50 protein-coding genes and 1 pseudogene (2 of these 51 running past the window's edge) are annotated in these 56,872 nt (G+C 72.9%); 27 read left to right on the forward strand and 24 right to left on the reverse strand.

Annotated elements, in window-relative coordinates; all coding sequences use genetic code 11:
• A protein-coding gene (locus tag AB0I79_RS35765; protein ID WP_357882968.1) for an ABC transporter substrate-binding protein crosses the window boundary here: on the reverse strand, positions 1–852 show its 5' portion. The gene continues 645 nt to the left of window position 1, outside the view; 852 of the gene's 1,497 nt are visible here — the first part of the coding sequence; its start codon is at positions 850–852; its stop codon lies off the left edge, out of view.
• Positions 853–940: 88 nt separating this feature from the next.
• Here AB0I79_RS35765 and AB0I79_RS35770 point away from each other — a divergent pair, with 88 nt between their 5' ends.
• The 8 genes from AB0I79_RS35770 (at position 941) to AB0I79_RS35805 (ending at position 8,354) form a co-directional block, all read left to right on the forward strand.
• Positions 941–1,693 carry a FadR/GntR family transcriptional regulator gene (locus AB0I79_RS35770; RefSeq protein ID WP_357882972.1) on the forward strand — a complete coding sequence of 251 codons (753 nt, stop codon included), beginning with the start codon at positions 941–943 and terminating at the stop codon, positions 1,691–1,693.
• A 29-nt stretch (positions 1,694–1,722) separates the two neighbouring features.
• Entirely contained in the window at positions 1,723–2,688 is a 966-nt protein-coding gene (locus AB0I79_RS35775; protein ID WP_357882975.1) for an adenylate/guanylate cyclase domain-containing protein, read from the forward strand.
• Between the two features lie 104 nt (positions 2,689–2,792).
• Positions 2,793–3,272: a SigE family RNA polymerase sigma factor gene (locus tag AB0I79_RS35780; RefSeq protein WP_357882978.1), complete on the forward strand. Its 480-nt coding sequence runs from the start codon at positions 2,793–2,795 to the stop codon at positions 3,270–3,272.
• Positions 3,272–4,258 (forward strand): hypothetical protein, encoded by a 987-nt coding sequence (locus tag AB0I79_RS35785; RefSeq protein ID WP_357882981.1) that lies wholly within the window; start codon positions 3,272–3,274, stop codon positions 4,256–4,258. The genes AB0I79_RS35780 and AB0I79_RS35785 overlap by 1 nt, the downstream gene beginning before the upstream one ends.
• 6 nt (positions 4,259–4,264) lie before the next feature.
• The gene (locus AB0I79_RS35790; protein WP_357882984.1) at positions 4,265–5,023 is read left to right on the forward strand and encodes an aminotransferase class IV; all 759 of its coding nucleotides are present in this window, start codon (positions 4,265–4,267) and stop codon (positions 5,021–5,023) included.
• A gap of 29 nt (positions 5,024–5,052) precedes the next feature.
• Positions 5,053–6,030, forward strand: a complete 978-nt coding sequence (locus AB0I79_RS35795; RefSeq protein ID WP_357882987.1) for an MsnO8 family LLM class oxidoreductase — start codon at positions 5,053–5,055, stop codon at positions 6,028–6,030.
• A 33-nt stretch (positions 6,031–6,063) separates the two neighbouring features.
• Entirely contained in the window at positions 6,064–7,584 is a 1,521-nt protein-coding gene (locus AB0I79_RS35800; RefSeq protein ID WP_357882990.1) for an acyl-CoA synthetase, read from the forward strand.
• Between the two features lie 125 nt (positions 7,585–7,709).
• Entirely contained in the window at positions 7,710–8,354 is a 645-nt protein-coding gene (locus tag AB0I79_RS35805; protein ID WP_357882993.1) for a class I SAM-dependent methyltransferase, read from the forward strand.
• Positions 8,355–8,456: 102 nt separating this feature from the next.
• Here the strand turns inward: AB0I79_RS35805 and AB0I79_RS35810 are convergent, their stop codons facing one another.
• Positions 8,457–9,461 (reverse strand): LysR family transcriptional regulator, encoded by a 1,005-nt coding sequence (locus AB0I79_RS35810; protein WP_357882996.1) that lies wholly within the window; start codon positions 9,459–9,461, stop codon positions 8,457–8,459.
• Between the two features lie 66 nt (positions 9,462–9,527).
• On the opposite strand from AB0I79_RS35810, the gene AB0I79_RS35815 reads away from it, so the two are divergent.
• On the forward strand, positions 9,528–10,757 hold the full coding sequence (locus AB0I79_RS35815; protein ID WP_357882999.1) for an MFS transporter: 1,230 nt from the start codon (positions 9,528–9,530) through the stop codon (positions 10,755–10,757).
• Positions 10,758–10,778: 21 nt separating this feature from the next.
• A pseudogene (locus tag AB0I79_RS35820) lies at positions 10,779–10,883 on the forward strand (hypothetical protein); the annotation flags it as partial.
• Between the two features lie 161 nt (positions 10,884–11,044).
• Here the strand turns inward: AB0I79_RS35820 and AB0I79_RS35825 are convergent.
• Positions 11,045–12,169 carry an acyl-CoA dehydrogenase family protein gene (locus AB0I79_RS35825; protein WP_357883002.1) on the reverse strand — a complete coding sequence of 375 codons (1,125 nt, stop codon included), beginning with the start codon at positions 12,167–12,169 and terminating at the stop codon, positions 11,045–11,047.
• A gap of 84 nt (positions 12,170–12,253) precedes the next feature.
• The gene (locus tag AB0I79_RS35830) at positions 12,254–13,075 is read right to left on the reverse strand and encodes an aldo/keto reductase (protein ID WP_357883006.1); all 822 of its coding nucleotides are present in this window, start codon (positions 13,073–13,075) and stop codon (positions 12,254–12,256) included.
• A 137-nt stretch (positions 13,076–13,212) separates the two neighbouring features.
• On the opposite strand from AB0I79_RS35830, the gene AB0I79_RS35835 reads away from it, so the two are divergent.
• Entirely contained in the window at positions 13,213–13,920 is a 708-nt protein-coding gene (locus AB0I79_RS35835; RefSeq protein ID WP_357883349.1) for a sulfotransferase family protein, read from the forward strand.
• Positions 13,921–13,927: 7 nt separating this feature from the next.
• Here the strand turns inward: AB0I79_RS35835 and AB0I79_RS35840 are convergent, their stop codons facing one another.
• The 8 genes from AB0I79_RS35840 to AB0I79_RS35875 all read right to left on the reverse strand — a co-directional run bounded on the left by AB0I79_RS35840 (position 13,928) and on the right by AB0I79_RS35875 (position 22,269).
• Complete coding sequence (locus AB0I79_RS35840) at positions 13,928–14,572, reverse strand: response regulator transcription factor (RefSeq protein WP_357883009.1); 645 nt, start codon at positions 14,570–14,572, stop codon at positions 13,928–13,930.
• Entirely contained in the window at positions 14,563–15,765 is a 1,203-nt protein-coding gene (locus AB0I79_RS35845; RefSeq protein WP_357883011.1) for a sensor histidine kinase, read from the reverse strand. The genes AB0I79_RS35840 and AB0I79_RS35845 overlap by 10 nt, the downstream gene beginning before the upstream one ends.
• 77 nt (positions 15,766–15,842) lie before the next feature.
• Positions 15,843–16,634 carry an ABC transporter permease gene (locus tag AB0I79_RS35850; protein ID WP_357883014.1) on the reverse strand — a complete coding sequence of 264 codons (792 nt, stop codon included), beginning with the start codon at positions 16,632–16,634 and terminating at the stop codon, positions 15,843–15,845.
• 29 nt (positions 16,635–16,663) lie between these two features.
• Positions 16,664–17,569 carry an ATP-binding cassette domain-containing protein gene (locus AB0I79_RS35855; RefSeq protein WP_357883017.1) on the reverse strand — a complete coding sequence of 302 codons (906 nt, stop codon included), beginning with the start codon at positions 17,567–17,569 and terminating at the stop codon, positions 16,664–16,666.
• Between the two features lie 148 nt (positions 17,570–17,717).
• Complete coding sequence (locus AB0I79_RS35860) at positions 17,718–18,029, reverse strand: YbaB/EbfC family nucleoid-associated protein (RefSeq protein WP_357883020.1); 312 nt, start codon at positions 18,027–18,029, stop codon at positions 17,718–17,720.
• A 30-nt stretch (positions 18,030–18,059) separates the two neighbouring features.
• Positions 18,060–18,938 carry a hypothetical protein gene (locus AB0I79_RS35865; protein ID WP_357883023.1) on the reverse strand — a complete coding sequence of 293 codons (879 nt, stop codon included), beginning with the start codon at positions 18,936–18,938 and terminating at the stop codon, positions 18,060–18,062.
• On the reverse strand, positions 18,938–19,333 hold the full coding sequence (locus AB0I79_RS35870; RefSeq protein WP_357883026.1) for a hypothetical protein: 396 nt from the start codon (positions 19,331–19,333) through the stop codon (positions 18,938–18,940). The genes AB0I79_RS35865 and AB0I79_RS35870 overlap by 1 nt, the downstream gene beginning before the upstream one ends.
• An 80-nt stretch (positions 19,334–19,413) precedes the next feature.
• Positions 19,414–22,269, reverse strand: a complete 2,856-nt coding sequence (locus tag AB0I79_RS35875) for a response regulator (protein WP_357883029.1) — start codon at positions 22,267–22,269, stop codon at positions 19,414–19,416.
• Positions 22,270–22,424: 155 nt separating this feature from the next.
• Here AB0I79_RS35875 and AB0I79_RS35880 point away from each other — a divergent pair, with 155 nt between their 5' ends.
• The 7 genes from AB0I79_RS35880 to AB0I79_RS35910 all read left to right on the forward strand — a co-directional run bounded on the left by AB0I79_RS35880 (position 22,425) and on the right by AB0I79_RS35910 (position 28,495).
• Positions 22,425–23,108, forward strand: a complete 684-nt coding sequence (locus tag AB0I79_RS35880) for a response regulator (RefSeq protein WP_357883032.1) — start codon at positions 22,425–22,427, stop codon at positions 23,106–23,108.
• A gap of 2 nt (positions 23,109–23,110) precedes the next feature.
• Entirely contained in the window at positions 23,111–23,947 is an 837-nt protein-coding gene (locus AB0I79_RS35885; protein WP_357883035.1) for a glutamate ABC transporter substrate-binding protein, read from the forward strand.
• 81 nt (positions 23,948–24,028) lie between these two features.
• Positions 24,029–24,772 (forward strand): amino acid ABC transporter ATP-binding protein, encoded by a 744-nt coding sequence (locus AB0I79_RS35890; RefSeq protein ID WP_357883038.1) that lies wholly within the window; start codon positions 24,029–24,031, stop codon positions 24,770–24,772.
• Positions 24,773–24,781: 9 nt separating this feature from the next.
• A complete protein-coding gene (locus AB0I79_RS35895) occupies positions 24,782–25,609 on the forward strand; it encodes a glutamate ABC transporter substrate-binding protein (RefSeq protein ID WP_357883041.1) in 828 nt (275 codons plus the stop codon).
• Positions 25,609–26,277: an amino acid ABC transporter permease gene (locus AB0I79_RS35900; protein WP_357883044.1), complete on the forward strand. Its 669-nt coding sequence runs from the start codon at positions 25,609–25,611 to the stop codon at positions 26,275–26,277. Before AB0I79_RS35895 ends, AB0I79_RS35900 begins: the two co-directional genes overlap by 1 nt.
• A complete protein-coding gene (locus AB0I79_RS35905; protein WP_357883047.1) occupies positions 26,274–27,101 on the forward strand; it encodes an amino acid ABC transporter permease in 828 nt (275 codons plus the stop codon). Before AB0I79_RS35900 ends, AB0I79_RS35905 begins: the two co-directional genes overlap by 4 nt.
• Before the next feature lie 35 nt (positions 27,102–27,136).
• Positions 27,137–28,495, forward strand: a complete 1,359-nt coding sequence (locus AB0I79_RS35910; protein WP_357883050.1) for an amidase — start codon at positions 27,137–27,139, stop codon at positions 28,493–28,495.
• Positions 28,496–28,499: 4 nt separating this feature from the next.
• On the opposite strand, the gene AB0I79_RS35915 is transcribed toward AB0I79_RS35910, so the two are convergent.
• Positions 28,500–30,608, reverse strand: a complete 2,109-nt coding sequence (locus tag AB0I79_RS35915; RefSeq protein WP_357883053.1) for an ATPase — start codon at positions 30,606–30,608, stop codon at positions 28,500–28,502.
• Between the two features lie 239 nt (positions 30,609–30,847).
• On the opposite strand from AB0I79_RS35915, the gene AB0I79_RS35920 reads away from it, so the two are divergent.
• The 4 genes from AB0I79_RS35920 (at position 30,848) to AB0I79_RS35935 (ending at position 35,329) form a co-directional block, all read left to right on the forward strand.
• The gene (locus AB0I79_RS35920) at positions 30,848–31,927 is read left to right on the forward strand and encodes a dihydrodipicolinate reductase (RefSeq protein WP_357883056.1); all 1,080 of its coding nucleotides are present in this window, start codon (positions 30,848–30,850) and stop codon (positions 31,925–31,927) included.
• Positions 31,924–32,430: a carboxymuconolactone decarboxylase family protein gene (locus AB0I79_RS35925; RefSeq protein WP_357883059.1), complete on the forward strand. Its 507-nt coding sequence runs from the start codon at positions 31,924–31,926 to the stop codon at positions 32,428–32,430. The genes AB0I79_RS35920 and AB0I79_RS35925 overlap by 4 nt, the downstream gene beginning before the upstream one ends.
• Positions 32,427–34,034, forward strand: a complete 1,608-nt coding sequence (locus AB0I79_RS35930; RefSeq protein WP_357883061.1) for a GMC oxidoreductase — start codon at positions 32,427–32,429, stop codon at positions 34,032–34,034. Before AB0I79_RS35925 ends, AB0I79_RS35930 begins: the two co-directional genes overlap by 4 nt.
• 200 nt (positions 34,035–34,234) lie before the next feature.
• On the forward strand, positions 34,235–35,329 hold the full coding sequence (locus AB0I79_RS35935; protein WP_357883064.1) for a glycerophosphodiester phosphodiesterase: 1,095 nt from the start codon (positions 34,235–34,237) through the stop codon (positions 35,327–35,329).
• A 4-nt stretch (positions 35,330–35,333) separates the two neighbouring features.
• Here the strand turns inward: AB0I79_RS35935 and AB0I79_RS35940 are convergent, their stop codons facing one another.
• Positions 35,334–36,155: a DUF1206 domain-containing protein gene (locus AB0I79_RS35940; protein WP_357883067.1), complete on the reverse strand. Its 822-nt coding sequence runs from the start codon at positions 36,153–36,155 to the stop codon at positions 35,334–35,336.
• Between the two features lie 108 nt (positions 36,156–36,263).
• On the opposite strand from AB0I79_RS35940, the gene AB0I79_RS35945 reads away from it, so the two are divergent.
• The 3 genes from AB0I79_RS35945 (at position 36,264) to AB0I79_RS35955 (ending at position 40,387) form a co-directional block, all read left to right on the forward strand.
• Entirely contained in the window at positions 36,264–37,694 is a 1,431-nt protein-coding gene (locus AB0I79_RS35945) for a tetratricopeptide repeat protein (RefSeq protein ID WP_357883070.1), read from the forward strand.
• 11 nt (positions 37,695–37,705) lie between these two features.
• Positions 37,706–38,533: a PIG-L family deacetylase gene (locus AB0I79_RS35950; protein ID WP_357883073.1), complete on the forward strand. Its 828-nt coding sequence runs from the start codon at positions 37,706–37,708 to the stop codon at positions 38,531–38,533.
• 162 nt (positions 38,534–38,695) lie between these two features.
• Positions 38,696–40,387, forward strand: coding sequence for a PQQ-dependent sugar dehydrogenase (locus tag AB0I79_RS35955; protein ID WP_357883076.1), 1,692 nt, complete (start codon positions 38,696–38,698; stop codon positions 40,385–40,387).
• A 33-nt stretch (positions 40,388–40,420) separates the two neighbouring features.
• On the opposite strand, the gene AB0I79_RS35960 is transcribed toward AB0I79_RS35955, so the two are convergent.
• Positions 40,421–41,419: a helix-turn-helix domain-containing protein gene (locus tag AB0I79_RS35960; RefSeq protein WP_357883079.1), complete on the reverse strand. Its 999-nt coding sequence runs from the start codon at positions 41,417–41,419 to the stop codon at positions 40,421–40,423.
• A 109-nt stretch (positions 41,420–41,528) separates the two neighbouring features.
• Here AB0I79_RS35960 and AB0I79_RS35965 point away from each other — a divergent pair, with 109 nt between their 5' ends.
• Complete coding sequence (locus AB0I79_RS35965; protein ID WP_357883082.1) at positions 41,529–44,936, forward strand: S8 family serine peptidase; 3,408 nt, start codon at positions 41,529–41,531, stop codon at positions 44,934–44,936.
• A gap of 137 nt (positions 44,937–45,073) precedes the next feature.
• Here AB0I79_RS35965 and AB0I79_RS35970 read toward each other — a convergent pair whose 3' ends face one another.
• Genes AB0I79_RS35970 through AB0I79_RS35985 form a run of 4 tightly spaced genes read right to left on the reverse strand, consistent with a single transcriptional unit; the run spans position 45,074 to position 48,878 of the window.
• Positions 45,074–46,072 (reverse strand): LacI family DNA-binding transcriptional regulator, encoded by a 999-nt coding sequence (locus tag AB0I79_RS35970; RefSeq protein WP_357883085.1) that lies wholly within the window; start codon positions 46,070–46,072, stop codon positions 45,074–45,076.
• A 45-nt stretch (positions 46,073–46,117) separates the two neighbouring features.
• The gene (locus tag AB0I79_RS35975; RefSeq protein ID WP_357883089.1) at positions 46,118–46,924 is read right to left on the reverse strand and encodes an ATP-binding cassette domain-containing protein; all 807 of its coding nucleotides are present in this window, start codon (positions 46,922–46,924) and stop codon (positions 46,118–46,120) included.
• Positions 46,921–47,883, reverse strand: a complete 963-nt coding sequence (locus tag AB0I79_RS35980; protein WP_357883092.1) for an ABC transporter permease — start codon at positions 47,881–47,883, stop codon at positions 46,921–46,923. Before AB0I79_RS35980 ends, AB0I79_RS35975 begins: the two co-directional genes overlap by 4 nt.
• An 11-nt stretch (positions 47,884–47,894) precedes the next feature.
• Positions 47,895–48,878, reverse strand: coding sequence for a sugar ABC transporter substrate-binding protein (locus AB0I79_RS35985; RefSeq protein WP_357883095.1), 984 nt, complete (start codon positions 48,876–48,878; stop codon positions 47,895–47,897).
• Between the two features lie 123 nt (positions 48,879–49,001).
• Here AB0I79_RS35985 and AB0I79_RS35990 point away from each other — a divergent pair, with 123 nt between their 5' ends.
• Positions 49,002–49,922 carry a carbohydrate kinase gene (locus AB0I79_RS35990; protein WP_357883098.1) on the forward strand — a complete coding sequence of 307 codons (921 nt, stop codon included), beginning with the start codon at positions 49,002–49,004 and terminating at the stop codon, positions 49,920–49,922.
• A 23-nt stretch (positions 49,923–49,945) separates the two neighbouring features.
• Here AB0I79_RS35990 and rhaS read toward each other — a convergent pair whose 3' ends face one another.
• From rhaS to AB0I79_RS36015, 5 genes are all read right to left on the reverse strand, one after another.
• On the reverse strand, positions 49,946–51,010 hold the full coding sequence (gene rhaS / locus AB0I79_RS35995) for a rhamnose ABC transporter substrate-binding protein (protein ID WP_357883101.1): 1,065 nt from the start codon (positions 51,008–51,010) through the stop codon (positions 49,946–49,948).
• A 9-nt stretch (positions 51,011–51,019) separates the two neighbouring features.
• A complete protein-coding gene (locus tag AB0I79_RS36000; protein WP_357883104.1) occupies positions 51,020–52,051 on the reverse strand; it encodes an ABC transporter permease in 1,032 nt (343 codons plus the stop codon).
• Positions 52,044–53,003: an ABC transporter permease gene (locus tag AB0I79_RS36005; RefSeq protein WP_357883352.1), complete on the reverse strand. Its 960-nt coding sequence runs from the start codon at positions 53,001–53,003 to the stop codon at positions 52,044–52,046. Before AB0I79_RS36005 ends, AB0I79_RS36000 begins: the two co-directional genes overlap by 8 nt.
• A gap of 62 nt (positions 53,004–53,065) precedes the next feature.
• On the reverse strand, positions 53,066–54,574 hold the full coding sequence (locus AB0I79_RS36010; RefSeq protein ID WP_357883107.1) for a sugar ABC transporter ATP-binding protein: 1,509 nt from the start codon (positions 54,572–54,574) through the stop codon (positions 53,066–53,068).
• A gap of 157 nt (positions 54,575–54,731) precedes the next feature.
• Positions 54,732–56,872 carry the 3' portion of a TIGR02680 family protein gene (locus AB0I79_RS36015; protein WP_357883110.1) on the reverse strand. The gene runs 2,083 nt beyond the window's last position, so only the last 2,141 of its 4,224 coding nucleotides appear in the window; its start codon lies beyond the right edge, outside the window; the stop codon is at positions 54,732–54,734.

Here is a 56,872-nt window from a genome sequence, read left to right on the forward strand (position 1 = left end):
CGGCGGGCGCCCGTTGTTCATCGACAGCACGACCTCGCCGTTGGTGGTGCCCTCGATGGTCTCGAACCGGTTGGGGTCGGCGAACTGCTGCAGCGACTCGGGCGCCTGCACGCTGGAGATGACGTCGATGCCGCCGGTCAGCAGCGCGTTGTTCATCGCCGTGGCGTCCTTGAAGTACTTCAGCGTGACCGACGACAGCGCCGGCTTGGCGCCCCAGTAGGAGGGGTTGGCGTCCAGGCGGAGGGAGTCGCCGCGCCGCCAGGAGCCCAGCACGTACGGGCCGGTGCCGACGGGCTTGTTGGCCAGGTCGGCCACGCCGGTGCGGCTGAACATGGCGCCGAGCCTGCTGGTCATCGCGTACAGGAAGCCGTTGCTGGGCCGCTTGAGCGTGACGACGGCGGTGGAGTCGTCCTTCTTCTCGACCTTGTCGACGACGTCGAGCTGCGCCTTGATCTTGAGCTTCCAGTCGGTCCGCACCCGGTCGAGGGAGAAGACCACGTCGTCGGCCGTGAACGGCGCGCCGCTGCTGAACTTCACGTTCCGGCGCAGCGTGAAGGTGTAGGTCTTCCGGTCGCCGGAGACATCCCACTTCTCGGCGAGCAGCGGCACGATCTCGCCGTTCTGGTCGAGCTTGACCAGGCCCTCGTAGACGTTGACGAGCAGGGCCTGCGGGATGGCGGCGCCCTCGGTGGAGGTGAAGTCGAGGTTGGCGGGCTCGGCCACCGCGCCGACCGACAGCGTCCGGGTCTTCGCCGGGCCTGCGGCCCCGCCGTTGCCGTCGCCACCGCCTCCGCAGGCTGCCGTGGCCAGCAGGAGACCGCCGGCGGCGATCCAGATCCCGATTCGCCTCATGTCCTACAGCCTCCTGGCTAGTGTACTGGTCGGACCAGTAGGCTACGCACATTGCCAGCCGGTGACGGCTCGGGTCAAGGGGGCTTGCATGGGTGGTCCGCGCTTCGAGCCGGTGCGTACCGTGCGCGCTTACGAGCGGGTCGTGGAGCAGATCGAGGAGGCCGTCGAGAGCGGCGCGCTGTCTCCTGGCGCGCGGCTGCCGAGCGAGCGCGAGCTGATGGTGCAGTTCTCCGTCAGCCGGTCCACCGTACGCGAGGCGCTGCGGGTGCTGCAGGCGCGCGGCCTGGTGCGCTCACGGCCGGGGGATCCGCACGGGGCGGAGGTGCTGCCGTTCTCGCCCGCCGCCTTACACAAGTCCATGACCACCCTGGCCAGGGTGGCGGAGCTGTCGCTCGGCGAGCTGGTGCAGTTCAGGATGGTGCTGGACGGGTCGGCGGTGCTGCTGGCCGCGCGCCTGCGCACCGAGGAGCAGCTCGCCGAGATGTGCGAGGCGGTGGCCACCATGCGGGCCGCCGTGGGCCGGGACGCGCAGGCGTTCGGGGCCGCGGACGTGGCCTTCCACGACGCGGTGGCGCGGGCCGGCGGCAACAAGCTGATCCAGGTCTGCACGGACGTGGTGCGCTCGATCGTGCTGAAGCTGATCGCGGAACGGATCGCCGCGGCGCCGGACCGGGAGGAGCTGATGCGGCGGAGCATCCGCCACCACGAGGAGGTCATCGCCGCCATCCGGGCCGGAGACGGCCCACTGGCCGCCCAATTGTCCAGAAAAGCGATGTATGACTATTACGCCGGGTATGTAGATGAAGGTGAGCGGAGTGCCCTGAGGGCACTCTTGGAGTGATCTGGCCCACAGGGTGTTATGTTGCCGAGGTGGCGCGGGTGGACGGGGACGGGCTGGCGGAAGCCTTTCTGCGCGAGCCGCGCCGATACACCAGTCACCAGGTCGCCGAGATGGCGGGGGTGCCGGTCTATCGTGCGCGGCGCTTCTGGCGTGCCCTGGGGTTCGCCAACGTGCCCGACGACGCCGTCGAGTTCACCGACTCCGACGTCGAGGCGCTCAAGACGCTGCTCGGCATGGTGACCTCGGGCGTCTACGACGAGGAGCACGTGCTGCTCATCGCCCGCTCGCTGGGCCGGGCCACGACCAGGCTGGCCGAGTCGCAGGCGGAGCTGGGCGCCGAGGCGCTGGACAACGCGGGCGTGCCGCTGGCCGAGCGGCCGCGGGCCTGGCGCAGGCGGGCCGAGCGGGTCGTGCCCGACCTGGCGCGGCTGCTGGTCTACGCCTGGCAGCGCCAGCTCGCCGCCGCGGCCGGGCGCCTCGCCGAGCAGGACATGAGCGCCGTACGGCTGGCCGTCGGCTTCGCCGACCTGGTCGCCTTCACCCGGCTCAGCAGGCAGATCACCGGCGGCGAGCTGGCCAGGCTGATCGACAGGTTCGAGGGGCGCTCGGCCGACATCGTGACGTCCTCGGGCGGCCGGGTGGTCAAGACGCTGGGCGACTCGGTGCTGTTCGTGAGCGACAAGGCGCACGTGGCGGCGGAGATCGCGCTGCGGCTGGTGGAGACGCACGCGCGCGGCAAGGACATGCCGGAGCTGCGGGTGGGGCTGGCCTCCGGGCCGGTGATCTGGCGCATGGGCGACGTGTTCGGCACCACGGTGAACCTGGCCAGCAGGCTGACCGCGTTGTCCCTGCCGGGAACGATCCTGGCCGATCCGCAGCTGGCCGAGGAGCTCGAGGGCGATCGGGCCTTCCGGCTGCGTGAGGTCAACCGGCTGTCGGTGCGAGGGCTGGGCGAGCTGGCGCCGTACACGGTCATGCGGGCCGGGAGCGCCTGAGCCGTCCGGGCCGGCGCGCGCGAGTTCTCACCCCCGGGCAACCTGACCGGGACGACGACGCGTCACTAGCGTCAGCTAGCCGCTCGCACAGAAGGAGCGCCGAGTTGGCAGATAGGGCGATTTTTCAGGACTTCGTGGTGGCGAGGTCGGACCGGCTGTTACGCACGGCGTACCTGCTGGCCCGCGACTGGGGCCTCGCGGAGGACCTGCTGCAGGAGTCGCTGGCCAAGGCGTGGTTCGCCTGGCCGGGCATCGACGAGCCCGAGGCGTACGTGCGCAAGGTGCTGGTCACCACGTACATCTCCTGGTGGCGGCGGCGCTGGCGCGGGGAGGTGCCCAGCGGCGACGCCCTGCCCGAGAGGGCCGCCCACGACGCGGCCGGCGACGACGAGGAGCTGTGGCGGGCGGTGGGGCGGCTGCCGGCCAGGCAGCGCGCGGTGATCGTGCTGCGCTTCTACGAGGACCTGCCGGTCGGCGAGGTGGCCAGGCTGCTGGGCTGCCAGGAGGGCACGGTCAAGAGCCAGACCGCCAAGGCGCTGGCCAAGCTGCGAGTGGACGAGTCGATCGTGAAGGAGAGGCGCTGATGAGCGTGCGGGAGTTGCGTGACGTCCTGCGGGAGCGGGCCGAGGGCCCGTCGCCCGCCAACCCGCACCGCCACGACCAGGTACGCGCCCGCATCCGCCGGACCCGCCTGCGCAGGAGGGCGTCCGCGGGTGCGGTGACGCTGGCGGTCGTGGCGGTGGCGGCCTACCTGGTCCCCGGCCAGGCCGGGCTGGTCGTCCCCGGGGAGACGCCGCCCGCCGCGGCGCGACAGGAGCTGCCCGAGCGGTTCACCTCCCCCGACGGCACCGAGTACCGCCGGGTGGGCCTGGTCACCCTCACGGGGACCGAGGCGTCGATCGACGTCCCGGTCTCGGGGAAGCCGCTGGAGGTGGCCACGCCGTGCGACGGGGACCGCAACCGCATGCCGGTGGTCCACGTCAACTCCCGCCGCGTCCACGTCCCCAGGTACGGCTGCGGCGACGGCCTGCCGTACCTGCTGCCGGTGGACGTGCCGCAGGGGTCCACCCGGGCCACGCTGACCTTCGACAGGAGCGAGGAGGGCTGCGTCATCCCGGTCGAGGACGGGCCGTGCGTGCCGGAGCAGCCCGACACCGCGGTCCGCGACATCGGCGTCTACGAGTGGACGCCACCGGCCATGACCATCGAGCCCGCGCGGATCGGGGCCCTGCCCGGGCAGCTCGACGGCCGGCGGCTGGCCGACAGCGCGTCGGGAAGGTGGCCGGGGGTCTCCTCCGTCACGCTGACGGGCAGCGGCGCGGGCCCGGTCAGCGTCAGCCTCCTCTGCTCGGGCGACCTGGCCCAGCGGATGTGGTTCAAATTCTGGATCAACGGCAAGGAGGGCCGCACGACGGTGGGGTGCCCCTGGGCGGAGGGCTCCTCCCCGAGCGCGGGCCTGGAGCTCGAGGCGCCGGAGGGCGAGCGGGTGACGGTGACCGTTCAGACGGGCATGTGGGGCGAGTACACCAACCGCCCGGTTCGCTGGTCGGCCGGCCTGTACGTAAGGTAGATCGTCGTGACGGGACGCACCGCCGTGGACGGCGAGCTGGTCGGCGCCGAGGCGCGCCTCATGCTGGACGCCCGCTATGGGCACTTCACCGCCATGCAGGTCAGGGACCGGCGCGTGCGCGGGCTCGACCGGCACTTCGAGCGGCTCGAAGGGGCCAGCAGGGAGCTGTTCGGGGCGGAGCTCGACCGGGCGGCGGTGCTGGCCTCGATCAGGGCCGTGCTGGGCGGCGGCGTGCGCGACGCCGGGGTGCGGGTGAACGTCGTGGAGCACGGCGGCCGGCCGCGCGTCGTGGCCGCCGCGTACCCGCCGCATCCGCCGCTGAGCGGCCCGCTGCACGTCAAACCGGTCGTCTACCAGCGGTACCTGCCGCACATCAAGCAGGCCTTCGGCTTCCAGCAGGCCCACATCGTGCGGCTGGCCGCCCGCGAGGGCTTCGACGAGGCGCTGCTCACCACCGAGGACGGCCTGATCAGCGAGGGCGCGATCACGAACCTGGGCGGCTTCGCGGACGGCCGGCTGGTGTGGCCGGACGCGCCGATGCTGCGCGGGATCACGATGAGCCTGCTGCAGGACCTGGACGTGCCGCAGGAGCGGCGGCCGGTCAAGGTGGCCGACCTGACAGGCTTCGACCAGGTGTTCCTCTGCAACTCCTGGGGGGTGATGCCGGTCGGCAGGGTCGGCGGCGTGCCGCTGCGCCAGGACGCCGGGCTGCTGGCGCGGCTGGTCGAGCACTACGAGAGCGTGCCGGCCGATCCGGTGGATTGATCCGGCGGGCGGGCGTGTTGCACCCGTACATGACCGCCTACTCGATTCTCGACCGCTCACTCGTCCGCCGCGGCTCGACCCCGGCCGCCGCGCTGCGCGAGACCGTGGAGTTCGCGCGGCAGGCCGAGGAGCTCGGCTACCACCGGTTCTGGGTGTCGGAGCACCACAGCGTGCCCGGGGTGGCGGGGTCGGCACCGACCGTGCTGGCGGCGGCCGTGGCCGCGGCCACCTCGCGGATCCGGGTGGGCACCGGCGGCGTGATGCTGCCCAACCATCGGCCGCTGGTCGTGGCCGAGCAGTTCGGCGTGCTGGAGTCGCTGCATCCCGGCCGCGTGGACATGGGTCTGGGGCGTTCCGTGGGTTTCACCGGGGGCATCCGCCGGGCGCTCGGGCACGGCAAGGACGACGCGGACCGGTTCGGCGACCAGCTCGCCGAACTGCTCGGTTACTTCACCGGCGAGCAGAGCGCGCATCCGGGGGTGCACGCGCTGCCCGCGGAGGGGCTGCGGCCGCAGGTGTTCGTGCTGGCCATGGGGGCGGGGGCGGACATCGCGGCCGAGCACGGGCTGCCGATGGTGATCGGCGGCGGGGCGCGGATGCATGACGCCGTGGCGCGGTACCGGGCCGCGTTCCGGCCGTCGGCGTGGGCGGCGCGGCCGTACGTGATCGTCGCGGCGGACGTCGCGGTCGCCGCGAGCGCGCAGGAGGCGGCGCTGCTGCAGCTCCCGGAGGCGTGGGCCACCGTGCGCTCGCGCACCGGCGGCTCCTTCCCGCCGCTCGTGCCCGCCGGGGAGATCGCGGGGATGGAGCTGGCCGGGCGGGAGCGGGCGTACCTGGACGAGGCGCTCAAGGGCAAGATCCACGGCACGGAGCGCGAGGTCGCGGTGGCGCTCGGCTCGCTGGTCGGGACGAGCGGGGCCGACGAGGTGCTGATCACGATGAACACCTACGACCTGGACCGGCGGCTGGACTCCTACCGGCGGCTCGCGACCGTCTTCACGGGTTAGGATCGCCCGAACATCGTTCTGAAGGGTGTTCGCATGATCCGTCAGCACGCCATCGGTGACCTCCTGCGGCGCACGGCCGCCCGGCATCCCTCCAAGACCGCCGTCGTCTACGGCGACCTCCGGCAGAGCTACGCCGACCTCGACCGGACGGTGAACAGGACCGCCAACGCCCTGGCCGCGCGGGGCGTGGGCAAGGGCGACCGGTTCGCCGTCTTCAGCCACAACAACCACGCGTTCGTGGTGGCGTACTTCGCGCTGGCGCGGCTGGGGGCGATCTCCGTGCCGGTGAACTTCATGCTGGGGGCCGAGGAGGTGGCGTACATCCTCCGGCATTCCGGCGCCACCGGGATGCTCGCCGAGGAGGCGCTGCTGCCGGTGGCCGAGGCGGCGCTCACGCCCGGCGTCACGGTGCGCGGCGTGATCGGCGCCGGCCGGGACGGGTGGGAGCCGTTCACCGCGTGGTCGGCCTTCGAGGACGACTCCGAGCCCCAGGTGGAGATCGCCGACGACGACCCGATCCAGCTCATGTACACCAGCGGCACCGAGTCCCGCCCCAAGGGCGCCACGCTGTCGAGCAGGAGCCTGATCGCGCAGTACGTGACGTGCGTGGTGGACGGCGAGATGAGCGCCGACGACGTCGAGGTGCACGCCCTGCCCCTCTACCACTGCGCGCAGCTCCACTGCTTCCTGACGCCGGGCGTCTACCTGGGCGCCACCAACATCATCCTGCCCGGCCCCAGCGCGGCGGCGATCCTGGCCACGATCGAGGGCGAGCGGGCCACCAAGCTGTTCTGCCCGCCCACGGTGTGGATCTCGCTGCTGCGCCACCCGGACTTCGACCGCCGCGACCTGTCGTCGCTGCGCAAGGGGTACTACGGCGCCTCCATCATGCCGGTGGAGGTGCTGAAGGAGATCGCCGCGCGGCTGCCGGACGTGCGCCTGTTCAACTTCTACGGCCAGACCGAGATGGCGCCCGTCGCCACCATCCTCGGCCCCGAGGAGCAGCTCACCCGGCTGGGCTCGGCCGGGCGGCCCGCGCTCAACGTCGAGACCAGGATCGTGGACGACGCCGGGGAGCCGGTGCCGCCCGGTGTGGTCGGCGAGATCGTGCACCGCAGCCCGCACGCCATGCTCGGCTACTGGAACGACCCGGACAAGACCGCCGAGGCGTTCCGCGGCGGCTGGTTCCACAGCGGCGACCTGGGCGTGCTGGACGAGGACGGTTACCTGGCGGTGGTCGACAGGAAGAAGGACATGATCAAGACGGGTGGCGAGAACGTCGCCAGCCGCGAGGTCGAGGAGGCCCTCTACCAGCATCCGGCGGTCGCGGAGGCGGCGGTGTTCGGGGTGCCGGACGCGAAGTGGATCGAGGCGGTGACGGCCGCGGTCGTGCTGCGCGAGGGGGCCGGGGTGACGGAGCAGGAGCTGATCGTGTTCCTGCGGGAGCGGCTGGCGCCGTTCAAGACGCCCAAACGAGTTGTCTTTCTGGAATCGCTTCCTAAAAACGCCTCGGGAAAAGTGCTCAAGCGCGAGTTGAGAAGCAACATTTCCTAATTTCATTCATGGTTACGGGCACGATTGGGCATTGCCCGCTCGTTTAGCGGGCATTCCCTTTCGACGACGACCGCACCTCAAGTCCCGGACGACCCCCCCTTGTCCCCGACCGAGAGAGTCCGCACGTGCCCAACCTGCCCGAGCTCGCGCATCGTACGTTCTTCCGGACGCTTTCCCTGCTGTCCCCCAAGGGTCAGGGCGTGATCCTGCGCCGCTACTTCGACTGGTGGCATCGCACCCCCGATCCCTGGAAGCTGGCGACCGACGGCTACGAGCAGCACAAGTACCGGTCCACGCTCGACCACGTGCCGGCCCGGCCGTACCGGCGCATCGTGGAGGTCGGCTGCGCGGAAGGCGTGTTCACCCACGCGCTCGCCGCGACCTACCCGGAGGCCGAGATCACCGGGATGGACGTGTCGGGGCGGGCGCTGGCGCGGGCCCGGGAGCGCGTGCCGGAGGAGCGCGGGCGGGTGCGGTTCGTCCAGGCCGACCTGCTCACGCATCCGGCGGAGCGGCGCTTCGACCTGGCGTTCTGCTCCGAGACGCTCTACTACCTGGGGCGGCACGAGCGGCTGCAGCGGGCTGCTGAGCAGCTCAGCGGGCTGCTGGTGACCGACGGGATACTGGTGGCCGTCCATCCGTGGCCCGAGGCCAACCGGTTGCACGGATACCTGGACGCGCACGAGTCGCTGAAGCGGCTCGGCGAGGAGATCTACACGGCCTCGGCCCGGCCCTTCGCGGTCACCGTCTACGGCGCGAAACCCTCCTGAGACCAGCCTTGTCCAGGCGGCCGGCGGCCAGGCGGCGCACCACCACGCGCCGGATCTCGCCGGTCGCCGTCACGTGTCGCGGGGACTCGCTCTCGCGCAACGTCACGCCTGCCCGGACGGCATCGCGCGGGGCGGGCGGAAGGCGGGGCCCAGGCCGGCGGGACGGGAGCAGACGTGGTCGCGGAAGGCGCGGACCGCCGGCGTCAGACGCTCCCCAGCGGGCCAGCTCACCCCGACCGTCCTGAACACGGGCGGCGACAGCGGGATCTCCACCACCATCGGCAACGCCGAGCCGGCGCCGCCGTCGTGCCCGCCGGCCGGCCTGCCTCCCGCGGGCGGCTGATCCGACCGCGGCAGGACGGCCACCCCCAGCCCCGCCGCCACCAGCCCGCGCACGGTCTCCGACTCCTGCCCCTCGAACGCGATCCGCGGCACGAACCCCGCCGCCGCGCACAGGTCGTCGGTGATCTGCCGCAGCCCGTACCCGTGCTCCAGCGTCACCAGCTCCTCCCCCTCCAGATCCGCCGGCCGCACCCGCGTCCTGGCGGCGAGGCGGTGCGACGGCGGCGCGCACAGCACGAGCTCCTGGTCGGCGAGCGGGCGGCTGACGAGGCCGGGGTCGTCGAGCGGCATGGGCGCGACGAACACCAGGTCGATCTCGCCCTCGTGCAGGGCGTCGAGCATGTCCTGCCGCGACCCCTGCGCCAGGCTGAAGCGGATGCCCGGGTTGCGCTCCCGGAACCCGCCGATGAGCGACGGCACCAGCGTGCGGCCGAGCAGGTGCAGGAAGCCGAGGACGATGCGCCCGCTGCCCGGGTCGATCTCCTCGCGCACCTCCCGGGCGGCTGCGGTCATGGTGGCCAGCGCGCGGGTGGAGGCGGCGGCCAGCGTGCGGCCCGCCCTGGTCAGGCGGATGCCACGGCCGGACGGGAGGACGAGCGGGGCGCCCACGAGCTCGGCCAAGGCGGCGAGGCGGCGGCTGGCGGTGGGCTGGGGGACGCCGAGCAGCTCGGCCGCGCGCGTCACGTGCCCCGTCTCGCCCACCGCGGCCAGCAGCGCGAGGGCCGGGGCCAGGCGGGCGGCCAGGCGATCGTCGGAATCATCCATCACAGTATGAATTATCCCCTATATGCGTATTAGACGTATTTATTAGCTTTGCTTAGCGTTTGGGGGGTGGTGGTTCTCCAGACTTCCGAGCCGGTCGTCGACACGCGGCGGGTGAGCGCCGCCGTGGCCGCGGCGGGGCTGTCGTCCTTCGCCCTGCTGTACGCGCCCCAGCCGGTGCTGCCCCAGCTCGCGGCCGCGTACCGGCTGGATCCAGGCAGCGCCTCCCTGGCGATCGGGGTGGCGACCGCCTGCCTGGCCGTCGCGGTGCTGCCACTGGCCTGGCTGGCCGGGGTGGCCGGGCGGCGGCGGGTGATCCTCTGGTCCGTGGTGGTGTCGGCGGTGATCGGCCTGCTGCTGCCGCTGGCGCCCTCCTTCCCGGCGTTCCTCGTGATGCGCGGGGTGCAGGGGGTCGCGATCGCCGGCTTCGCCGGGGTGGCGGCGGCGTACCTGGCCGACCAGGTCGGCACGGCGCGGCTGGCCGGGGCCGTGGGGGCGATGATCGCGGGCAACTCGGTCGGGGGGATGCTGGGGCGGCTCGGGGCCGGGTTCGCCGCCGGACCGCTGGGGTGGCACGGCGCGATGGTCGCGGTGGCGGGGGTGGCGCTGCTGTGCGCGCTGTTCACCGTCGCGACGCTGCCCGCAGGGGCGGCTGACGGTCACCGGGCGCCCTCCCGCAAGGCGGGCGCGCAGGCCGGAGCCGGAACGGGGGCCGGAGCCGGAACACAGGAGGGCAGGGCGCGGCTCGGGGCGGGGCTGGTGGCGCCGTTCGCCGTGGGGGCGCTGGCCATGGGGGCGTTCGTGGCGCTGTACAACGCGGCCGGGTTCCGGCTGGCCGCGCCGCCGCTCTCGCTGAGCCCGGCCGCCGCCTCCCTGGTGTTCCTGTCGTACGCCATGGGCACCGCGTCCTCGGCCGCCGCAGGACGGTTGGCGGGTCGCATGGGACGGACGGGCGCGCTCGTGACGGCGCTGGCCGTGACGGTGGCCGGGGCCGCGCTGACCGCGCACCCGTCGCTGCCCGTCATCGCGATCGGCTTCGCCGTCCTGACCGCCGGGTTCTTCGCGGCGCACGCCATCGCCAACGCCTGGGTGACCGCCGACGCGCCCCCGCCCGCCCGGGGCAGGGCCGCCGGCATCTACACGCTCTGCTACTACCTCGGCAGCGGCGCCGGCGGCACGGCGGGCGCCGTCGTGTACGGCCACGCGGGCTGGGCGTGGCTGATCGTCATGACGTCGGCCTGGCTGCTGCTCGCCGCCCTCGCCGTCCTCCTGACGCACCGCCGGCGCACGGCTTCCTGACCGGAGCGCGAAGCTCACGCCGCCGCGGCCCGCACACCGCCCCGCCACGCGGTGTGGTCGTTCGCGGGCGTGGTGCCCGCCTCGTTCTGGCTGCGCAGGATGTGCTGCGAGGCCGCGATCCACCACTACGACGCGGCGGTGACGACCGGGGCCGCGTACGAGATCGCCGGCGAGCTGGCGGCGGAGGTCATCACCGAGGGCATGGAGCTGATGTCGCATCCGCGGGCAGAGACGTTCAAGCCGGAGCTGGCGCTGCGGAGCACTGGCTCGCGCACAGCGCCTACTGATCAGCGGAAGGCCGGGACCGTGGGCGGCAGGCCCATGAGGACCGCGCCCGCGGCGTCGTACATCGCCGGGCTGAGGAAGGCGTGCTCCTGCGGCACCAGCGCGTCGCCGAGCAGCGCCTGCAGGGGGTGGTCGCGGTAGATCGCGGCGGTGCCCGACAGCGAGACGATCTTGGCCACCACCTCCGCCGCGGTCCTGGCCAGGTGGGCGGCGGACAGGCGCAGGTGCGCGTTCTGCTCGTCGCCGACCTGGCCGCCGGCGGCGAGCGCCTGCCACGCCTCCTCCGCGGCCTCGTAGAAGTAGGCGCGGGCGGAGCGGAGCGTGGCCTCGGCCTCGGCGATGCCTGCGCGGTAGTAGGGCCGGTCGGCCGGCCGCGGCGCGCCGGTGATGCTGCCCCGGCCGCTCCCCTCCCCCTCGGCGAGGTCGAGGGCGGCGCGGGCGACGCCGGCGGAGACGACCGACAGCGACTGGGCGGCGTAGGTGATGGCGGGATAGCGGTAGAGCGGCTCGTCGATCACCGGGGGGCCGCCGCGGATGAACGTCCACTCCCTGCCGATCTCGACGTCGTGGGCGACCAGGTCGAAGGAGCCGGTGCCCTGCATGCCGACGACGTCCCACTCGCGTACGATCTCCAGGCGCTCGGGCCGCACCAGCGCCCCGCGCGGCTTGCCGGAGGTGGAGTCGTCGCCGGGGATGCCGACGACGAGCACGTCGGCGGCCATGCAGCCGCTGGCGAACTTCCACCGGCCGTTGAGCAGGAAGCCCCGCTCGGTGGGGGTGGCCTCCTGGACCGGGAACAGGCCGCCGGCCAGGACGACGTCGGGGCCGTCGGCGTACAGGGCGGCCTGGGTCTCCAGCGGCAGCGAGCCCAGGTAGACGAGCTGGGAGCCGAAGCCGGCGACCCAGCCGGTGGAGCCGTCTACGGCGGAGATGCGCTCGATCTTCCGCAGGAACTCCGCGGGCGGCATCGGCTCGCCGCCGAACCGTATCGGCGTGGAGACCCGGTAGAGGCCGAGCCGTTTGAGCCGGCCGATGAAGTCCTTGGGGACGTAGCGCAGCTCGCGGAACTCCTCGCGGCGGCGGGCCAGCTCCGTGAGCATCTCCTCGAACGAGTCCTCGTCGCGCATCTGCGCCGCTCCTCGCAGCTCCGTCCGGCAGGAAGGGCGTTCCCGTTGTGGCGAGCGCTCCCCCCAGGCTAAGCGCGCACCGGCTCAGAGCTCGACATGGGTGTCGGGATCACCGCCGAGGCGGTCGCCGGTGTCGAGGGTGCCGAGGCGGGCCAGGTCCTCCGGCGACAGGCTGAAGTCGAACACCTCGAAGTTCTGCCGCATGCGCTCGGGATCGGCCGACTTGGGGATGGGCACGGCGCCGAGCTGCACGTGCCAGCGCAGCACCACCTGGGCCGGCGTACGGCCGTACGCGGCGGCCAGGTCGGTGACCACGGGCTCGTCGAGCAGCTTGGAGCCGCGGCCGAGCGGGCTCCACGACTCGGTCTCGATGTCGTGCTCGGCGTGCCAGGACCGCAGCTCGCCCTGGGCGAAGCCGGGGTGCATCTCCACCTGGTTCACCGCCGGCCAGACGCCGGTCTCCGCCGCCAGCCGTCCGATCTGCTCCGGGGTGAAGTTGGAGACGCCGATGGAGCGCGCCAGGCCCTGCTCGCGCAGGTGCACGAAGGCGCGCCAGGTGTCGGCGTAGAGCCCGCGGCCGGGCAGCGGCCAGTGGATGAGGTAGAGGTCGACGTAGTCGAGGCCGAGCCGGGCCCGGCTCTCCTCGAAGCCGCGCATGGCGGCGTCGTAGCCGTGGTGGGAGCCGCGCAGCTTCGTGGTGACGAACAGCTCCTCGCGGGCCACCGGCGCGTCCGCCACGGCGGCGCCGACGCCGGCCTCGTTGCCGTAGCTCGCGGCCGTGTCGATGAGCCGGTAGCCGAGCGAGACGGCGTGGGTGACGGCCTGGCGGGCCTCCTCGTCGTTCATCGGCCAGGTGCCCAGGCCCAGGCGCGGCATCGGGCGGCCGTCGGCGAGCAGGACAGTCATGATCGTTCCCCCTTGGTGACGTGGACACTCCCCCTTACCCCCGCGCCACACCGGCCAATCCGCCGCACCCTGTCACACTGGCGCCCGGGTTTCCGACTAGTACGGTAGACAACTCGTGGAGGTGCGATGTGCTGACCGTGATAGGCGCGGGGTTCCCGCGTACCGGAACCAGCTCCATGAAGGCCGCACTGGAGCGGCTCGGATTCGGACCCTGTTTTCACATGTTCAACATCCTGACCGAGCCGGCTCGCGCCGGCGACTGGGCACCGCTGGCGGAGGGCGCGGAGGGCGACTGGGAGAAGCTGTTCGACGGGTTCCGTTCGACGCAGGACTGGCCGGCCTCCTACTTCTGGCGGGAGCTGGCGCAGGCGTACCCGGAGGCCAAGGTCGTGCTGACCGTACGCGACCCGCGCGCCTGGTACGCGAGCATGATGACGCTGATCGACAACGGGCCCCGGACCATCATGACCCAGGGCACCCAGGCGGACCTGCCCCCGGCGGCGCGGGCCGTCTTCGAGGGGATGAACCGCATGCAGCCCGTGCTCAACCGCATGGCCGCCGGCACGTTCGGCTCCGGCAGGACGATGTCCGACGGGCCGGCCGACGAGGAGAGCGCCGTGGCGGCGTTCGAGCGGCACACGGCCACGGTGCGGGCGAGCCTGCCGCCCGATCGGCTGCTGGTCTTCGACGTGCGCGAGGGGTGGGAGCCGCTGTGCCGGTTCCTCGGCGTGGACGTGCCCGACGAGCCGTTCCCGCATCTCAACGACGGCAAGTCCATGCAGGAGTTCCTGGGGCGGCTGATGAAGGGCGACGTCTCCCACCCGTCGTTCTTCCCCGGCGCGTAGGCGCCGCTCAGCTCTCCAGGTAGCGCAGGATCGCCAGCACGCGCCGGCTGTAGCCCGGGTCGCGCGGCAGGTCGAGCTTGTCCATGATGGCGTTGACGTGCTTCTCGACCGTGCTGAGCGACACGTGCAGGCGCTCGGCGATGGCGGCGTTCACGAACCCCTGGGCGAGGTGCCGCAGCACCTCGCCCTCCCGGGGGCTGAGCCTGCTCAGCGGGTCCGTACGGGTGGTGCGGGCCAGGAGCTGGCGCACCACCTCCGGGTCGAACGCCGTGCCGCCCGCGCGCACCCGCTCCAGCGACTCCAGGAACTCGGCCACCTCCGAGACCCGGTCCTTGAGCAGGTAGCCGAGCCCTTCGGTGGATCCGGCCAGGAGCCTGGCGGCGTAGTGCGGCTCGACGTACTGCGACAGGACGAGCACGCCGACGCCCGGCAGCCGTTCGCGGATCTCCAACGCGGCCCGCAGCCCGTCGTCCTTGTGCCCGGGCGGCATGCGCACGTCGACGACGGCCACGTCGGGGCGGTGCCGGGCGGCCGCGTCGAGCAGCGCGGGCGCGTCGCCGACGGCGGCGGCGACCTCGTGGCCGGCGTCTTCGAGCAGCCGGGTCAGGCCCTCGCGCAGCAGCACGGAGTCGTCGGCCAGGATCACCCGCACGGCGGCGCCTTCGGCAGCGTGGCGGCGATCCTGGTGGGGCCGCCGGGCGGGCTGTCGACGGTGAAGGTGCCGTCGAGCGCCAGGACCCGCCTGGCCAGCCCGGACAGGCCGCCGCCTGACGGGTCGGCGCCGCCCTTGCCGTCGTCCGATATCGCCACGCTCACCGTCCGCTCGTCCTCGGTCAGGACCACCAGGATGTCACGCGCGCCGGCGTGCTTGACCGCGTTGGTGATGGCCTCGCGGGCCACGAAGTACAGGGCGGTCTCGATCTCGGAGGCGGGGCGGGTGTCCAGGCCGTGGTGCACGGTGACGGGCACGCCCGCGCGCTCGGCGACGCCGGCCAGCGCGGCGCGCAGGCCGAGCTCGTCGAGCGCGGTGGGGTAGATCCGCCAGGCGACGCTGCGCAGCTCGTCGAGGAGCTGGCGGGACTCGGTGTACGCCTGGGCCACCAGGTCGGCGATCCCGTCGGGACCCCTCCCCTCCCCACCGGCCCTGTCAGGCTTGTCAGCGGCCTTGGCGGCGAGGTCGATGCTGTGCCGGGCGCGGCCGAGCAGCATGGCCAGGGCGACGCCGCGCTGCTGCACCCCGTCGTGCAGGTCGCGCTCGATCCTGCGCCGCTCGTCGTCCACGGCCTTGACGATGCCGGAGCGGGTCTCGGTCAGCTCGGCGATGCGCCGGCGCATCAGCGCCTCGCCGGTGGGGCCGAGGAAGTGCGCGGCCAGGCGGCGGTCGAGCGCGGCGACGGCCGCGACCATGAGCACCAGCGTGCCCGCCAGCGCCAGGCCGGCGGTGACGCCCACCGCGCCGCCACTGGTGACGATCTTCACACCGGGCAGCTCCAGCGGGACCGTCTCGGAGTCGCCCCAGATCAGGTCCCACGCGCCGCCGAACAGCAGCAGGACGGTGAGGAACAGGGTGCTCGCGCAGGTGTACCCGCCGAGCACGCCCAGGGCGGCGCGGGCGGCCAGGAAGGCGTACCCGCCGTCGTGCCGCGCCGGCTCGTGCCCGAGCCACCGGGACAGGCGGGCACGTTCCAGCGCGGTCAGCCGGGCCCGCCCGCGCGTGGCGGCGGGCCGCAGCGCGGGGATCAGCGCGGCGGGCGCCGCCACGGCCAGGAAGATCAGCTCGGCCAGGCCGAGAGCCGTCCCGAGGAGGACTCCGGCCAGGAGGCGGGCGATGCGGGTGCCTGACACGGGCGTGAATTCTAGGCGTCCCGCGACGCGGCGGAACGACCGGCGGCTCGCGGCACGCCACGCCGCCCGGCCGCCCATCAGGCGTCGCGGCGGCGCAGGACGGCGTGGCCCGCCACCACGGCGGCCGCCGTCCAGGCGAGCAGCCACACCAGCCCCTCCCCCGGCGAGTACGGCATGGGCCCGCCGGTGAGGTTCTCCGTGCTGTCCATGAACGCCAGCCCGGCGAACATCGGCATCCGCAGCGAGGCGTCGAGCAGCGCCGGCAGCCCGGTCATGAGGATCACCAGCGGCAGCCCCATGAGCAGCATGAACATCACGGTCAGGGTGCCCGCCGCGCTGCGCATCGCCGCGCCGACCCCCACCGTCATCACCGACACCAGCGCGTAGAACACCCCCATGTCGAGCAGGTCCACCACGATGTCGCCGATCGGCAGCACCACGAGCCCGCCGAACACGTCGATCGACAGCAGCAGGTACACGGCCACCGTCGCCACCGCCCCCGTGACCACCCCCACCGCGAACATCACCGGCCCGACCACCAGCGCCTTGGCCGCCAGCACCACCCCGCGCACGGGTGTGGCCTGCAGCGTGATCCGGATGCCGCCGGAGGCGTACTCGGAGGTGATCACCAGCATGGCCATGGCCACCAGGGCGAACTGCACGAACGACGTACCGGAGATCACGGCCTCGCTGGGCACGATCCGCACGCCGTCCGCGCCGTCGCGCAGCGCCTCGGTGGCGGCACCGCCGCCCAGGGTGACGGAGGTGAGCACGGTGAGCACCAGCGCGCCGGCCAGGCACCACCACGTGGACCTGACCGACCACAGCTTCGCCCACTCGGCCCCGACCGCCTGCCACAGCATCCTCATGAACCCTCCCCGCGTGCCCTCCCGCGCCCTCACGTGGTCGCCCCGTACTCGACGCTGCCCGCGGTCAGCTCCTGGTAGGCCTGCTCCAGCGAGGCCTCCTTGGCGCGCAGCTCGTGCAGCCGGATCCCGGCCTCGTACGCCAGGTCGCCGACCCGTTCGATCGCGGCCCCGGTGACCTCCAGCTCGTTCTCGCCGGACCGGTCCACCGTCATCCCGGCCCCGCGCAGCAGCGCCGCGAGGTCGCCGGCGTGCGGGCTGCGGACCAGCACGGCCGTCAGCGAGCTGCCCGCCAGGACGTCCGCGAGCGGCGCGTCCATGATGAGCCGCCCCTTGCCGATCACCACGAGGTGGTCGGCGGTGAGCTGCATCTCGCTCATCAGGTGGCTGGAGACGAAGACCGTCCGGCCCTCGGCGGCCAGCGACCGCATGAGCCCGCGCACCCACCGCACGCCGTCCGGGTCCAGCCCGTTGACGGGCTCGTCGAACATCAGCACCTCGGGGTCGCCCAGCAGCGCCGCCGCGATCCCGAGCCGCTGGCTCATCCCGAGTGACAGCGTCCCGGCCCGCTTGCCCGCCGCGCCCGCCATGCCCACGGTCTCCAGCACCTCCGCCACGCGCCGCCGCGGGATGCCGTTGCTGCGGGCCAGCGCCACCAGGTGGGCCCGGCCGCTGCGGCCCGGGTGCACGGCGCGCGCGTCGAGCAGCGCGCCGACGGTGCGCAGCGGGTTCGTGATGCGGCGGTACGGCACGCCGCCGACGAGCGCGGTGCCGGAGGTGGGGTGGTCGAGGCCGAGGACGAGGCGCATCGTGGTCGACTTGCCGGCGCCGTTCGGGCCGAGGAACCCGGTGACGGTGCCCGGTCTCAGGTCCAGTGTCAGGTCGTCGACCGCGAGCCGGTCGCCGTACCGTTTGGTCAAACCCTTCAGACTGATCACGTCAGCTCACGCTAGGGACCTGCGGTCCCGGCGGCCATGGGGGCAGCCCGCCGACCTCGATGGCGGGAAACCGTAAATCGGCCGGCCGTTTCCCCGGCACGTGTCGCGCCTCCCGAGGCGGGTCCGCCGCTTGCGTGCCCGGCGGGTGTCAGGTCTCGAAGGCGGTCCTGGCGAGGTCGTGGGAGCGGCCGGCGACGTCCTCCTCCGCCCGTCTGAACGCCTCCATGATGGCCTCGGCCAGCGCCTGCGAGCCGAGCCGAAGCGCGCGGGGGTCGAGGTGCAGCCCCACCAGCGACCCCGTGGCCGACAGCTCGACGGCGACCTGGCCGCCGGCGCTCTCGCCACGCCCGGTCGTCTCCCGCAGCAGGCGGCTCACCTCCTCCAGGCGGGCCGTGCCGGCGGCCAGGTCGGCCAGGGCGCGGTCGAGCTCGGGGTCTCCGGTTCGCGGCGGTGTCGTCATGGCGGGCTCCTGGCGTACTGCGGGCTTGGGTCAGCGTTTGAACAGGAACGCCCTGGGCGCGTGGGCCAGCGCCGAGCGCAGGGCGCCCTCGTCGGACAGGTCCCCACTGGCGACGAGGGGGTAGACGGTGGCGGCCGAAAGGGTGCGGCGGAAGAACTTGCCGGCGGGCCCTGTGCCGAGCAGCGTCTCGGTGATCCGCGCCGGGGGGAGGAACTTGCGGACGTCGCTCAGGCCCTTGATGCCGCCGTTGTAGGCCATCTCGGCGACGAAGTGCCTGCCCGCGTACTCCCAGAGGTTGCCCATGGGCTGCCCGGTGGCGGCCGAGCTCGCCGCGTGCACGCCGGTCTTGAGCCCGGCCCACAGCACGGAGTCCGCCAGCGCGTCGAGCCCCTCGCGCACCAGGTAGGTGCCGACGCGCCGGTTGCCGGCGCGCTGCTCCAGGATCGCCTTGGTGATCTTCTGGAAGATCGTGCGTTCCAGCCTGGCCCGGGCCACGAGCCACTTGAACGCCTGCTCCGCCGCGATCCTGGCGGCCGGGTAGAGGAAGCCGAACAGCATGGTGAAGGCCATGGCGGCGAGCTGGGTGCCGATGATCAGGAGCTGCTCGCGGTGCTGCTCGACGGCCTCGGCGTACTCGTCGCAGCCGGCCGCCAGGTCCTCCAGCTCCTCCTGGAGGGCGGCGTAGCGGGGGCCCAGCTCGTACGGCCACACGTCGGCGAAGCGGGAGACCGTCCGGCTGTCGTTGGCCTTGCGGGCCTCGGCGACGGCGGTCCCGGTGTCGCGGGCGAGCGCGCCGATGCCGGTGGCGAGTTCGCGCAGCGCGGTGGCCCTGGCCCGCAGGCTGGTGACGTCGGCCGCCGGCACGTGCACGCCGGCGAACCAGGCCAGCGCCTGGAAGGGGTCGAACATCAGGCGCCCTCCTGCCGGGGCGGGGCCTGCGGGACCGGCGGCTCGGGGAGGTCGGGGATCGCGGGCAGGGTGCCGATGATGTGCAGTTCCAGGTAGTCCCACAGGGCGTCGAGGTCGCGCAGTCCCGCGGCGGAGGTGAAGCTCTTGTCGGCGATGCGCCGCATGGCGTCGGCGAGGGAGTCGTAGCCGTCGGCGTACCACTCGGCGAACGCGCGGCCCTCGTCGTCGCCGCCGACCAGGTCGGAGGTGGTGGCCAGGGGCGAGGAGGCGCGCAGCAGGGCCGTCACGTCGTCGCCGGTCCGGTCGAAGCGCCAGGCGAGCTTGCGGATGGACGTCCAGTCGATGAGGACCCCGTCGCCGCTCGCGGCGACCGACTCGCCGGACAAATCCGCCATTAACCCTCCATGCGGGAAGAAATAACTACTTACGCACATTAACGGTCGTAAATTTCCGCGGTGTTAAGGGTCGCGTTCATTCAGGAACAAGCGGCGTTCATCCACTCCGGCGCGGCGCTGAGCAGCGCGCCCAGCTCTTCCATGAGCTCGCCGTCCGCGGCGTCCCCCACCCTGGCCAGGTCCTCGATGCGCTGGCACAGCTCCGCCTCGCGGGTCGCGCCGACCGTCGCGCAGGCCCCCTTGAGCCGGTGCGCGAGCCCGGCCGCCGCCGCCTGGTCGCCGTCCCGCACGGCCTGCCTGAGCTCCTCGAACGTGCGGGTGGCGGTCGCCAGGTACGCCCGCGCCACGTCGGCCAGCGCCTCCTGCGACAGCCCGGCCAGCTCGGGCGGCAGCCCGGCGGAGGCCGCCCACTCCGGGATCCTGGCCAGCACGCGCGGCCAGTCGACCGGCTTGGCCAGGTGGTCGTCCATGCCCGCCTCCAGGCACCGGATCCGGTCGTCCGGCATGGCCGCGGCGGTCATCGCGATGATCGGGGTGTGGGCCTCCTCGCGCTCCCTGATCTCCTCGGTCGCGGCCAGGCCGTCGAGCACGGGGAGCTGGCAGTCCATGAACACCAGGTCGTACCGGCCGGCCAGCACGGCCCGCACGGCCTGCCTGCCGTCGTCCACCACGTCGACCTCGTGCCCGGCCTGGCTCAGCACGAGCATCGCCACCTGGCGGCTCACCTCGTCGTCCTCGGCCACCAGGATGCGCGCGCCCTCGGCCAGGCCGGTGGCCTGGGCGCTCTCGCGCTGCTCGCCGTCGCACTCCGCGATGCCCAGGGCGTTCTCCACGGCGGCGAGCAGGCGGCGGCGGCTGAGCGGCCGGGTGATCGACTGCACGGCCCGCTCCCCCGCCGCGCCCGGCCAGGCGAACCCGGCGCGGCCCGGGGTGACGACCACGATCACGCTGGTGGCCTGGAGCGACGGGTCGTTGAGGATGGCGTCGGCGAGCGAGTGCGGCGCGCTGAGGTCGGCGGGGTGCCCCGTACCCAGGTCGAGGGCGACGACGGCCAGCTCGTACGGCCGCCCGTCCGCGGCGGCGGCACGCAGGCGGGCCAGCGCCGTCACCTCGTCCCTGGTCTCCTCCACCTCGGCCCCGGCCTGCTCCAGGCAGCGCGCGGCCAGCGTGCGGTCCTCGGGCCGCGGGTCGGCGACCAGCGCGCGCCGCCCCTCCAGCGCTCCGGCGCCCGGCTCCGACCAGGTGAGCACGTCCACCGGCAGCGTGGCCCAGAACCGGCTGCCCACGCCCTCCACGCTGTCGAGCCCGATCTGCCCGCCCATGAGCTCGACGAGCTGCCTGCTGATGGCCAGCCCCAGCCCGCTGCCGCCGGTCCTGCGCGTGATGGGCGAGTCCACCTGGCGGAAGACGCCGAAGACCCGCTCCCGGTCCTGCGGCCCGACCCCGATGCCCGTGTCGGCCACCGCGAACCTGAGCACCACCCGCTCCTGGCCCGGCTCGCCCTCGTCGAGCGCCACGTGCAGGTCCACGCCGCCCTGGACGGTGAACTTCAGCGCGTTGCCGACCAGGTTCGTCAGCACCTGGCGCAGCCGCGCCGGGTCGCCCGCCACCTGGCGGGGCACGTTCTCGTCGAGCCGCAGCGTGAGCCAGAGCCCCTGCTCGTACGCGTGCGGCGCGAACGGCGCCACGACCTCGTCGCACAGCCGCGGCAGGTCGAACGGCACGGCCTCCACCTGCAGGTGCCCGGCCTCGATCCTGGACAGGTCGAGGAAGTCGTCGAGCAGGCGCAGCACGTTCTGCGCCGACTCCTGGGCGGTGCTGGCGTAGTAACGCTGCTCCTCGTCCAGGCGGGTGCCCATGAGCAGGGAGTTCATGCCGAGCACGCCGTTGATGGGGGTGCGGATCTCGTGGCTGATCTTGGCCACGAACTCCGACTTGGCGCTGGAGGCGCTGATCGCCTCGTCCCTGGCCGCGGCCAGCTCGGCGGCGTACGTGGAGAGCTGGGCCTGCGCCCGGCGGCGGCCACGGGTGCTGTGGATCTGCAGGCCGAGGCCGATGAGGATGAGCAGGGCGAGCAGGAGCGCGACGGTGAGCACGTTCGTGCGCAGCTTGTCGGCGGAGGCCAGCGCCTCGCCGGCGGAGACCTCGGCGGTGACCGTCCAGCCGATGCCGGGGATGGGCTCGGAGGCCGACAGGACCGTGCCGTCGATGCCGCGGAACTCGCCGCTCCACGCCCGCCCGGCCAGCGCGGCGTCCACCCGGGGGTCCTCGCGCAGGGACGTGAGCGCGAACAGCTTCCTGCCGGGGTCGGCGACCAGCACGCCGGCCCTGTCGGTGATGAGCAGCCGGATGTCCTGCGCCTCGGCGGCGTCCTCGGCGAACTCCTGGATGGCGTCGAGGCTGTAGACGACGGTGAGCATGCCGAGCATGCGGGTGCCGTCGGCGCTGGGGATGGGCGCGGCCACCGCGACGGCCCTGGACACGCCTACCATGGTGGGTGTGTACGCCTGCGAGACGTGCGCCTGGCGCCGGTCGCGCACCGCGCGGTACCAGTCGGTGGTGGTGATGTCCTGCGGGAGCACGGTCGGCGGCTCCGCGCCTCTGATCTTGCCCTCGGGGGAGTTCACGATCAGGCCGCTGACGCCGTCGCGCAGCCGCTCCAGCTCGCCGAGCCAGTCCCGCATCGTGGCGCTGGTGACCTCGTCCACCGCCTCGCGCACCTGGGGTCGCTGGGCGAAGGCGGTGACGAGCTGCTTGAGGGAGTCCATCTGCTGCTCCACCACGACCCGGCTGACGGACGCGGTGGTCCTGACACGCTCGCGGACCTCGTCGCTCATCGCGTTCTCCGACAGCGAGATGCTGGACGAGGTGAGCAGCGCCAGGGGCAGCAGGCCGAGCAACGTCCACAGGGCCGTCACCGCGAGCAACCATCGCACGGGCGTCCGTCCCTCCCCCCACTCGCTCGGGTACAGATTAGGAGGAAACCGGCGTGCGCGCCGGTTCCCGGTGAGCAGAACGAGCAAAAGGTGATCTTTTTTATTAAAACCCGCTTAAGCTGCAGTGATCTACCTGATTGACGAGGAGCGTGGCGGTGCCTGAGCTCAGGGACATCACCGTTCTCATCGTGGACGACGACCCGGTCGTCACGGCGGCCCTGCACGCGCAGGTCAACCGGGTGCTCGGGTTCAGGGTCGTGGGCATCGCGCACACCGGGCACGCGGCGCTGGCCGCGGCCGGGCGGTTCGCGCCGCGCCTGGTCCTGCTCGATCTGCACCTGCCTGATATGCCCGGTCTGGAGGTGGCGCACCGGCTGCGCCGCCCGGACCAGCCGCCCGCCGACGTCATCGTGATCTCCGGGCGCAAGGAGTCGGCCACGGTACGCGCCGCCATCCAGCGCGGCGCGCTCAACTACCTGGTCAAGCCGACCAGGGCCGGCACGCTGGAGCAGGCCCTGCTGCGCTACGCCGCCACCGTCAAGCAGCTCGAGTCCGAGTCCCGCTTCACCGACCAGCAGGAGATCGACAACCTCTTCCGCTCGCTCCACCTCGACGTGGGCACCCGCCCCAAGAGCATCTCCGCCTCCACCGAGCAGGCGGTGCTGGACGCGCTGTCGGAGGTCGAGGACGCCTCGGCCGACGAGCTGGCGGCCAAGGTCGGCGTCAGCCGGGCCACCGCCCGCCGCTACCTGGAGCACCTGTCCGAACGGGGGCTGGTCGAGGGCCGGCCGAAGTACGGGACCACGGGACGGCCCCAGCACCGGTACCGCATCCGATGAGAGTGCTCCGGGCGTTAGCCGTGGCCGTGCTGGTCGGCCTGCTGCCCGCCGCCTGCGGCGAGGCGAGCGCCTTCCCCGAGGACACCACGATGTCCCGCATCAGGGAGCGCGGCATCCTCACCGTGGGCATCAAGTTCGACCAGCCGATCTTCGGTTACAAGGACCCCGCCAGCGGGCGGATCACCGGGTTCGACGCCGAGATGGCGCGGCTGGTGGCCAGGGACCTGACCGGCAGCGAGCGCAACATCCGCTTCGTCGAGACGGTCTCGAGCGAGCGCGAGAACTTCATCGAGCAGGGCGTGGTGGACCTCGTCATCGCCACCTACTCGATCACCGAGACCCGCGCCCAGCGGGTCACGTTCACCGACCCGTACTACTACGCCGGACAGGACCTGCTGGTACGCGTCGGCGACTCCACCATCAACCAGGTCTCCGACCTGAAGGGCAAGACCGTCTGCACGGCCCGCGGCTCCACCTCGGTCGAGCGGCTGCGCGCCACGGTGCCCGGCATTCACCTGGAGGTCGTGGACGCGTACAGCATCTGCGTGCCCGCGCTGATCGCCGGGCGGGTGGACGCGGTCAGCACCGACGACACCATCCTGCTCGGCCTCTACGCCCAGCACCCCGACACGCTGCGGCTGGTCGGCAAGCCGTTCGCGCGCGAGCCGTACGGGATGGGCATGCGCAAGCAGGACACCGCCTTCCGCGACTACCTCAACGGGCTGATCGCCCGCTGGCTGTGCAACGGCGAGTGGGACCGCGCCTACATGGCCACCGTCGGGGTCTCCGGCACCACCTCGGAATCCGCGAAACCGGCACCTCGCCCGGCCAATTGCTGAGCAGAACGATCACAAGCCTCTCCGCGCCACATGCGGCTCCTACGGTTACGCCAACGCTGACCGAGACAAGGAGCGTGACGCATGACCCAGGCGGACCTGATCGTCCTGGACCAGGTCAACAAGCGCTTTGGCGATCACCATGTGCTCAAGGACGTCAACCTGACCGTACGGCAGGGCGAGGTCGTCGTGATCATCGGCCCGTCCGGGGCGGGCAAGTCCACCCTGTGCCGCGCGATCAACCGGCTGGAGACGATCGACTCCGGCACGATCAGCCTCGACGGGACGCCGCTGCCGGCTGAGGGCAAGGAGCTGGCCAGGCTGCGCGCCGAGGTCGGCATGGTGTTCCAGTCGTTCAACCTCTTCGCGCACAAGACCGTCCTGGACAACGTCGTCCTCGGGCAGGTGCACGTGCTCAAGCGGTCGAAGGACGAGGCCGTGCGCAAGGCCCGCGAGCTGCTCGACCGCGTCGGCATCGGCGGCCAGGCCGCCAAGTTCCCCGCCCAGCTCTCCGGCGGGCAGCAGCAGCGGGTCGCCATCGCCAGGGCACTGGCCATGGACCCGAAGGCGATCCTGTTCGACGAACCCACCTCGGCGCTGGACCCGGAGATGGTCAACGAGGTGCTGGACGTCATGACGGGCCTCGCCCGCGAAGGCATGACCATGGTCGTCGTCACCCACGAGATGGGCTTCGCCCGCCGTGCGGCCGACCGGGTCGTGTTCATGGCCGACGGCGAGATCGTCGAGCAGAACACCCCTGACACCTTCTTCGGCGCGCCCAGCAGCGACCGCGCCCAGTCCTTCCTCGCCAAGATCCTTACCCACTAAGGAGCCGTCATGTTCGGCAGATCCCTCTTCGCCGTGTTCGCCGTTGTGGCCGTCGCCTCCGGGTGCGGGGGCGGCTCCGAGAGCTACGCCTCCATCGTCGACAAGGCCAAGAACGACAAGAAGCTGGTGATCGGCGTCAAGGCCGACCAGCCCGGTCTCGGCCTGCGCACGCCTGACGGCAGCTTCACCGGTTTCGACGTCGAGGTGGCCAAGTACGTGGCCAAGCAGCTCGGGGTCGAGCCGAGCGGCATCACCTTCAAGGAGACCGTGTCCGCCAACCGGGAGGCGTTCATCGAGCAGGGCCAGGTGGACATGGTGGTGGCCACCTACTCGATCACCGACGCCCGCAAGCAGAAGGTGTCCTTCGCCGGGCCGTACTTCGTGGCCGGTCAGGACCTGCTGGTCCGCGCCGACGAGGCGGCGCTGACCGGGCCCGAGGCGCTCAACGGCAAGAAGCTGTGCTCGGTCGCCGGCTCCACGCCCGCGCAGAAGGTCAAGGCGGAGTACGCCAAGGAGGTGCAGCTCCAGGAGGAGCGCACGTACTCGGCGTGCGTGGACCGCGTGCTCGGCGGCCAGCTCGACGCCATCACCACCGACAACGTCATCCTCGCCGGATACGCCGCGCAGCACACCGGCAAGCTCAAGGTGGTCGGCAAGACGTTCAGCACCGAGAAGTACGGCATCGGCCTGAAGAAGGACGACACGGCCGGGCGCAAGGCGATCAACGACGCCCTGGAGAAGATGTTCTCCGACGGGAGCTGGACCAAGGCGCTGCAGGCCAGCGTGGGCGCCTCCGGCTTCGCCCTGCCGCAGGCCCCGCAGCTCGAGCGGTACTGATGGAAGCACTGGTGACCGAAGGCGGCACCATCCTGGCCGCCTTCTGGATGACGGTGCGGCTGACGGCGGTCAGCGCGCTCGGCTCGCTGGTGCTGGGCACGCTGCTGACCGCCATGCGGGTGGCCCCGCTGGCCTCCCTGCGCGCCACCGCCACCGCGTACGTGACCGTGGCCCGCAACACGCCGCTGACGCTGGTGCTGCTGTTCACCGGCCTCGGCATCGGCGCGAACCTGGGCCTGGAGCTGTCCGACGACATCGCGACCAACAACTTCTGGCTCGCCGTCATCGGGCTGACCGCCTACACCTCGGCGTTCGTGTGCGAGGCACTGCGCTCCGGGCTCAACACGGTGCCCGTGGGGCAGGCGGAGGCGGCCCGCTCGCTGGGGCTCGGCTTCGTCAAGACGCTGGCGCTGATCACGCTGCCGCAGGCGTTCCGCGCGGTGGTGGCGCCGCTGGGCAGCATCCTCATCGCGCTGACCAAGAACACCACGATCGCCCTGGTGGTGGGCGTCGCGGAGGCGTCGGTGCGGATGCGCGAGCTCATCGAGACCTACGGTGACCAGGTCATCGAGATCTTCCTCGGCTTCGCCGCCGGCTTCGTGCTGCTGTGCCTGCCGATGGGGTTGCTGTTCGGCTGGTTGTCCAAGCGGATGGCGGTGGCGCGATGACGTACGCGAACCTGTACGAGCGGCCCGGCCCGCGCGGCGTGCGCCGCAACCGGGTGCTGACGGTCCTCGTCGCGGCGGCGCTGCTGGCGGTGGCGTACGTCGTCTACGTGCGCTTCGACGAGAAGGACCAGTGGGCCGCCGAGAAGTGGACGCCGCTGCTGCGCGGCGACGTCTGGGCCACGTTCATCCTGCCCGGCCTGGCCGGCACGCTGGCGGCGGCCGTCGTCGGGGTGGTGCTGGCCGCGCTGTTCGGGCTGGTGTTCGCCGTCGCCCGGCTGTCGGAGCACCGCTGGATCCGGGTGCCGGCGGCCATGGTGGTGGAGTTCTTCCGGTCCGTGCCGCTGCTGCTGCTGATCTTCTTCGCCTTCTTCGGGTCGTTCGTGCTCATCGGCGTGAACATCTCGGCGTTCGCCGCCGTCGTGTTCGGGCTGACCCTCTACAACGGGTCGGTCATCGCGGAGATCGTCCGGGCCGGGGTGCTGAGCCTGCCGAAGGGGCAGCGGGAGGCGGCGTACGCGGTCGGCATGCGCAAGGGGCAGGTGATGCGGCTCGTCCTGCTGCCGCAGGCCGTCAAGGCCATGCTGCCCGCGCTGATCAGCCAGTTCGTGGTGCTGCTGAAGGACTCGGCGCTGGGCCTGATCGTGGGTTACGACGAGCTGGTGGACAGGGGGCTGAACGGGATCGCGGCGAACTTCTCCAACGTCATCCCGGCGGCCATCCTCATCGCGGCCATCTTCATCGTGATCAACATGGCGCTGGACCGGCTGGCCCACCGCCTCGGCGCCTCCTCCACGGCGCGGGCGCCCAGGGTGCGATCCCGGTGACGACCGGCGGGTGAGCTGCCCGTCATGATGAGTTCATGGCGATCTCCCCTGGCCCCTTCTCCGGCCGCACCATCACCGAACTCGCCCGGGACCTGCGCGCCGGGCACGTCACCGCCACCGGGCTGGCCGAGCAGGCGCTCGCCGCCGCCGGCTCGCTCGGCCCGGAGCTGAACGCGTTCGTCACCGTGGACGCCGCCGGGGCGATGCTGGCGGCGCGCCGGGCGGACGAGGAGCTGGCGGCGGGCACCGACCGAGGGCCGCTGCACGGGCTGCCGGTCGCGGTGAAGGACCTGATCGCGGTGGCGGGGCTGCCCGCCACCATGGGGTCGCGGCACTTCGCGCGGTACGTCCCGGACACCGACGCCGGATGCGTGACGCGGCTGCGCCGGGCCGGGGCCGTCATCGTGGGCAAGACGACGACGCACGAGTTCGCGTACGGGCCCACCGGCGACCGCTCCGCCAACGGCCCCTCGCGCAACCCCCGGGACCCGGCGCGCATGTCGGGCGGCTCCAGCGGCGGCAGCGCGGCCGCCGTGGCGGCGGGCATCGTCCCGCTCGCGATCGGCACCGACACGGGCGGGTCCGTGCGCATCCCGGCGGCTCTGTGCGGGATCGCCGGGTTCAAGCCCGCGTACGGGGTGATCCCGGCGGACGGGGTGTTCCCGCTGTCGCGGAGCTACGACCACGTGGGCGTCCTGGCGGGCGGGGCGGAGGACTGCCTGATCGCCTACCGCTGCCTGGGCGGGGACCCGTCCGAGGAGGCCGGGGGCGGCTGGCTCGACCCGTCCGAGGAGGCCGGCGGCGGGGATCTGGGCTGGCTCGACCCGGCCGGGCTGTTCGACGGTGATCCGCGGGTGACGCGGGCCGTGCGGGCGGCGGTGGCGGCGGGCGGGGAGGCGCGGCTGCCGGAGGGGTTCGCCGAGGAGGTGCGGGAGACGTACGTGGCCGTGCAGAGCTGCGAGACGGCCGCCGTGCACGCCGAGCGGCTGGAGCGGGCGCCCGAGCTGTTCGAGCCCGAGGTGCTGGAGCGGCTGCGCGCCGCCGCGCAGGTGCCCGGCTGGCGGTACGTACGCGCCCTGGAGGCCAGGCAGCGGCTGGCCGAGGCGGTGGAGGTGCTGTTCGGGCGGCACGACGTGCTCGCGATGCCGACCGTGCCGATCGTCGCGCCGCTGGTGGATCAGCGGGAGTTGATGCTGGACGGCCGGACGGTCGCGGTGCGTCCCGCGTTGCTCGCCCTGACCAGCCCGTGGAACGTGCTCGGCCTGCCCGCGCTGACCGTGCCCGCGGGAACGGTGGACGGGCTGCCGGTGGGGCTGCAACTCCTCTGCCGTCCGGGCGGCGAGCACCGGCTGTTCACCACCGCCGCCCGCCTCGCCCCCGCCGCGCTGCGCTGACGGGTCAGTGCTCGGCGGCCGGGCGGGTGGGGCCGGGGTCGAGGGCGTGCAGGATGCCGGTGTCCAGCCCGGTGTCGTAGCCGGCGGCGAAGGCCGTCCGGTACGCGCTGTCACCGATCGCCGCGCGGGCCAGCAGCTCGCACATCTCCCGGGCGGCGACCCACTCGCGGATGCCGAGCCGCGCCCGGCCGATCGTGTCCCACACCTGCTGGGCCAGGCCGAGCCGGCGGGCTGCCGACTCGGCCTGGCCGGAGGCGGAGGCGGCGCAGGCCAGCACGTCGAGGGCCATGGCGATGCCGATGCTGTCGTGCAGCCGGTGCTTGATCTCCAGCGCCGACCGGGCGTACGCCTGGGCCGCGTCGTTGCGGCCGAGCGACAGCTCTGCCTGGGCGCGGAAGAGGTCGGCGTACGCGCGCATCCAGCGTTCGCCGTGCTTGTCGCACTCGGCGCACATCTCCTCCAGGGCCTTGACCGCGTCCTCGACGCGGCCCTGCGCCGTGTGCACGTGGCTCTGCCCGAGCCGGGCCAGCAGCGTGGGCAGGGTCAGGCCGCGCTCGGGCCGGTGCACGGCCAGCAGGCTGTCGGCCAGCGCCAGCGCCAGCGGGAGGTCGCCCCTGATGGTGGCGGCGGCCATGACCATGGCCTGGGCGGCGAGCGCCGCGGCGGTGTCGCCGAGCTCCTCGGCGACACCGGCGCACTCGGCCGCCCAGACCATGCCGGCGCTGGGGTCGCCCTGCACCATGAGGGTCAGGCTGCACACCCACAACGCCCTGTTGCGCACCACGCTCGGCTCGGTGTCCAGGGCCAGGGCGCGCTCCAGGTAGTGCTGGCCCTCCCGGAGGAAGCCGCACGGGTACCAGAAGAACCACAGCGCGGCGGCCATCTCCAGCGCGGTGTGGTCACGGGGGTTGGCCAGGCAGAAGTCGAGCGCCGTGCGCAGGTTGTCGTGCTCGGCGTTGGTGCGGTCGTTCCAGGAGATCTGCTCGGGCCCCAGCCAGGCGGCGTCGCCGCGGCGGGCCAGCTTCAGGTAGAAGTCGCGGTGCCGGCGCCGCAGCCCGTCCTGCTCGCCGAGCGCGCGCAGCCAGATGGCGCCGTACTCGCGGATGGTGTCCAGCATCCGGTAGCGCTCGCCGCCGCCGGTGGGCGCCCAGATCACGATCGACTTGTCCACCAGCCCGGCCAGCAGGTCGGGGATGGCGGCGGCGGGCAGCAGCTCGTCGGCGCAGACCTCGGCCACGGCCGTGTCGTCGAAGCTGCCCGCGAACACCGACGTCCGCGCCCACAGCAGCCGTTCCTCCGGTGTGCAGAGCTGGTGGCTCCAGCCGATGGCCGTGCGCAGCGCCTGGTGCCAGGGCGGGTCGGCCTCGTTCACCTCGGCATCGGTGTCGCCGAGCAGCTCGAACCGGTCGTCGAGCCGCTCGCACAGCTCGGCGGCGGGCAGGTCGCGCAGCCGGGCCGCGGCCAGCTCGATGGCCAGCGGCAGTCCTTCCAGGCGGCGGCACAGGCGGGCCAGGTCGGCCCGGTTGCCGTCGGTGACGGTGAAGCCGGGCAGGGTGCGGGCGGTCCGGTCGGCGAGCAGCTTCACCGCGTCCTGCCGCCCGCCGCCGGCGGGGTCGGGGACCGGGAGCGGGTCGATGATCAGCACCTGCTCGTCGGGCACGCCGAGCGGGCGGCGGCTGGTGGCCAGGATCGACAGCCGGGGGGCGGCCAGGAGCAGTTCGCGGGCCGCGACGGCGCACTCGTCGATCAGGTGCTCGCAGGTGTCCAGCACCAGCAGGAGGTGCCGGTCGGCGAGGTATTCGGTCAGCACGTCCATCATGGGCCTGGTCGTGCGGTCGGCCAGCGGCAGCGCCTCGGCGATGCTGTACAGCACCAGCGCCCCCTCGTCCAGCGCCGAGAGCTGGACGAGCCAGGCGCCGTCACCGTAGCCGGGTTGCATGAGGTCGGCGGCCCGCAGCGCCAGCCGGGTCTTGCCGACCCCGCCCACGCCGGTCAGCGTCACCATCCGGAACTCCCCGCACAACCGGCGGATCCGGGCGAGTTCTCCGCGGCGGCCTACCAGGCTGGTCGTCTCCGGCGGCAGATTCCCGGCATGCCGCCCACCCATGTTCATGATCCTCACCTGTCCGGCTCGGTCCACCGCCTTCGGTGACAGCAGCTTGCCGGACGCGGCCAGGATCCGCCACGAAAAGTGAGAAAGTGACTACGCAACAGACCGGGTTGCGGGCGTTTCTTAATGCCGCCCCTCCTTGAGGGGGTCTGCCGGGTTCGTTCGAGGCTCCGGCTCGATCACGCGAAACCCCGGGTCGGCGGGCCCTTCCCACTTAACCAAGCGCTTGCTACGCTCCGCCCATGGTGTCCACGATCGTCTGGGGTACCGGCAACATCGGCCGCGCCGCCATCCGTGCCGTCGAGGCCCATCCCGGGCTGAAACTGACCGCCGTCCTCGTCCACGACCCCGCCAAGATCGGCCGCGACGCGGGCGAGCTGGCCGGGCTCGGCCACCGCCTGGGCGTCGCGGCGACCGCCGACGCCGAGGCGGCCCTGGGCGCGGGCCCTGGCGCCGTCGTGTACGCGGCCTCCGGCGACGTCCGCCCGTCCGAGGCGCTGGCCGACGTGGTCCGCGCCCTGCGCGCGGGCGCCGTGGTCGTCACCCCCTCCCTGTACGCGCTGTACGACCACCGCGGCGCACCGCCCGAGATCCGCCGGCCGGTGCTGGCGGCCATCGCGGAGGGCGGCGGCTCCCTGTTCGTCTCCGGCGTCGATCCCGGCTGGGCCAACGACGTGCTGCCTCTGCTGGTCAGCGGGCTGGCCACGACCGTGGACGCCGTACGCTGCCAGGAGATCTTCGACTACTCCACCTACGACCAGCCCGACGCGGTCCGCTACCTGGTCGGCATGGGCCAGCCGATGGAGTACGAGCCGCCGATGCTGGCGCCCACCGTGCCCACCATGGTGTGGGGCGGCCAGGTGCGGCTGATCGCCAGGGCGCTCGGGGCCGACCTGGACGGCATCCGCGAGCACGTGGAGCGCCGCCCGCTGGAGTCCGCGGTCACGACGGCGTCGATGGGCGCGTTCGAGGCCGGCACGCAGGGCGCGGTGCGGTTCGAGGTGCGCGGGATCGTCGGCGGCGCGCCGAGGATCGTGCTGGAGCACGTCACCCGCATCCACCCGTCCTGCGCCCCCGACTGGCCCGTCCCGCCAGGCGGCGCGGGCGCGCACCGGGTGATCGTCGAGGGCCGTCCGCGCATCGAGGTCACGGTGCAGGCCACCGACGAGGGCGGCAACCACTCCGCGGGCGGCAACGCGACGGCCGTGGGCCGCCTGGTGGGCGCCGTCGAGTGGCTCGTGGAGGCGGGGCCGGGGCTGTACGACGCGCTCGACGTACCGCTGCGGCCCGCCATCGGCAAGCTCGGAAGGAGGAGCGGGTGAAGATCGACATCCCGGAGGGCAAGGACGCGATCGAGTACGTGTGGGGGGAGATGGTGCCCGGCATCGGGCCCGCCGCCTCGCGCTTCTCGCTGGCGGTGTACGCGCACACGACGCTCGGGCTGCGCGAGTTCGAGGCGGCCAGGCTGCGGGTGGCGCAGCTCAACGGCTGCGCGTTCTGCCTGGACTGGCGGACGGAGCGGGACGGGCACACGGTCGAGGACGGCTTCGCCGACGCGGTCGCGGACTGGCGCACGACCGGCGCCTTCGACGCGCGCACCCGGCTGGCCGCCGAGTACGCCGAACGGTACACCCTCGATCACCACGGGCTGGACGAGGAGTTCTGGAGCCGGATGGGCGCGCACTACAGCCAGCTCGAGATCGTGGAGCTGAGCATGTGCATCGGCTCGTGGCTGGCGTTCGGCCGGCTCAACCACGTCCTGGGCCTGGACACGATGTGCCGCCTCCCGAACGCCCCGTCACCGAAAGCGAGCCCGGCCTCATGAGCAAGATCGACGACGTCTCCCGCCGCGGCTTCCTGACCGCCTCCGGCGCCCTGCTCGGCACCGCCGCCCTCGGCGTGCACTCCCCCGCCGCCCGCGCGGCCGGCCCGATCAGCTCGGGGGCGCACGTGGCGGCCCTGGTGATCGGCACCGGGTACGGCGGCTCGGTGGCCGCCCTGCGCCTGGCCGAGGCGGGCGTGCACGTCCACCTCATCGAGATGGGCCAGGCCTGGGACACCCCCGGCCCCGACGGCAAGATCTTCTGCAACACCCGCGAGCCCGACTACCGCTCCTACTGGCTGCGCACCCGCACCAAGGCCCCGCTCAACTACTTCCTCGGCTTCCCGATCGACCGCGACATCCCCCGCCACACCGGCATCCTGGACGCCGAGGAGTTCGGCGGCATCACCGTCTACCAGGGCCGCGGCGTCGGCGGCGGCTCCCTCGTCAACGGCGGCATGGCGGTCACGCCCAGACGCGAGAACTTCGCCGCCGTCCTCCCCTCGGTCGACCCCGGCGAGATGTACGGCACCTACTACCCGCGCGCCAACGCCGCCCTCGGCGTGGGCACGGTGGACCCCGCCTGGTTCGACACGACGGCCTGCTACCAGTACGCCCGGGTCGGCCGCAAGCACGCCCAGCGCTCCGGCTTCCCGTTCGTGTTCGTGCCGGACGTCTACGACTGGGACTACATGAAGCAGGAGGCGGCCGGCACCGTCCCCCAGTCGGCGCTGGCCGGCGAGATCCTCTACGGCAACAACCACGGCAAGAAGTCGCTGCAGAAGACGTACCTCGCCCGGGCCGCGGCCACCGGCCGCGTCACCGTCTCGCCCCTGCACAGGGTCACCTCGGTGGCCCCGGCGGCGGGCGGCGCGTACACCGTCACGATCGAGCAGATCGACACGACCGGCGGCACCGTCGCCACCAAGACGGTCACGGCCGACCGGGTGTTCTTCGCCGCGGGCAGCGTCGGCACCAGCAAGCTCCTGGTCAAGCTGAAGGCCACCGGCGTGCTGCCGGCGCTCAACGGCGAGATCGGCAAGGGCTGGGGCGACAACGGCAACGTCATGTGCGGCCGGGCGAACCACCTGTGGGACCCCACGGGCAAGCTCCAGTCGGCCATCCCGTGCTGCGGCATCGACAACTGGGCGGCCGGCGGCGCGTTCGCCGAGGTGGCTCCGTTGCCGACCGGGATCGAGACCTACGCCTCGTTCTACCTGTCGATCACCAACAACCCGCACCGCGCGCAGTTCTCCTGGAACGCGGCCGCCGGGCGGGTGGAGCTGAACTGGCAGGCCGCCTGGAAGCAGCCGTCGATCGACATGGCCAGGACCATCTTCGACAAGATCAACGCCAAGGAGGGCACGATCTACCGGACGGACCTGTTCGGCGTCTACAAGATCTGGGGCGACCACCTGACCTACCACCCGCTGGGCGGCGCCGTCCTCAACAGGGCCACCGACAACTACGGGCGGCTGACGGCCTATCCGGGCCTGTACGTCATCGACGGGGCGCTGATCCCCGGGAACACGACCGTCAACCCGTTCGTGACGATCACGGCGCTGGCGGAGCGGAACATCGAGCGCATCATCGCCGCCGATCTGTGAGCAGCGGTTCGCGATCGTGCGGGGACGACACGGCGGGACGGGCCGCGGCCGGGCGTGCCGCGGCCTCGGTCCCTCAAGGCCGGCTCGGAGACGCACCTGGGCAAGGAGGCGGTGACAACCGTCTGGAGCCCTCCGCCCCGACCGTCACTGTGTGCCCGTCCGTAACGCGCGGTCCACCTCGGCGGTCTACCGTGCGCGGCATGAAGATGCGCAGGTTACTCGCGAGCGTGCTGTCCACGGTCCTGGCCGGCGGTACGGTCACCGTCGTGCTGACCCAGACCCCCACCGCCACGGCCGAGCGCCGGGCCCAGGATCCCATCGTGATCGCCCACCGCGGCGCCTCCGCCCACCGCCCGGAGCACACGCTCCTGTCGTACGAGGCCGCCATCGCGATGGGCGCCGACTACATCGAGCCCGACCTGGTCTCCACCAAGGACCACGTGCTGGTCGCCCGGCACGAGAACGAGATCTCCGGCACCACCGACGTGGCCGCGCGCCCCCAGTTCGCCGGCCGCCGCACCACCAAGACGGTGGACGGCCGGCCCGTCACCGGCTGGTTCACCGAGGACTTCACGGTGGCCGAGCTGAAGACGCTGCGCGCCAAGGAGCGGGTGCCCGACCTGCGGCCGGACAACACGGCGTTCGACGGGCTGGCCGAGATCCCGACGTTCGAGGAGGTCGTGAAGCTCGCGCTGGCGCACGGCGTCGGCGTCTACCCCGAGACCAAGCACCCCACCTACTTCGACTCCATCGGCCTGTCGCTGGAGGAGCCGCTGCTCGACGTGCTGAACCGGTACCGGGTGCGCAAGGCGTACATCCAGTCCTTCGAGACCGCGAACCTGCGTGACCTGCGCGGTAGGACGCGGCTGCCGCTGATCCAGCTCATCACGTCCGGCGGCGCGCCCTACGACTGGGTGGCGGCCGGCAGCACGCGGACCTACGACGACATGGTCAAGCCGGACGGGCTGCGCGAGGTCGCCACGTACGCGAGCGGGATCGGCGTGGACACCAGGCGCGTCGTCCCGGTGGACGCCTCGGGCGCGACGACCGCGCCCACCACCCTCGTCGCCGACGCCCACCGCAGGCGGCTGGCCGTGCACGTGTGGACGGTACGCAACGAGAACTCGCAGCTCCCCGCCGACTACCGGCTCGGCGACCCGGCCAGCCCCGCCTACCCGCGGGCGACCGGGAACGTGATGGGCTGGCTGTCGCGGCTGCTCGAACTGGGCGTCGACGGCGCGTTCTGCGATGATCCGGGCATGGGCAGGGCCGTGGTGGCCCGGCACCCCGCCTGATCCTCTAGGTACGGCGCCAGCGGGACTCGCCGAAGCAGTAACCGGCGAACAGCAGCACTCCCAGCGCCACCACCACGAGCAGCGAGGGCCCCGCCGGGGTCTCGGCGAACTGCCGCAGGGTGGCGTCGATGCCGCCCGCCTTGTCCGCGTCGTGGGTGATCGCCGCGTAGATGACGAAGATCCCGGCCATCCCGGCGATCGCCCCGCGGGCGGCGTACCCGCCGACCCCGAGCCGGTCCATGACCGTTCTGGCTCTGGGGGACATCCGCCCCTGGTCGAGCTCCTCCCTGAAGCCCTTGGTGGCGCCCCGGTGCACCCAGTAGACGCCGAGCGCCACGAGGCCGAGCCCGATCGCGCCCACGATCCACTCCCCGGCGGGCAGGCTGAGCAGCTTGCCCGTCACGTCCTGCGACTTCTGGTCGTCGGAGCCCGCCTTGCCGGAGGTGATCACGCTCCACAGCGTGTAGACCACCAGGACGTAGACGAGAACCCGCGCGACCGCCTCGGCCCGCTCGAACGTCTTCCCCCCTCCGAACAACGCCTCGGACGCCTGCCACAGGGCCAGCGCCGCGAACCCGGCGACCATGGTCCACAGCAGCACCTCACTGAACGGCAGCCGGGCTAAGGTGCTGATGGCCCCGGCCTTGTCGGCCTCGCCGCCCGACCCCTGGCCGAGGCCGATCTGCAGGGCCACCACGCCGATCAGCGCGTACAGCACGCCGCGGCACGCCAGGCCGACCCTGGTCAGCACCGCCATCGGCCGGCTGCGCGTCGCGCGCCGCGTCGCGGCCTTCGCCTCGTGCCCCGCCTGTTGCGCGGTATTCACTGTTACCTCCAACATGGTCCTTCCGGAGAACCCCGAGTGCCCGGGATTCGCGGCTCTACGCCTCGGCATGGCCCTGCCAGGGGCGACGTGGCTGGTTACAGTGGTCCGGTGAGCCACGACCAGCACGGCCTGGCGATGACCGGGGCGAGTGCCGCGGCGGTGCGGCACTACGATCGCGCGATCGACGAGCTGCTGCACTTCAGGGCCGAGGTGGACGCCGAGGCGAACGCCGCGCTGGCCGAGTCGCCCGACTTCGCGATGGGCAACGTCCTGGCGGCGTACCTGGGGCTGCTGACCACGGAGGTCGAGGACGCGCGCACGGCGCGGGCGCGGTTCGGGGCGTTCCTGCGCAGGACCGGCGGCGGCGCGCTGCTCCCCCGCGAGCGGGCGCACGTCGCGGCCGTGCGGGCGCTGCTCGGCGGCGACTTCCTGACCTGCGGGGCGCTGCTCGCCGACCTCACGGCCGAGCACCCGCGCGACGCGCTGGCGCTGGCCGTCGGGCACCAGATCGACTTCTTCACCGGCGACGCGCGCATGCTGCGCGACCGGATCGGCGGGGCGCTGACCTCCTGGCGGGAGGACGACCCGCACCTCGGGCACGTGCTCGGCATGTACGCCTTCGGCCTGGAGGAGGCCGGGCACTACGACCGTTCGGAGGAGGTCGGGCTGCGGGCGGTGGAGCTGAACCCGCGCGACGTGTGGGGCATCCACGCGGTGGTGCACACCTACGAGATGCAGGGGCGCTTCGGTGACGGGCTGCGCTATCTCGACGCGCGGGTGCCCGACTGGTCGTCCGGGACGTTCTTCAACATCCACAACTGGTGGCACTACTGCCTGTACGCCCTGGAGACCGGCGACGTGCCGCGCGTGCTGGCCGTCTACGACGCGGTGCTGGCCGACGGGCAGTCCTGCATGGAGCTGCTCGACGCGGCGGCGCTGCTGTGGCGGCTCCACCTGGAGGGCTCCGACCAGCACGAGCGCTGGCGGGCGCTGGCCGACGCGTGGCCGGCGCGGGTCGCGGAGCCGTTCTACGCCTTCAACGACATGCACGCGGTGATGTCGTACGTGGGCGCCGGGCGGGTCGGGGAGGCGGAGAGGCTGATCGCGGGGCGGGCGGCGTACGTGGCCGAGCCGCACCCGGGGGTCACCAACCACGACATGACGCTCAGGGTGGGACTGCCGGTGTGCCGGGCGATCGTGGCGTTCGGGCGGGGCGACTACGGGGCGGTGGTGGATCTGCTCCATCCGATCAGGCACCGGGTCAACGAGTTCGGCGGCAGCCACGCGCAGCGGGACGCCGTGCAGCGCACGCTGCTGGAGGCGGCGCTGCGGGACGGGCGGCGGGACGTCGCCAGGGTGCTGGTGAGCGAGCGGATCAGCGTGCGGCCGTGCAGCCCGTACAACTGGCTCAAGCAGGCGGCGCTGGCCGAGGCGGTGGGCGACGGCGCGGCGGCGGCCGTCGCGCGCGGCCGGGCGGGCGAGCTCGCCCGGTCCGGAGGCGCGCTCGCCCGATCCGGAATTGTCGGAGCCGCAGGGTAGTTTCTGCTCACATGGATCGGCAACTCACCCTGATGGTCGTGCACGCCCACCCCGACGACGAATGTCTGAGCACCGGCGGCATCCTCGCCCGCTACACCGAGGAGGGCATCCGCACGGTCCTGGTCACCTGCACCAACGGCGAGCAGGGCGACGGCGAAGGCGGTGTCAAGCCGGGCGAGCCCGGTCACGACGACGAGGCGGTGGCGCGGCAACGGCTGGGCGAGCTGCGCGAGTCGGTCGCCCACCTGGGCATCGACCATCTGGAGCTGCTCGGCTACCGCGACTCCGGCATGGACGGCTGGGACGGCAACGGCCACCCCGGCGCGTTCGCCAACGTGCCCGTCGAGACGGCCGCCGCCAGGCTGGCCGCGCTGATGGAGCACTACCGGCCGCAGGTCGTGGTCACCTACGACGAGACGGGCGGCGGCGGTTACGGCCACCCCGACCACGTGCAGACGCACCGCGTCACGGTGGCCGCCGCCGAGCGCACCGGCATCCCCGACAAGCTCTACTACACCGCCATCCCCCGGTCGGCGATCAAGCGCATGTTCGAGCTGATGCGCGAGACCGGCGTCGAGGTCGGCGACTTCACGCCCTCCGACGACTTCGGCACCCCCGACGAGCGGGTGACCAGCATCGTCGACGTCTCCCCCTACGTCGAGCGCAAGCTGAAGGCCCTGCGGGCGCACGAGAGCCAGGGGGAGAACATCTTCCTGCTGCGCATGCCGGAGGAGGCGCAGCAGCAGGCGTTCTCGCACGAGGCGTTCGAGCGGGTGCTGAGCAAGGTGGACACACCGGCGCACGAGGAGGACCTGTTCGCGGGCCTGCGCGACGCCTGACCTTCTCCCCCCATGGACGACCCGCGGTCACCGCCGCGATGTTGAAAGTTTCACCGCCTTCGCTCCTTCATCGCAGTTGGCAGGATCATCACCCGCGTACCGGTTGAGATCGGGCGCCGTGGGGTTTACGGTTCTGGCACCGATCCGGTCAAGGAGCCCGTCATGCGCGCCCGTGTCATCCCGGCCCTGATCCTGACCCTGCTCGCCCCGCTGCTCGCCCTCGGCGCCGGCGTCCCCCAGGCCCATGCCCAGGTGGTGGGCGGGTTCGACTTCGACAGGGCGGAGGTGTCCGTCACGGGCCTGCAGGTGCCGTGGGCCATGGCGTTCCTGCCGGACGGCAGCGCGCTGGTCTCCGAGCGGAACACGGGCCGCGTCATGCAGGTCCGTCCCGGCCAGGCGCCCGCCCCGGTCGCCACGGTGAGCGGGGTGAGCGCCTCGGGCGAGAGCGGCCTGCTGGGCCTGGCGGTCTCGCCCACGTACGCGCAGGACGGCTGGGTGTACGCGTACTTCACCAGCACGAGCGGCGACAACCGCCTGGTCAGGTTCCAGCTCAGCGCCCCGCAGACGCAGACGGTGATCTTCTCGGGGGTGCCGAGCGCGGCCGTCCACGACGGCGGCCGGATCGCGTTCGGCCCGGACGGCATGCTGTACGTGGCCACCGGCGACGCGAACAACACCGCCAACGCCCAGAACCTCAACAGCCCCGCCGGCAAGATCCTGCGCATGACGCCCACCGGCGGCGTCCCGTCGGGCAACCCGTTCGCGGGCTCCCGCGTCTGGAGCTACGGCCACCGCAACGTCCAGGGCCTGGCCTGGGACTCCCAGGGCAGGATGTACGCCACCGAGTTCGGCCAGAACACCTGGGACGAGGTCAACCAGATCGTCGCGGGCGGCAACTACGGCTGGCCCACCTGCGAGGGCACCTGCTCCAGCGGCGGCTTCCGCAACCCGATCGTCACGTGGACCACGGCCGAGGCGTCGCCGAGCGGGCTGGCGTACGCCAACGACACGCTGTTCGCGGCGGCGCTGCGCGGCCAGCGGCTGTGGGCGGTCCCGCTGACCGCCGGCGGCGGGGCCGGCACGCCGGTGGCCGAGCTGCAGGGCGAGTACGGGCGGCTGCGCGCGGTGGCCGTCGGGCCTGACGGCTGGCTCTGGGTGGGCACCAGCAACCGTGACGGCCGCGGCAACCCGGTGGCGCAGGACGACCGCATCATCCGCGTCCCGCCCGCGTCGGGCGGCACCGACACGCAGGCGCCGACCGCGCCCGCGGGCCTGGCCGCCTCAGGCACGACCGCCACCGCGACCACCCTGACGTGGGCCGCCTCCACCGACGACGTGGGCGTGACCGGCTACGACATCCTGCGTGCCCCGGGCGCGTCGGGGGGCTCCTTCACGCAGGTGGGCACGTCCGCGACCGCCACCTACACCGACACGGGCCTGACGGCGGGCAGCACCTACCGCTACCAGGTGCGCGCCCGCGACGCGGCCGGCAACCTCTCCCCCGTGTCGGCAACGGTCACGGTCACCACCACGACCGGCGGCACGCCGGACGGCTGCACGGCCACGGCGACCACGCAGACGCAGTGGGGCACCGGTTACGTGATCCAGCCCGTCACCGTCGCCAACCCGGGCACCTCCGCCAGGAACGGCTGGACGGTGACGTTCACGCTGCCCGCCGGGCACACCGTCACCGGCTCGTGGAACGCGGCGCTGACCGTCTCCGGCCGGACGGTCACGGCCAGGAACACGGCCCACAACGGCACGCTGGGCGCCGGCCAGAGCACCACGTTCGGCTTCCAGGCCACCCGCCCCAGCGGCGACACCGGGCTCCCCTCCGGCTACGGATGCGCGTGATCCGGCTCCAGCCGCGCCGTGGCCGGCCCCGGCTCAGATCCAGCCGCGCCGGGTCGCCTCCATCGCGACCTGGAACCGGGTCTGCACGCCGAGGCGCCGCATCAGCTTGGTGAGGTGCCGCTGCACGGTCCGCTCGCTCCACCCGAGCGCGCGGCCGGCCGCCTTGTCGGTGGTGCCCGCGGCCAGCAGGGTCAGCAGCCGCTCCTCGTCCTGCGACAGGCCCCGCTCCGGGTCCTGCGCGGTCAGCCGCACCGGCCGGCTGCGCTCCCACAGCGCCTCGAACAGCGCCACCAGCGCGTCGAGCAGCGGTGACGGGTGGATCAGGTACGAGGCCGACACCACGCTGTCGCCTGCCCGCAGCAGCGGGATGATGGCCAGCCGGTCGTCGGAGATGCCCAGCTTCATCGGCAGGTTCGCGGCGATCCTCGCCTCCTCCCCGTGCTGCAGGCCCATCATGACGTCGTCCAGCCAGCCGGGCAGCTCCAGCACGCTGGTGTCGTAGATGACGCGGTATTTCACGCCGTGCCGGAGCAGGTGGAGCTCGACCGGGTTCGGCTCGGTGTGCTCCTGCGGGGCGGCGTACGGCGGCCGGTCGAAGCCGCGCATCTGCACCCGCGTGTCCTGCTGCATCCGCACCCACCGGTGGTTGACCTCCTCGCGCCCCGAGACGACCTCGATCAGCTCGCCGGGGTGGGCGAAGCGGGTGCCGGCGCGGTAGACGTCCATGAGCGCGCGGATGTGGGTGCGCACGTCGTCCAGCTCCCGCTCGCGCTCGCGCAGGATGGCCTCCAGGCTGCTGTCGGGCGAGACGGCGACGTAGCGGACGGGCCGGCCGGTCGAGCGGGTGGCCAGGCCCAGCTCGACCAGTGACTGCAGGACGCGCCGGGCGGACGGGGGCGGCAGGTGGCAGTCGGCGACGATCTCGGCGACCGTCGCCTGAGTGCGGCGGACGAGCGCGTCGTAGACCTCCTCGTCCTGATGGCCGAGTCCGATGGCCTCCAGCATCGCCGCCTCCGTGGGTGTCGGGTTCACGTCACATGACAGAAACTCGTCATCAACGGATCTTGTCAGGAAACATCGGAGGATGTCAGCGTTCTCGGTGCACCATCGGCCCCAGCGGCCACAGATATGAAGGAGCCCCATGCCGCTGACCTCCCGCCGTTCCGCCGGGCGGCGCCTGCTCGCCGCCGTCTTACCAGCCGTACTGATGACCTCAGGGACGTTCGGGATGCTCGTCGCGAGCCCGGCGCAGGCGCAGGCCGTCACCGCCGAGCCCGGTGGCGAACCCAAGATCGACGCCAAGCTGGCGGAACAGATGAAGAGCGCCGGCGGCCGCCTGGAGGCGGTCGTCGTGCTGCGCACCGCTCAGGAGCCGCCGCCCGTGGACTCCGCCGCCGGGGCACGCGAGGCGCTGACGGCCGGCGCGCGGCCCGTGCAGGACCCCGTGGCCGCGTTCGTGCGCTCGCGCGGCGACCAGGTGGTCAACACGTTCTGGTTGAAGAACATGATCCTGGTACGGGCCACGCCCGGCACGCTCGGCGCCCTGGCCGAGCTCGACCTGGTCGACCGGATCATCCCCAACTTCACCCTGACCGCCCCCGAGCCGGACAAGGCCGTGGCTCCCGCGAGCGCGGGGGCCTCGACCTGGGGCATCGCCAAGATCGGCGCCGACCGGGTGCGCAGCGAGCGCGGCCTGACAGGCAAGGGCGTGCGCGTGGCCGTGCTCGACACCGGCATCGACGTCACCCACCCCGATCTGAAGGGCAAGCTCGTCAGCGCCGACCCCGCGGACCCGAAGGCGCCGGGCGGCTGGATCGAGTTCGACGCCGAGGGCAAGCCGGTGGCCAGCGAGCCGCACGACAGCGCCTACCACGGCACGCACGTGGCGGGCACGATCGCGGGCGGCGACGCCTCCGGCACGCAGATCGGCGTCGCGCCGGGCGCCGGGCTGATGGCCGGGCTGGTCATCCCGGGCGGCCGGGGCACGCTCGCGCAGGTGGTCGCCGGCATGCAGTGGGCGCTGGCGCCGTACAAGGCGGACGGCACCCCGGCGGGCGAGCCCGCCGACGTCGTCAGCATGTCGCTGGGCGCCGAGGGGTACGCCGACGAGCTGATCGAGCCGGCCAGAAACATCTACCGCGCCGGCGCGTTCCCCTCCTTCGCCATCGGCAACGACTGCTCGCCCGGCGGCTCCGGCAGCCCCGGCAACGTGTACGAGGCCGTGGCGGTGGGCGCGACCGACGTCAACGACGACGTGCCGGACTTCTCCTGCGGCGGCACGGTCAAGCGCGCCGACTGGTTCGACGCCCCGCCGGAGTGGCCCGACGCGTACGTCGTGCCGGACGTCTCCGCCCCCGGCGTGGACGTGGTGTCGGCCATGCCCGGCGGCCAGTACGCCGCGCTGAACGGCACCTCGATGGCCACCCCGCACGTCTCCGGCACGGTGGCGCTGATGCTGGAGGCCCGCCCCGGCCTGACCGTGGACGCGGCCGAGGAGATCCTGGCCGGCACGTCGGTCTCCGACGACCGGTACGGCCCGCGCCCGAACACCCGCGTCGGCCAGGGCCGCATCGACGCCTACGCCGCCGTCGCGGAGGCTGCGCTCGCCGGCGGCGTGCGCGGTGTCGTCACCGACGAGCACAGCCGCAGGCCGCTGAGCGGCGTGAAGGTGGTCAGGGCCGACGGCCGCGGCACGGAGACCGACGCGAACGGCCGGTTCGAGCTGCGGCTCCCGGCGGGCGAGCACGCGCTCACGCTGTCCAGGTTCGGCTACGAGACCGCCTCGAAGACGTTCAGGGTGCGGGCCGACCGGCTCTCGGACGTGCGGCTGGAGCTGGAGCGCACCCGCTGGAGCACGATCTCGGGGCGGGTGACGTACGAGCCGACCGGCGCGAGCGTGCCCGGCGCCACGGTCACCGTGCTGAACGTCCCCGACGTGCTGACGGGCACGACCGGCGCCGACGGCCGGTACACGATCAAGGACGTGCCGGCCGGCGACCACCGGATCTCCGCGCACGCCACGGGCATCTCCAGGTCGGACCCGGTGGCCGTCACCGTCGGCCGGGGCAGCGCGGGCGCGGACGTCGTGCTGCCGCGGCGCCCGCGGACCGAGCGGCTGTCGCTGGGCTCGGACGGGCGGCAGGCCAACCACGACGCGTGGTGGCCCGAGCTGAGCGGCGACGGCAACGTCGTGGTGTTCGCCAGCTTCGCCTCCAACCTCGCCGACGACGAGGACACCAACGGCGAGCTGGACATCTTCGCCACCGACCGGCGCACCCGCGAGACGCGGCGGGTGTCGGTGCCGAGCGGCGGCGGGCTGGCGGACGGGTTCTCGCTGTCGCCCACGGTCAGCAGGGACGGGCGGTTCGTCGGCTTCAACAGCGGGGCGACCAACCTGGTGCCCGGCGACTCCAACGGCCTGTCGGACGCGTTCGCGCACGACCGGCAGACCGGGACCACCGAGCTGCTGTCGGTGTCGTCCGACGGCACGCCGGGCGACGGGATGTCGGGGCCGCCCAGGTTCAGCGCGGACGGCCGGTTCGCGGTCTTCGACAGCGACGCGGCGAACCTCGTGCCGGGCGACACGAACGGGCGCACGGACGTCTTCCTGCGCGACCGGCAGGCCGGCACGACCCAGCGCCTGTCGGTCGCGCAAGGCGGCACGCAGGTGGACGGGAACTCGCGGGAGCCCACGATCAGCGCCGACGGCCGGTACGTGGCCTTCCAGAGCAGCGCCGACGCCCTGACCCCCGGTGACGCGAACGGCGTGATCGACGCGTACGTGCTGGACCGGCAGGCGGGGACGCTGACGCGGCTCGCGGTGCCGTACCCGGACGAGGAGACGACCGGGCCGGTCATCAGCGCGGGCGGGAACGCCGTGGCCTTCTCCAACGGCGCCGGCCTCGGCGAGCTCTACGTCCAGGTGCTCGGCACCGGCACGTCCGAGCTGGTGTCGGCGACCACCGGCGGCAAGCCGGCGGGCGCCATGTCCTTCGCTCCCGCGCTCACCGCCGACGGGAGCGAGGTCGCCTTCTACAGCGACTCCGGCGAGCTGGTCGCCGGGGACACGGGCGGGCTCAACGACGTGTTCGTCCGCGACGTCGCGGCGGGCACCACCACCCGGATCTCCGCCGGTCTGCGGGGCGAGGAGGGCGACGGCCGCGCCGTGCTGCCGTCGATCAGCGAGGACGGCCGGTACGTGGCCTTCGAGAGCGGCTCGGCGAACCTGGCCGAGGGCGACACCAACAAGCGGGACGACGTGTTCGTGCACGACCTGGTGGCCGGGCCGGAGGCGCTGTTCACGGTGAGCGGCCTGGAGGTCTCGACGTCCCGCTCCGTGCGGGTGCGGGCGCTGGTGAAGAACGTGGGCGAGCAGGCGGGCTCGTACGAGGCCGTGCTGCGCGTGGACGGCGCGCAGGTGCAGCGGCGCAGCGTGCCGCTGGCGGCCGGCCGCAGCACGCGGGTCTCGTTCGAGCTGCGGCGCCCCGCGGCGGGCACGCACACGGTGGAGCTGGGGACGCTGAGCGGGCAGTTCACGGTGAAACGCTGAGCCCTTCGCGGCAGGGCCGTCCCAGGCGGGGCGGCCCTTTCGCGCCCCCGGGGCCCACCGCGCTCCTGGGGCCCACCGCGCCCCCGGGGCCCAACCACGTTCCTGGGGGGCACCGCGCTCCTGGGGCCCGCCGACGCCTACCCCGCCCTCGGCGGCAGTTCGCCCGAGCCGCGTACGATGAGCCGGGTCGGCACCGTGACGCGGCGGGCCCTGGACCGGTCGCCGTCCAGCCGCGCCAGCACCAGCTCCGCCGCCGCGGCCCCCACGGCGGCCGGGTCCTGGGCGACGGCGGTGAGCGGCGGGTCGAGCGCCTCGGCCAGCGGCAGGTCGTCGAACCCGACCAGCGCCACGTCCTTGCGCCCGGCCCGCGACAGCGCCACCACCACCCCCATGGAGGCGAGGTTGTTGCCCGCGAACAGCGCGGTCGGCGGGTCGGCCAGCGCCAGCAGCCGCATGGTGGCGCTGGCCGCGGCCTCCAGGTCGTGCCCCGTCTCCACCAGCGCCCGATCGAACGGCAGCCCCGCGGCGTCGAGCGCGTCCCGGTACCCCTGGAGCCGCTCGCGGCGCGTGTAGAGGGCGGCCGGCAGGTCGGCCACGAAGCCGATCCTGCGGTGCCCGTGCGCGATCAGATGCGCCACGCCGGCCGTGGCGCCCTCCCGGTTGGCGCTCACCACGCAGTCGGCGGTCAGCCCGGCGGCGGGGCGGTCGAGGAAGACGATCGGCAGCCCGGCCACCCGCTCGGCGCGCAGGTGGCGGTGGTCGCCGGCGGCGGCCGGGACGACCATGAGGGCGCTGACCCGGCGCGCCAGGAACGTGGCGATGAGCGCCTGCTCGTGCCCGGCCGTCTCGTCGGAGGAGCCGACGATGAGCGTGAGCCCGCGGGCCCGCACGGCGCCCTCGACCCCGCCCGCGACCGTGCCGAAGAACGGGTTGCCCAGCTCGGGCACGACCAGGCCGATCGCGGCGTCCCGCGCGCCCACCCGCATGTTGCGGGCCATGAGGTTGGGCTGGTAGCCGAGCTTCCTGACCGCCTCCATGACCCGCTCGCGCGTCTCCACGGCGACCGGGCCCTCGTCGTTCAGCACCCGGGAGACGGTCTTCGCGGTGACTCCGACCTCACGGGCCACGTCAGTCATCGTCGGACGCCGCATCCCAGACATTTTGTCAGAGCCCGATCGTGGTCAGAGGCCGATCGCCTTCGCCGCGTCCTGGTCCGTCACCACGGACCTGCCGTCCGTCACCTGGATCGCGCCGGTCATGATGGCCACGACCTCGGCCATGCTGTGCTCGCGTGGGCTCAGCTCGGCTACCCTGCGGCCGAGCCGCTGGACGTGCACGCGGTCGGCGATCTCGAACACGTGCGGCATGTTGTGGCTGATCAGCACCACCGGCGTGCCGCGGTCGCGGACCTGCCTGATGAGGTCGAGCACCTGGCCCGACTCCTTCACGCCGAGCGCCGCCGTGGGCTCGTCCATGACCACGACGCGCGTGGCCCAGGCCACCGCCCTGGCCACGGCCACGCCCTGCCGCTGGCCGCCCGACAGCGACTCCACCGGCTGGCTGAGGGAGCGCAGCCCGATCTTGAGCTCGGCCATGTGCCGGGCCGACTCCTCGCGCATGCGCTTCTTGTCCAGCATCCTGAAGACCCGGCCGAGCAGGCCGGGCTTGCGCAGCTCGCGGCCGAGGAACATGTTCGTCGCGATGTCGAGCGAGGCCGCGATCGCGAGGTCCTGGTAGACGGTCTCGATGCCGTGCCTGCGGGCGTCGAGCGGGTCGCGCAGGCGCACGGGCTCGCCGTCGAGCCGGATCTCGCCCGCGTCCGGCTCCAGCGCGCCGGTCAGCGCCTTGATCAGGCTGGTCTTGCCGGCGCCGTTGTCGCCGATGACCGCGAGCACCTCGCCGGGCATGAGGTCGAAGTCGGCGCCGTCCAGGGCGGTCACGTGACCGTACTTCTTGGTCAGACCGCGCGCCTGGAGCACGGGGGTCATCGCATCCTCCTGCGGGAGAGCTGGTCGACGGCGACCGCCAGGATCACCAGGACGCCGGTGATGAGCGTCTGGTAGATCGACGGTACGCCCATGAGCTGCAGGCCGTTGCGGAACACGCCCACGATGAGCGCCCCGACGAGCGTGCCGAGCACCAGGCCGCGCCCGCCGAACAGGCTGGTGCCGCCGAGCACGACCGCGGTGATGCTGTCGAGGTTGTCGGTCTGGCCCGCCTGCGGGTCGCCCACGCCGGTGCGGGAGACCAGGAGCAGGGCGGCGATGCCGTACACGAGGCCGGCCAGCGTGTAGACGCCGACGGTCAGCCGGTGTGTCCTGATGCCGGTCAGGCGGGCCACCTCGGGGCTGTTGCCGAGGGCGTACACGTGGCGGCCCCACGCGGTCGAGCCGAGCAGGTACGCGAACAGCAGGAACAGCAGGATCGTCAGCAGCGAGCCGTAGGTGACGTTCGTCTGCCCGAGCTGGAACGTCTGCCCGAGGAAGGTGAGCAGCGCGGGCAGCTCGGTCACCGTCTGCTCGTCGGAGTAGATGTGCGTCAGGGCGAAGACCACGTTCAGCATGCCCAGCGTCACGATGAACGGCGGCAGCGAGATCCGCGTCACCAGCAGGCCGTTGACCAGCCCGAACGTGGCGCACACGGCCAGCCCGGCGGCCAGCGCGAGCAGCGGCGGCAGGCCGGAGTCGACGGCCAGCTTGGTCATCACGATCCCGCCGAACGCCATGATCGCCCCGCAGGCCAGGTCGATGCCCGCGGTCAGGATGATCAGGGTCTGCCCGATGGCCAGCGTGCCGACCACCATGACCTGCTGGATGATGAGGGAGAAGTTGGGCCCGGTGAAGAACTGGTCGCTGTTGAGGCCGAAGAACAGGCAGGCCAGCAGGAGCGCGGCCAGGGGCCCGGCGACGGGGGTGCTGATCAGGCGGCGCGGCAGCGGCGCTTCCATCACGGCCATGGTCAGCCCCAGCAGTTGGCCAGGCCGAAGGCGGTGTCCTTGGCCTCGACCCCGGAGACGGCCCGGTCGGTGATGAGCGTGACGCCGGTGTCGGTGTAGCCGGAGGCCTTCTGGCCGCTCTCGGCGAAGGCGGCGACGGCCTTGACGCCGTCCTCGGCCATCTTGAGCGGGTACTGCTGGCTGGTGGCCGCGATCTGGCCGGCCTGCACGGCCCTGGTGCCGGTGCAGCCGCCGTCCACGGAGACGATCAGCACGTCCTTCTCGCGGCCCTTGGCCTTCAGCGCCGTGTACGCGCCGAGCGCGGCGGGCTCGTTGATGGTGTAGACGAGGTTGATGTCGGGGGCCTTCTGCAGGCAGTTCTCCATGGCGGTCTGGCCCTTGGCCTGGTCGCCGCGGGTGTCCTGGGAGCAGACGACGGACGGGTCGCCCTCCTGGACGCCGAAGCCCTTCAGGAACCCGTCGTGCCGGAGCTGGCCGACCGTGACGCCGGGGGCCAGGTCCAGCGTGGCGATCCTGGCCGGCTTGCCGGCCATGGCGGCCTTGGCGTACTGGCCGATCAGCTCGCCCGCCTTGAAGTTGTCGGTGGCGAACAGGGCGTCGGTGGCGTCCTGCGGCTCGGTGGGGGTGTCGAGGGCGATGACGAGCACGCCCGCGTCGCGGGCCTTCTTGATCGCGGGGACGATGGCCTTGGTGTCGCTGGGGGTGATGAGGATGCCCTTGACGCCCGCGGCGACCATGTTCTCGATGGCGGTGATCTGGGCGGCGTTGTCGCCGTCGAACTTGCCCGCGGCGCTCATCAGCTCCAGGCCGTTGGCCTGGGCCGCCTTCTGCGCGCCCTCCTTCATCTTGACGAAGAACGGGTTCGTCTCGGTCTTGGTGATCAGGCCGACCTTCGGGGTGGCGGAGGAGGCGCTCTGCCCGTTACCTCCGCAGCCGGCGAGCAGGAGTACGGTGACGAGGAGTCCGGCCGGAAGCTTCGCGTTCATGGCGGTTCCTATCAGCGGGATTGGATGTCATCGCTGACATATGTCAACGTTGACATCGGCCGTGCTGCGATGATGAACTCCGATCCGGGAATCGTCAATGCCCCACCGGAAAGGGCCCACCTGATGATCGCCGTCCTGGGCGAGTGCGTGGCCGACAGCTTCACCGGCGGCCCTTCGGCGGGCTCCGCCGAGCTGGTGCTGCGGGCGCTGCCCGGCGGCGGCCCCGCGAACACGGCGGTGGCGCTGGCGCGGCTCGGCACGCCGGCCCGCTTCCTCGGCCGGCTCTCGCACGACGTCTTCGGCGCGCTGTTCCGCGAGCACCTGTCCTCGTCCGGGGTGGACCTGACGGCCTGCGTCGAGGCCGGGGAGCCGAGCACGCTCGCGGTGGCCGCCCTCGACGAGCGCGGCAGGGCCGAGTACACCTTCTACGCCACGGGGACGGCCGACTGGCAGTGGACGCCGGGCGAGCTGGGCCCGGCCCGGCTCGGCCCCGCCTCCTGCCTGCACACCGGCTCGCTCGCGCTGGTCAAGGAGCCGGGGCGGGAGGCCGTGGAGGAGTTCGCCCGGGCGGCGTCCGCGCGGGCCACGATCTCGATCGACCCCAACGTGCGGCCCAGCCTGGCGGGGAAGGACGACTACCAGGTCGAGCGCTGGTGCGCGTTCGCCGACATCCTCAAGCTCAGCGACGACGACCTCGCCGTCCTGCTGCCCGGCGTGCCGCCGGAGCGGGCCTGCGACGGCTGGCACGCGGCCGGCGCGCGGCTCGTCGTCGTCACCCTGGGCGCGGCGGGGGCGCTGGTGTCGCTGGACGGCGAGCGGGCCACGGTCGCGGCGCCGGAGGTCGCGGTCGAGGACACGGTGGGCGCGGGGGACGCGTTCACGGCCGGGCTGCTGCACAGCCTGGAGGCGAAGGGGCTGCTCGGCGGGCGGCTCGACGGGCTGGACCTGGAGACGGTCGTGGCGGCGGCCGAGTTCGCGGCCCGGGTGTCGGCGCTGACCTGCTCGGTCGCGGGCGCGAACCCGCCCTGGGCGGACCAGCTCTGAGCCCAGGGCGGGGGCACCGCCCGTCAGAAGTCGAAGTCGTCGATGTTGTCCTTGGTGAACACGAACGGGTCGCCGAGCAGCACGGTGCCGTCCTTGCCGATGGTGTACTCGCCCAGCTTGCCCGCGGTGAACTTCTCGCCCTCCTTGCCGGTGATCATGCCGGAGGCCAGCGCGCCACCGGTGTAGGCGGCCAGGTAGCCCAGGTCGGACGGGTTCCACAGGGCGAACGACCTGACCGTGCCGTCCTTGACGAAGGCGCGCATCTGGTTCGGCGTGCCGAGGCCGGTGAGCTGCACCTTGCCCTTGTACTCCGAGCCCGACAGGTAGCGGGCCGCCGCGGCGACGCCGACCGTGGTGGGCGAGATGATGCCCTTGAGGTTGGGGTGCTTGGCGAGCAGGCCCTGCGCCTCCTGGAAGGACTTCTGGTCGTCGTCGTCGCCGTAGACGGTGTCGACCAGCTTGAGCTTGCTGTTCTCCGGCTTGGCCAGCTCGGTCTTCATCATCTCGATCCAGGCGTTCTGGTTGGTCGCGTTGGCCGTGGCCGACAGGATCGCGATCTCGCCGCCGCCGGGGCCGACCGCCTCGGAGATGAGCTTGATCTGGGAGGCGGCGATGCCCTCGGGGCTGGCCTGGTTGATGAACAGGTCGCGGCAGGACGGGTTGGTGTCGGAGTCGTAGGTGATGACCTTCGCGCCGGCCTGGCGGGCCTCGTTCAGCGCGCCGCAGATGGCGTCCTTGTCGTTGGCCGACACCACGATCACGTCGGTGCCCTGCTGCGACAGCGTGTTGATGTAGGACACCTGGGCCGAGGGGCTGGCCTCCGAGGGGCCCGTCTGGCTGTAGACGCCCTTGAACTCCGCCACCGCGACCTTGCCGCCCTTGTTGTCGGAGGCGTCGAAGTAGGGGTTGTTGACCTGCTTGGGCAGGAAGGCGATCTTCAGGCCCTCCTTCATCGTGGCCGCCCCGCCGCTCGCGGCCGGCTGGTCTGCGGTGGTGGCGGGTTCCTCGCCGGCGCAACCGGTGACGGCGAGGGTGAGCGCGGTGAGCATCGCCAGGGCGACGGCCCGGCCTCCTCGAATACGTGACATGGTCTGTCCTCACTCCTGGGGCAGGGGGGTGGCGGGTCGTCGCCGGCGCCATCGCTCGCGCAGCATGCCGGCGACGTTGGGTCCCACGACGGAGACGATGAGCAGGGATCCGGTGATGATGGTGAGGGTGTTGGCCGGGACGTAGGCCAGTTGCAGGGCGTTGCGCAGGGTGCCGAGGAGGACGACCGCGGCGATGACGCCGATCAGGCCGCCCCGCCCGCCGAAGATCGACACCCCGCCCAGCAGGACGGCGGCCACGACGGCCAGCTCCAGGCCGTTGCCGTTGTCGGCGCGGGCGCTGGCGTACCGCAGCGTCCAGAAGACTCCGGCCAGGGCCGACATGGCGCCGGTGGCGACGAACAGCCAGAACTTCGTGCGGGCGACGGAGATGCCGGTGAAGCGGGCGGCCTCGGCGTTGTTGCCCATCGCGTACAGGCCGCGGCCGATCGGGGTGGCGTGCAGGACCAGGCCGAAGACGAGCGCGAGCACCGCGACCACGATGATCATCCAGGGGATGGTCAGGCCGGGGATCGCGGCGATCGCGCCGGTCGTCCACCCTGGCGGGTAGTCGGCCACCGCGCGGTCGCCGAGCACGACGTACGCCAGGCCGCGGTAGAGGGCGAGCGTGCCGATCGTGACCGCCAGCGACGGCAGCCCGAACGCGGTGACGAACAGCCCGTTGACCGCGCCCAGCAGCGCGCCGGCCAGCAGGGCGACGGCGATCAGCACGGGCAGCGACGAGATGCCCCACAGCCACAGCTGTCCCATGACGGTGCAGGTCAGGCCGAGGACGCTGGCCACGGACAGGTCGATCTCGCCAGTGATGATCACCAGGGTCATGGGCAGCGCGATGAGCGCGATCGGGATGACCTCCAGCGTGACGAACCGCCAGAAACGCGGGCTGGCCACCCCCTCGACCATCACCGCGCCCACCGCCGCGACCAGGATCACGGCCACGAGCAGGGCGGCGTCCCAGGGGCCGATCAGCGGCCGCAGCCGCTCGGCCATGGCCGCCCTTCCCGCCGGAGTCCGCTCAGCCATGGCCGTTCCTTCCTCTCAGGGATCGGGCGAGGCGGACGGCCAGCGCCCGGTCCAGGCCGATCGCGGCCAGGATCAGCGCGCCCACGGCGGCCCGCTGCCAGAACGGGCTCACCCCGAGCACCGGCAGGGCGCTGCTGATCGTGGTGAGCAGCACCGCGCCCAGCGCGGCGCCGTAGACCGAGCCGCTGCCGCCGAAGATGGCCACGCCGCCGACCACGACGGCCGCCACCACGTTCAGCTCGAAGCCGTTGCCCGCGTTGGCGTCGAGCGTGCCGAAGCGGGCCGCGTACAGGACGCCGGCCAGGCCGGCGAGCGCGCCGCTGACGACGAACGCGGCGAACACCCGCCTGCCGACCGGGATGCCGGCCAGGCGGGCGGCGGCCGGGCTGGAGCCGATCGCGTACAGCTCGCGCCCGCTGCGGTACGTGCGCAGGTAGTAGCCCGCCAGGACCAGCACGGCCACGGCGAACAGCGCGAGCACCGGCACGCCCAGCACCGTGGCGCTGCCCATGCGCAGGAAGCCCGGCGGCATGTCGGCGGCGTTGATCTGCCGGCCCGTGGCCCAGGTGTAGTCGGCGCCGCGGAAGACGTACAGGGTGCCGAGCGTGACCACGAGCGCGGGGACGCGGGCGGCGGCGATCAGCGCGCCGTTCACGACGCCGCACGCGGCGCCCAGCAGCACGCCGAGGACGAGCACGACCGGGATGGGCAGGCCAGGGTTCGCCACGAACAGGCTGCCCGTCGCGAACGCCGACAGGCCCAGCACCGAGCCCACCGACAGGTCCACGTTGCGGGTGATGACCACGATGCTCTGGCCGACCGCGAGCACGGCCAGAATGGTCGAGCCGAGCAGCAGGTCCTTGATGCCCTGCGCGGTCAGGAAGCGAGGGTTGACCAGCACGGTCACCCCCACGAGCAGGGCCAGCGCGGCCGCGATGCCCAGCTCCCTGATCACGAGCAGGCGGTGAACCAGCCGGGTGCCCCCCTTGGCCCCGCCGAGCACGCCGGCCGCCGTCACGCGGCACCGCCGTTCTGGCCGGTGGCGGCGAGCATCACCGACTCCTCGCCGGCGCGCTCGCGCGGGATGTCGGCGGCCAGCCGGCCCTCGTGCATCACCAGGACGCGGTCGGCCATGCCGAGCACCTCGGGCAGCTCGCTGGAGATCATCAGCACCGCGACACCCTGCCCGGCCAGCTCCGACAGCAGCCGGTGCACCTCGGCCTTGGTGCCCACGTCGATGCCGCGGGTGGGCTCGTCCACGATGAGCACCCCGGGCTCCGTCGAGAGCCACTTGGCCAGCACCACCTTCTGCTGGTTGCCGCCCGACAGGGTGGAGACGGGGTCGGTCAGCCGGGCCGTCTTGACCCGCAGCCGCTCGCTCCACTCGCGGGCCGCCGCGCGCTCGCCGCCGCCGAACAGCAGCCCGAGCCTGCTCAGCGACCAGCGCCGGGTGAGGGTGGCGTTGCGTTCCACCGACAGCTCCATCACCAGGCCCTGCTGGCGGCGGTCCTCCGGCACCAGGGCCAGCCCGGCGGCGATGGCCGCGGCCGTGTCGCCTCCCGGCAGCCGCTTCCCGTCGACCAGCACCTCGCCCTCGTCGTACCGGTCGACGCCGAACACGGCGCGGGCCACCTCGCTGCGCCCGGCCCCCACCAGCCCGGCGAGCGCGACGATCTCCCCGCCGCGCACCGTGAACCCCACGTCCGCGAACACGCCGTGCCGCGTCAGCCCCCTGACCTCCAGCCGGGGTTCCCCGGCCGTCGTGTCCGCCTTCGGGTACAGGGACGACACCTCGCGGCCGACCATCCTGCGGACGAGCTCGTCCACGGTGAGCGCGGCGGCCGGGTCGGTGGAGACCCAGCGGCCGTCCCGCATGACCGTGACGCGCCGGCACAGCGTGAAGATCTCGTCGAAGCGATGGGAGATGAACAGCACCGCCGCGCCCGACTCGCGCAGCGAGGCGACCACCGAGAACAACCGCTCGACCTCCACGCCCGACAGCGCCGCGGTCGGCTCGTCCATGATCAGGATGCGCGCGTCGAACGCCAGCGCCTTCGCGATCTCCACGAGCTGCTGGTCGGCGATGGACAGCCCGCGGGCGGGGCGGTCGGGGTCGAGGTGGATGCCGAGCCTGGCGAACAGCTCGGCCGTGGCGGCGCGCATGGCCCTGGCGTCGATGCGGCGCAGGGAGCGCAGGGGCTGGCGGCTCATGAAGATGTTCTCGGCCACGGACAGGTCGGGGAACAGCGTGGGCTCCTGGTAGATCACCGCGATGCCGGCTGCCTGGGCGTCCCCGGGGCCGGACGGTCTCAGCTCCTTCCCGTCCACCGTCAACGTGCCGGCGTCCGCGGGATGGGCGCCGGCCAGGACCTTCACCAAGGTCGATTTGCCGGCGCCGTTCTCGCCCACCAGGCCGTGGGCCTCGCCTGCCCACAGGTCCAGCCGCACCCCGCTGAGTGCCTGGACGGCGCCGAAAGACTTGCTCACGTTGCGAAGCGAAAGGATGGGAGGAGATTCACGCATGTGCCCTCCGGCAACGTTTTGGCAAAACGTTTTAAGGTGTCCAGAACGTAAAACGGGCCGGTGTACGGTGTCAATACCTCGTTAAGCTGGCGCGGCGCGGGTACATTTCCACGTTTGCGATCAAATTTTTAAATCGATTCAGTAACGGCGATGGCGTTCACTCGGCCGGCACCGTCCGATACCCGTTCCACACGAAACGGGCCGTCGTCACCGCGTCGTCGCCGTCCCCCGTGATGAGCTGGTGGATCGCGATCCCGTCCAGCTCGCGGTACTCGCACCACTCGTGGTCCGACGTCAGCACCAGGTCCAGCCCCAGATCCACCAGCAGATCGAACACCTGCCCCCGGTTCGTCCTGTCCACGCCCACGAACACCTCGTCGAGCAGGATGAACCGCGGGCACCCCGGATCGGTCTGGTAATGCGCCGCCACGGCGGCGAACAGCGGCAGGTGCAGCGCGATCGCCTTCTCCCCGCCCGACAGCGCCCCGTGCAGCTTCCTCGTCAGGTCCTGCCAGCCCTGCCCGTCCCCCCGGTCGAGCTTGACCACGAACCGGTGCCAGGCCGTGTAGTCGAGCACCTTCATGAGCTGGTCCTCCCAGCTCGCCGAGGAGTTGTCGGCCCGCGCCTCCTCCACCCGGTCCCTGAAGAAGGCGTACAGCGCCTCCCTGTCGGACTCCGTCAGCCCGGCCGGGTCGCGCAGCAGCAGGTCGCGGGCGGCGCGGGTGCCGGGCGACTGGGTGGGATCGACCTGCCACACGAGCCGCACCGCGACCCGGGAGGCGGTGCGGACCCGTTCCAGGCGCTGGTTCATGCCCTCCACCAGGGCCGTCGCCTGCTTGATGCGGTCGGCCAGGTGCCGCCGCGTGTCGCCGGCCAGCGTGCGGTCGAACAGGTCGCGCTCGGCCTCGGTGATGTCCGAGCGCCGCTCGTCGCGCTCCTTGCGCAGCGCCTCGCTGAGCGCCGCCGCGCCCGCCCGCACGCCGTTGACGGTGGCGGTGAGCACCTGCACGTCCTCGTCCGGCGCCAGCTCCAGGTCCGCCCGGCCGGCCAGGACCTCCCTGGCGTGGTGGAAGGCGTCCTGCAGCCGCGCCTCGGCCTCCCTGACGTTCTTGTGCTCGTACGGCACGGACGCGAGCTGCCCCGCCGTGGCCCTGGCCGCCTCCAGGACGGCCCGCGCCCCCGCCTCGGGGGCCAGCTCGACGGTCACCTTCGCGTCCACCGGCAGGTGCCCGGCCGCCAGTCGGCGGAACCGGTCCGACACCTCGTCGCGCACCCGCCCCGCCTCCGCCTGCTTGTCCTCGGCGGTGCCGAGCTCGCCGCGGAGCTGCCCGAGCCGGGCGTTGAGCCGCGCCAGGTCGTCGTTGACCGACTTGATGAGGCGGCGGCAGGCCCGGTAGGCGTGCTGGGTGTGCTGGAGCCGCTCCAGGACGCGCTGGTGCTCGACACCGACGGCCGACTCGATCGCGCCCAGCCGCTCCGCCAGCACGACGGCGGCGGCCGCGGCCTCCTCGGCGCGCTCGACGGCCTCGATCGCGAGCTGCTCGTACCCGGTGGCGGTCTCGGCTGCCAGGCCGGCGCGCTCGCGGGCGGCGCGGGCGTCGGCGCGGCGGTCGTGCCACACGGTGCCGGCCGTCTCGGCCGTGCGCAGCGCCTCCTCCAGGTTGTCGAGCGCGGCCGGCGCCGCGGGCAGGGCGTGGCGGTCGGCCAGCTCGGTGAGGCGGCGCAGCGACCGGGTGACGTCCTGCTCGCGCTCCTGCAGCCGCCCCTCGTACGCCCTGAGCTGGTCCTCCATCAGCGCGACCCGCCGCACGGCCCCGTCGAGCGCCTGCACCGCCTCGGCGTACGGCCTCCTGTCGGGCCTGCGCCGCAGCTCGGCGGCCAGCGTGTCGCGGTCGCCGTCGACCACGGCGAGCAGGTGGTCGCACTCGGCGATCCGCCCGGCCAGCTCGCCGAGCCGGTCGTCCAGCTCGGCGATCCGCCGGCGGCGGGCGCGCTCGCGGGCGGTCGCGCCGATGTACGACGGCTCCGGCTTGACCCACCGGCCGGCCGCCGGGCCCAGCCGCCAGGTGCCGTCGGCGCCGATGACGGCCGGATGGTCGACGCCGATCGCGGTGGGCGCGAACGCGATGCCGGCCAGCACGGTGTCGGCGGGCACCGGCGAGTCGGCCTCGGTGAACAGCACGTGCGCCAGGCTGTAGCCCGGGGCGGGCCTGGACAGCGCGGCCACGGCGATCGCGTCGTGCTCCCCCGGGTCGAACCCGCCGTCGGGCCGCAGCCACAGGTCGAGCAGGCCCGACG

This window comes from Nonomuraea sp. NPDC050202 (assembly GCF_040656115.1).
Classification (GTDB): Bacteria; Actinomycetota; Actinomycetes; order Streptosporangiales; family Streptosporangiaceae; genus Nonomuraea.

Excerpts from the sequence above, each read along its gene's own strand:
- AB0I79_RS35770 (WP_357882972.1), top strand. The coding sequence starts at position 941 with ATGGGTGGTCCGCGCTTCGAGCCGGTGCGTACCGTGCGCGCTTACGAG.
- AB0I79_RS35785 (WP_357882981.1), top strand. The coding sequence starts at position 3,272 with ATGAGCGTGCGGGAGTTGCGTGACGTCCTGCGGGAGCGGGCCGAGGGC.
- AB0I79_RS35795 (WP_357882987.1), top strand. The coding sequence starts at position 5,053 with ATGACCGCCTACTCGATTCTCGACCGCTCACTCGTCCGCCGCGGCTCG.
- AB0I79_RS35800 (WP_357882990.1), top strand. The coding sequence starts at position 6,064 with ATGATCCGTCAGCACGCCATCGGTGACCTCCTGCGGCGCACGGCCGCC.
- AB0I79_RS35810 (WP_357882996.1), bottom strand. The coding sequence starts at position 9,461 with ATGGATGATTCCGACGATCGCCTGGCCGCCCGCCTGGCCCCGGCCCTC.
- AB0I79_RS35825 (WP_357883002.1), bottom strand. The coding sequence starts at position 12,169 with ATGCGCGACGAGGACTCGTTCGAGGAGATGCTCACGGAGCTGGCCCGC.
- AB0I79_RS35830 (WP_357883006.1), bottom strand. The coding sequence starts at position 13,075 with ATGACTGTCCTGCTCGCCGACGGCCGCCCGATGCCGCGCCTGGGCCTG.
- AB0I79_RS35850 (WP_357883014.1), bottom strand. The coding sequence starts at position 16,634 with ATGAGGATGCTGTGGCAGGCGGTCGGGGCCGAGTGGGCGAAGCTGTGG.
- AB0I79_RS35860 (WP_357883020.1), bottom strand. The coding sequence starts at position 18,029 with ATGACGACACCGCCGCGAACCGGAGACCCCGAGCTCGACCGCGCCCTG.
- AB0I79_RS35865 (WP_357883023.1), bottom strand. The coding sequence starts at position 18,938 with ATGTTCGACCCCTTCCAGGCGCTGGCCTGGTTCGCCGGCGTGCACGTG.
- AB0I79_RS35870 (WP_357883026.1), bottom strand. The coding sequence starts at position 19,333 with ATGGCGGATTTGTCCGGCGAGTCGGTCGCCGCGAGCGGCGACGGGGTC.
- AB0I79_RS35890 (WP_357883038.1), top strand. The coding sequence starts at position 24,029 with ATGACCCAGGCGGACCTGATCGTCCTGGACCAGGTCAACAAGCGCTTT.
- AB0I79_RS35895 (WP_357883041.1), top strand. The coding sequence starts at position 24,782 with ATGTTCGGCAGATCCCTCTTCGCCGTGTTCGCCGTTGTGGCCGTCGCC.
- AB0I79_RS35900 (WP_357883044.1), top strand. The coding sequence starts at position 25,609 with ATGGAAGCACTGGTGACCGAAGGCGGCACCATCCTGGCCGCCTTCTGG.
- AB0I79_RS35905 (WP_357883047.1), top strand. The coding sequence starts at position 26,274 with ATGACGTACGCGAACCTGTACGAGCGGCCCGGCCCGCGCGGCGTGCGC.
- AB0I79_RS35910 (WP_357883050.1), top strand. The coding sequence starts at position 27,137 with ATGGCGATCTCCCCTGGCCCCTTCTCCGGCCGCACCATCACCGAACTC.
- AB0I79_RS35915 (WP_357883053.1), bottom strand. The coding sequence starts at position 30,608 with ATGAACATGGGTGGGCGGCATGCCGGGAATCTGCCGCCGGAGACGACC.
- AB0I79_RS35920 (WP_357883056.1), top strand. The coding sequence starts at position 30,848 with ATGGTGTCCACGATCGTCTGGGGTACCGGCAACATCGGCCGCGCCGCC.
- AB0I79_RS35930 (WP_357883061.1), top strand. The coding sequence starts at position 32,427 with ATGAGCAAGATCGACGACGTCTCCCGCCGCGGCTTCCTGACCGCCTCC.
- AB0I79_RS35935 (WP_357883064.1), top strand. The coding sequence starts at position 34,235 with ATGAAGATGCGCAGGTTACTCGCGAGCGTGCTGTCCACGGTCCTGGCC.
- AB0I79_RS35950 (WP_357883073.1), top strand. The coding sequence starts at position 37,706 with ATGGATCGGCAACTCACCCTGATGGTCGTGCACGCCCACCCCGACGAC.
- AB0I79_RS35955 (WP_357883076.1), top strand. The coding sequence starts at position 38,696 with ATGCGCGCCCGTGTCATCCCGGCCCTGATCCTGACCCTGCTCGCCCCG.
- AB0I79_RS35965 (WP_357883082.1), top strand. The coding sequence starts at position 41,529 with ATGCCGCTGACCTCCCGCCGTTCCGCCGGGCGGCGCCTGCTCGCCGCC.
- AB0I79_RS35970 (WP_357883085.1), bottom strand. The coding sequence starts at position 46,072 with ATGACTGACGTGGCCCGTGAGGTCGGAGTCACCGCGAAGACCGTCTCC.
- AB0I79_RS35975 (WP_357883089.1), bottom strand. The coding sequence starts at position 46,924 with ATGACCCCCGTGCTCCAGGCGCGCGGTCTGACCAAGAAGTACGGTCAC.
- AB0I79_RS35980 (WP_357883092.1), bottom strand. The coding sequence starts at position 47,883 with ATGGAAGCGCCGCTGCCGCGCCGCCTGATCAGCACCCCCGTCGCCGGG.
- AB0I79_RS35985 (WP_357883095.1), bottom strand. The coding sequence starts at position 48,878 with ATGAACGCGAAGCTTCCGGCCGGACTCCTCGTCACCGTACTCCTGCTC.
- AB0I79_RS35990 (WP_357883098.1), top strand. The coding sequence starts at position 49,002 with ATGATCGCCGTCCTGGGCGAGTGCGTGGCCGACAGCTTCACCGGCGGC.
- rhaS (WP_357883101.1), bottom strand. The coding sequence starts at position 51,010 with ATGTCACGTATTCGAGGAGGCCGGGCCGTCGCCCTGGCGATGCTCACC.
- AB0I79_RS36000 (WP_357883104.1), bottom strand. The coding sequence starts at position 52,051 with ATGGCTGAGCGGACTCCGGCGGGAAGGGCGGCCATGGCCGAGCGGCTG.
- AB0I79_RS36010 (WP_357883107.1), bottom strand. The coding sequence starts at position 54,574 with ATGCGTGAATCTCCTCCCATCCTTTCGCTTCGCAACGTGAGCAAGTCT.